The 45,721-nt window shown below is 64.5% G+C and carries 45 protein-coding genes; 26 read left to right on the forward strand and 19 right to left on the reverse strand.

The window, feature by feature from the left end; all coding sequences use genetic code 11:
* Positions 1-349 precede the first annotated feature (349 nt).
* The 11 genes from CH256_RS19365 to CH256_RS19415 all read left to right on the forward strand — a co-directional run bounded on the left by CH256_RS19365 (position 350) and on the right by CH256_RS19415 (position 9,847).
* Entirely contained in the window at positions 350-1,348 is a 999-nt protein-coding gene (locus tag CH256_RS19365; RefSeq protein ID WP_094639232.1) for a substrate-binding domain-containing protein, read from the forward strand.
* 42 nt (positions 1,349-1,390) lie between these two features.
* On the forward strand, positions 1,391-2,380 hold the full coding sequence (locus CH256_RS19370; protein WP_094670362.1) for an ABC transporter permease: 990 nt from the start codon (positions 1,391-1,393) through the stop codon (positions 2,378-2,380).
* Complete coding sequence (locus CH256_RS19375; protein WP_068055667.1) at positions 2,377-3,159, forward strand: ATP-binding cassette domain-containing protein; 783 nt, start codon at positions 2,377-2,379, stop codon at positions 3,157-3,159. Before CH256_RS19370 ends, CH256_RS19375 begins: the two co-directional genes overlap by 4 nt.
* Positions 3,140-4,072, forward strand: a complete 933-nt coding sequence (locus tag CH256_RS19380) for a PfkB family carbohydrate kinase (RefSeq protein WP_094670363.1) — start codon at positions 3,140-3,142, stop codon at positions 4,070-4,072. The genes CH256_RS19375 and CH256_RS19380 overlap by 20 nt, the downstream gene beginning before the upstream one ends.
* Entirely contained in the window at positions 4,069-4,719 is a 651-nt protein-coding gene (locus CH256_RS19385; protein ID WP_094670364.1) for a nucleoside/nucleotide kinase family protein, read from the forward strand. The genes CH256_RS19380 and CH256_RS19385 overlap by 4 nt, the downstream gene beginning before the upstream one ends.
* A gap of 54 nt (positions 4,720-4,773) precedes the next feature.
* Positions 4,774-5,763 carry a LacI family DNA-binding transcriptional regulator gene (locus CH256_RS19390; RefSeq protein WP_231893842.1) on the forward strand — a complete coding sequence of 330 codons (990 nt, stop codon included), beginning with the start codon at positions 4,774-4,776 and terminating at the stop codon, positions 5,761-5,763.
* Positions 5,764-5,795: 32 nt separating this feature from the next.
* On the forward strand, positions 5,796-6,818 hold the full coding sequence (gene fbaA / locus CH256_RS19395; protein ID WP_094670365.1) for a class II fructose-bisphosphate aldolase: 1,023 nt from the start codon (positions 5,796-5,798) through the stop codon (positions 6,816-6,818).
* A 95-nt stretch (positions 6,819-6,913) separates the two neighbouring features.
* Positions 6,914-7,321, forward strand: a complete 408-nt coding sequence (locus CH256_RS19400; RefSeq protein ID WP_094670366.1) for a YciI family protein — start codon at positions 6,914-6,916, stop codon at positions 7,319-7,321.
* Positions 7,322-7,329: 8 nt separating this feature from the next.
* Positions 7,330-8,466, forward strand: coding sequence for an RNA polymerase sigma factor (locus CH256_RS19405; RefSeq protein ID WP_094670367.1), 1,137 nt, complete (start codon positions 7,330-7,332; stop codon positions 8,464-8,466).
* Positions 8,467-8,610: 144 nt separating this feature from the next.
* A complete protein-coding gene (locus CH256_RS19410; RefSeq protein ID WP_231893843.1) occupies positions 8,611-9,573 on the forward strand; it encodes an alpha/beta hydrolase in 963 nt (320 codons plus the stop codon).
* A 58-nt stretch (positions 9,574-9,631) separates the two neighbouring features.
* A complete protein-coding gene (locus CH256_RS19415) occupies positions 9,632-9,847 on the forward strand; it encodes a DUF2945 domain-containing protein (protein WP_068055681.1) in 216 nt (71 codons plus the stop codon).
* A 56-nt stretch (positions 9,848-9,903) separates the two neighbouring features.
* On the opposite strand, the gene CH256_RS19420 is transcribed toward CH256_RS19415, so the two are convergent.
* Together CH256_RS19420 and CH256_RS19425 are read right to left on the reverse strand one after the other, a co-directional pair.
* Positions 9,904-11,910, reverse strand: a complete 2,007-nt coding sequence (locus CH256_RS19420; protein WP_094670392.1) for a hypothetical protein — start codon at positions 11,908-11,910, stop codon at positions 9,904-9,906.
* 41 nt (positions 11,911-11,951) lie between these two features.
* The gene (locus CH256_RS19425) at positions 11,952-13,193 is read right to left on the reverse strand and encodes an ATP-grasp domain-containing protein (RefSeq protein ID WP_094639239.1); all 1,242 of its coding nucleotides are present in this window, start codon (positions 13,191-13,193) and stop codon (positions 11,952-11,954) included.
* Between the two features lie 182 nt (positions 13,194-13,375).
* On the opposite strand from CH256_RS19425, the gene CH256_RS19430 reads away from it, so the two are divergent.
* The 3 genes from CH256_RS19430 to CH256_RS19440 all read left to right on the forward strand — a co-directional run bounded on the left by CH256_RS19430 (position 13,376) and on the right by CH256_RS19440 (position 15,337).
* Complete coding sequence (locus CH256_RS19430) at positions 13,376-13,717, forward strand: GNAT family N-acetyltransferase (protein ID WP_068055684.1); 342 nt, start codon at positions 13,376-13,378, stop codon at positions 13,715-13,717.
* Positions 13,718-13,797: 80 nt separating this feature from the next.
* The gene (locus CH256_RS19435; protein ID WP_094670368.1) at positions 13,798-14,733 is read left to right on the forward strand and encodes a pirin family protein; all 936 of its coding nucleotides are present in this window, start codon (positions 13,798-13,800) and stop codon (positions 14,731-14,733) included.
* 28 nt (positions 14,734-14,761) lie between these two features.
* On the forward strand, positions 14,762-15,337 hold the full coding sequence (locus CH256_RS19440; protein WP_068055691.1) for a hypothetical protein: 576 nt from the start codon (positions 14,762-14,764) through the stop codon (positions 15,335-15,337).
* Here the strand turns inward: CH256_RS19440 and CH256_RS19445 are convergent.
* Positions 15,334-16,266: a DAPG hydrolase family protein gene (locus CH256_RS19445; RefSeq protein WP_256989488.1), complete on the reverse strand. Its 933-nt coding sequence runs from the start codon at positions 16,264-16,266 to the stop codon at positions 15,334-15,336. The two genes, CH256_RS19440 and CH256_RS19445, sit on opposite strands and share 4 nt — an antisense overlap.
* Positions 16,267-16,346: 80 nt before the next feature.
* Between CH256_RS19445 and CH256_RS28370 the strand changes: the two genes are divergently transcribed.
* A complete protein-coding gene (locus CH256_RS28370; protein WP_068055695.1) occupies positions 16,347-16,961 on the forward strand; it encodes a TetR/AcrR family transcriptional regulator in 615 nt (204 codons plus the stop codon).
* A gap of 15 nt (positions 16,962-16,976) precedes the next feature.
* Here the strand turns inward: CH256_RS28370 and CH256_RS19455 are convergent, their stop codons facing one another.
* The 8 genes from CH256_RS19455 to CH256_RS19490 all read right to left on the reverse strand — a co-directional run bounded on the left by CH256_RS19455 (position 16,977) and on the right by CH256_RS19490 (position 25,181).
* Positions 16,977-17,702 carry a YoaK family protein gene (locus CH256_RS19455; protein ID WP_068055698.1) on the reverse strand — a complete coding sequence of 242 codons (726 nt, stop codon included), beginning with the start codon at positions 17,700-17,702 and terminating at the stop codon, positions 16,977-16,979.
* A 50-nt stretch (positions 17,703-17,752) separates the two neighbouring features.
* A complete protein-coding gene (locus CH256_RS19460; RefSeq protein ID WP_094670369.1) occupies positions 17,753-18,505 on the reverse strand; it encodes a TauD/TfdA dioxygenase family protein in 753 nt (250 codons plus the stop codon).
* A complete protein-coding gene (locus CH256_RS19465) occupies positions 18,502-19,524 on the reverse strand; it encodes a D-alanine--D-alanine ligase family protein (protein ID WP_094670370.1) in 1,023 nt (340 codons plus the stop codon). The genes CH256_RS19460 and CH256_RS19465 overlap by 4 nt, the downstream gene beginning before the upstream one ends.
* Positions 19,524-20,810 (reverse strand): ATP-grasp enzyme, encoded by a 1,287-nt coding sequence (locus tag CH256_RS19470; protein WP_094670371.1) that lies wholly within the window; start codon positions 20,808-20,810, stop codon positions 19,524-19,526. Before CH256_RS19470 ends, CH256_RS19465 begins: the two co-directional genes overlap by 1 nt.
* Entirely contained in the window at positions 20,807-21,607 is an 801-nt protein-coding gene (locus CH256_RS19475; RefSeq protein ID WP_094670372.1) for an O-methyltransferase, read from the reverse strand. The genes CH256_RS19470 and CH256_RS19475 overlap by 4 nt, the downstream gene beginning before the upstream one ends.
* Complete coding sequence (locus tag CH256_RS19480; protein ID WP_094639246.1) at positions 21,604-22,815, reverse strand: sedoheptulose 7-phosphate cyclase; 1,212 nt, start codon at positions 22,813-22,815, stop codon at positions 21,604-21,606. The genes CH256_RS19475 and CH256_RS19480 overlap by 4 nt, the downstream gene beginning before the upstream one ends.
* Before the next feature lie 60 nt (positions 22,816-22,875).
* Positions 22,876-23,541 (reverse strand): HAD-IA family hydrolase, encoded by a 666-nt coding sequence (locus CH256_RS19485; protein ID WP_094670373.1) that lies wholly within the window; start codon positions 23,539-23,541, stop codon positions 22,876-22,878.
* A gap of 134 nt (positions 23,542-23,675) precedes the next feature.
* Positions 23,676-25,181 (reverse strand): adenylate/guanylate cyclase domain-containing protein, encoded by a 1,506-nt coding sequence (locus CH256_RS19490; protein ID WP_094639247.1) that lies wholly within the window; start codon positions 25,179-25,181, stop codon positions 23,676-23,678.
* 153 nt (positions 25,182-25,334) lie between these two features.
* Here CH256_RS19490 and CH256_RS19495 point away from each other — a divergent pair, with 153 nt between their 5' ends.
* The 4 genes from CH256_RS19495 to CH256_RS19510 all read left to right on the forward strand — a co-directional run bounded on the left by CH256_RS19495 (position 25,335) and on the right by CH256_RS19510 (position 30,439).
* Positions 25,335-26,240: an AurF N-oxygenase family protein gene (locus CH256_RS19495; protein ID WP_082898813.1), complete on the forward strand. Its 906-nt coding sequence runs from the start codon at positions 25,335-25,337 to the stop codon at positions 26,238-26,240.
* Positions 26,241-26,278: 38 nt separating this feature from the next.
* Positions 26,279-27,775: an FAD-dependent oxidoreductase gene (locus tag CH256_RS19500; RefSeq protein ID WP_094670374.1), complete on the forward strand. Its 1,497-nt coding sequence runs from the start codon at positions 26,279-26,281 to the stop codon at positions 27,773-27,775.
* A 99-nt stretch (positions 27,776-27,874) separates the two neighbouring features.
* Positions 27,875-28,972 carry a ferredoxin reductase gene (locus CH256_RS19505; protein WP_176460324.1) on the forward strand — a complete coding sequence of 366 codons (1,098 nt, stop codon included), beginning with the start codon at positions 27,875-27,877 and terminating at the stop codon, positions 28,970-28,972.
* A gap of 24 nt (positions 28,973-28,996) precedes the next feature.
* Positions 28,997-30,439, forward strand: coding sequence for a fatty acid desaturase family protein (locus CH256_RS19510; protein WP_094670375.1), 1,443 nt, complete (start codon positions 28,997-28,999; stop codon positions 30,437-30,439).
* A 73-nt stretch (positions 30,440-30,512) separates the two neighbouring features.
* Here the strand turns inward: CH256_RS19510 and CH256_RS19515 are convergent, their stop codons facing one another.
* Positions 30,513-31,865: an MFS transporter gene (locus CH256_RS19515; RefSeq protein ID WP_094639250.1), complete on the reverse strand. Its 1,353-nt coding sequence runs from the start codon at positions 31,863-31,865 to the stop codon at positions 30,513-30,515.
* 203 nt (positions 31,866-32,068) lie between these two features.
* Between CH256_RS19515 and CH256_RS19520 the strand changes: the two genes are divergently transcribed.
* The gene (locus CH256_RS19520) at positions 32,069-32,890 is read left to right on the forward strand and encodes a class I SAM-dependent methyltransferase (protein WP_094670394.1); all 822 of its coding nucleotides are present in this window, start codon (positions 32,069-32,071) and stop codon (positions 32,888-32,890) included.
* A gap of 4 nt (positions 32,891-32,894) precedes the next feature.
* On the opposite strand, the gene CH256_RS19525 is transcribed toward CH256_RS19520, so the two are convergent.
* Together CH256_RS19525 and CH256_RS19530 are read right to left on the reverse strand one after the other, a co-directional pair.
* The gene (locus CH256_RS19525; RefSeq protein ID WP_094670376.1) at positions 32,895-33,335 is read right to left on the reverse strand and encodes an SRPBCC family protein; all 441 of its coding nucleotides are present in this window, start codon (positions 33,333-33,335) and stop codon (positions 32,895-32,897) included.
* 24 nt (positions 33,336-33,359) lie between these two features.
* Entirely contained in the window at positions 33,360-33,827 is a 468-nt protein-coding gene (locus CH256_RS19530; protein WP_094670377.1) for an SRPBCC domain-containing protein, read from the reverse strand.
* A 207-nt stretch (positions 33,828-34,034) separates the two neighbouring features.
* Here CH256_RS19530 and CH256_RS19535 point away from each other — a divergent pair, with 207 nt between their 5' ends.
* Complete coding sequence (locus CH256_RS19535) at positions 34,035-36,215, forward strand: glutamine synthetase III family protein (protein WP_094670378.1); 2,181 nt, start codon at positions 34,035-34,037, stop codon at positions 36,213-36,215.
* Positions 36,216-36,414: 199 nt separating this feature from the next.
* Positions 36,415-37,488: an alkene reductase gene (locus CH256_RS19540; RefSeq protein WP_094670379.1), complete on the forward strand. Its 1,074-nt coding sequence runs from the start codon at positions 36,415-36,417 to the stop codon at positions 37,486-37,488.
* 81 nt (positions 37,489-37,569) lie between these two features.
* Here CH256_RS19540 and CH256_RS19545 read toward each other — a convergent pair whose 3' ends face one another.
* From CH256_RS19545 to CH256_RS19555, 3 genes are read right to left on the reverse strand one after another with little or no spacing between them, the layout of a single operon-like run.
* Positions 37,570-39,075, reverse strand: a complete 1,506-nt coding sequence (locus CH256_RS19545) for a tripartite tricarboxylate transporter permease (RefSeq protein WP_068055749.1) — start codon at positions 39,073-39,075, stop codon at positions 37,570-37,572.
* Between the two features lie 16 nt (positions 39,076-39,091).
* Positions 39,092-39,628 carry a tripartite tricarboxylate transporter TctB family protein gene (locus tag CH256_RS19550; RefSeq protein ID WP_068055752.1) on the reverse strand — a complete coding sequence of 179 codons (537 nt, stop codon included), beginning with the start codon at positions 39,626-39,628 and terminating at the stop codon, positions 39,092-39,094.
* The gene (locus tag CH256_RS19555; RefSeq protein ID WP_068055755.1) at positions 39,625-40,614 is read right to left on the reverse strand and encodes a Bug family tripartite tricarboxylate transporter substrate binding protein; all 990 of its coding nucleotides are present in this window, start codon (positions 40,612-40,614) and stop codon (positions 39,625-39,627) included. The genes CH256_RS19550 and CH256_RS19555 overlap by 4 nt, the downstream gene beginning before the upstream one ends.
* A 122-nt stretch (positions 40,615-40,736) precedes the next feature.
* Here CH256_RS19555 and CH256_RS19560 point away from each other — a divergent pair, with 122 nt between their 5' ends.
* The 3 genes from CH256_RS19560 (at position 40,737) to CH256_RS19570 (ending at position 43,686) form a co-directional block, all read left to right on the forward strand.
* Positions 40,737-41,129, forward strand: coding sequence for a universal stress protein (locus CH256_RS19560; protein ID WP_231893845.1), 393 nt, complete (start codon positions 40,737-40,739; stop codon positions 41,127-41,129).
* A gap of 137 nt (positions 41,130-41,266) precedes the next feature.
* The gene (locus CH256_RS19565) at positions 41,267-42,670 is read left to right on the forward strand and encodes a hemolysin family protein (protein ID WP_094639256.1); all 1,404 of its coding nucleotides are present in this window, start codon (positions 41,267-41,269) and stop codon (positions 42,668-42,670) included.
* Positions 42,667-43,686 (forward strand): hemolysin family protein, encoded by a 1,020-nt coding sequence (locus CH256_RS19570; protein ID WP_094670380.1) that lies wholly within the window; start codon positions 42,667-42,669, stop codon positions 43,684-43,686. Before CH256_RS19565 ends, CH256_RS19570 begins: the two co-directional genes overlap by 4 nt.
* Positions 43,687-44,010: 324 nt before the next feature.
* Here CH256_RS19570 and CH256_RS19575 read toward each other — a convergent pair whose 3' ends face one another.
* Positions 44,011-44,490 (reverse strand): DUF6764 family protein, encoded by a 480-nt coding sequence (locus CH256_RS19575; protein ID WP_068055767.1) that lies wholly within the window; start codon positions 44,488-44,490, stop codon positions 44,011-44,013.
* A 208-nt stretch (positions 44,491-44,698) separates the two neighbouring features.
* Here CH256_RS19575 and CH256_RS19580 point away from each other — a divergent pair, with 208 nt between their 5' ends.
* Complete coding sequence (locus CH256_RS19580) at positions 44,699-45,049, forward strand: VOC family protein (RefSeq protein WP_094670381.1); 351 nt, start codon at positions 44,699-44,701, stop codon at positions 45,047-45,049.
* A gap of 10 nt (positions 45,050-45,059) precedes the next feature.
* Here the strand turns inward: CH256_RS19580 and CH256_RS19585 are convergent, their stop codons facing one another.
* On the reverse strand, positions 45,060-45,434 hold the full coding sequence (locus CH256_RS19585; RefSeq protein WP_094670382.1) for a winged helix-turn-helix transcriptional regulator: 375 nt from the start codon (positions 45,432-45,434) through the stop codon (positions 45,060-45,062).
* Between the last annotated feature and the right edge of the window lie 287 nt (positions 45,435-45,721).

A 45,721-nucleotide genomic window follows, 5' to 3' on the forward strand; every position in this document is an offset into this window, starting at 1 on the left:
AGCCGGAAGCAGTGACGGGGGAGGGTTCGCCGCCGGACAAGTGATGGGTGGTGGTGCGTGGCATCGGCGATCGCAAATGCGCGCGCATTCGCCAGGTGCTCACGGAATAGCCAGGTGATCGGGCACGAGTTCGCGCGCGGATGGCAAACGCGCGCGCATTTGCGGGGACAGGGGCGACGCGAACCGGGTCGACACAAACCACGTGACCCCCGTCACGAACCGTCTGCCCGGTCGGTGAAAAAGAATCCAGGTTTGTTTCGGCGAAAGCGCATGCGCAAGCGCTTGTATGCGTTCTAGGCTCCTGCAATCGAGCGACGCGACCGCGTGGCTAGGGGACAAGGGAGTCCACATGTTCAATCACCGTCGGAAGTCCGCGCTGACGATCGGCACCGCGCTCATGGCCGGTTCGCTCGTGTTCGGTCTGACCGCTTGCAGCAGTTCGGATTCGGACAGCGTCAAGGTCGGACTCATCACCAAGACGGACTCCAATCCGTACTTCGTGAAGCTGCGCGAGGCAGCGCAGGCCCAGGCGGATTCCAGCGGAGCCGAGCTGGTGGCTCTGGCCGGCGCTTTCGACGGTGACAACGAGGGACAGGTCGCGGCCATCGAGAACCTGGTCGGGCAGGGCGTGAAGGGGATTCTGATCACCCCGAACTCGTCCACCGGAGTCCTGGACGCGATCAAGAAGGCACGTGACGCCGGCGTCGTCGTCATCGCCCTCGACACCGCAACCGACCCCGAGGACGCGGTCGACGCCACGTTCGCCACCGACAACAAGGCCGCAGGCGTCAGCCAGGGCGAATGGGTCAAGGGCACGCTCGGAACCACTGCGCCCCAGGTCATCATGCTCGACGGCACCGCGGGCGGCACGGTCGACACGTTCCGTCACGACGGCTTCCTCGAGGGCATGGGCCTGACCGACAGTTCGCCGGAGATCGTCGGCCAGGAGAACACCAACGGCGATCAGACCAAGGCGCAGACCGCCATGGAGAACCTGCTGCAGCGCGCACCGGGCGTCAATGCGCTGTACACGATCAACGAGCCCGCAGCAGCGGGTGCGTACCAGGCGATTCAGTCTGCCGGCCGCGCCGATCAGATCACCATCGGCTCGATCGACGGCAGCTGCACCGGCATCGAGAACGTCAAGGCCGGCATCATCGGCGCGACGGTGTTGCAGTTCCCGGCGAAGATGGCCGAGCAGGGCGTCGACGCTGTGGTGAAGTTCGCCGAGGACGGCACCAAGCCCAGCGGCTTCAACGACACCGGCTCGCAGTTGGTCACCGATCAGCCCGTCGACGGAATCGAGTCGCAGGACACCGCGTGGGGCGAAGAGAATTGCTGGGGCTGATCGCGGATTCCCGGACCATCGCCCCAACACGAGGACTGATCCGTGAGTACTGACACCGCCGCCGAACCCAAGGCTCCGAGCCGGTTCAACGTAGGGACCATCCTGCGTGAACCGCTGCTCGGGCCGATGGCCGCACTCCTCATCGCCGTCATCGTCTTCAGCTCGATCTCTAGCTCGTTTCTCAACCCGCAGAACGTTTCTCTGATCCTGCAGCAGTCGGTGGTCGTCGGCATTCTCGCCGTCGGCCAGACGCTGATCATCCTGACCTCCGGTATCGATCTGTCGATCGGTGCGGTGGCGGTGATGGGCACCATCGTGATGGCGCAGTCGGCAGGCGCGAACGGTCCGGTGGTCGCACTGGGTTCCACGCTTGCCGTCTGCCTGGCGTTCGGTGCGATCAACGGCGGATTGGTGACGATGCTGCGACTGCCACCGTTCATCGTCACGCTCGGCACGTTCACTGCGATTCAGGCAGCCACCAGGTTGCTGGCCGGCTCCGAGACCTACCAGGTACCGAGCGGACCGCTGACGCTGCTCGGTACCTCGTTCAAGATCGGGAGTTTCTCCACGACGTACGGCGTGGTGGTGATGCTGCTGGTCTACGCCGTGATGTGGTACGCGTTGTCCCAAACATCCTGGGGCAGGCACATTTACGCGGTCGGTGGCAGCCCGCAGGCGTCGGATCGGTCGGGCATCAAATCCGGTCGCGTGCTGTTCTCGGTGTACATCGTCACGGGAGTCATCGCGGCGATCGCGGCGTGGGCAGCGCTCGGAAGAATCCCCAACGCCGACCCGAACGCCTATCAGAACGCCAACCTGGAAACGATCACCGCGGTCGTCATCGGTGGAACCAGCCTCTTCGGTGGCCGCGGCACCGTCATCGGGACTCTCATCGGAACCCTGATCGTCGGTGTGCTGCGCAACGGTCTCACCCAAGCAGGCGTCGACAGCCTGTACCAGAACGTCGCGACCGGCATTCTCGTCATCGTCGCGGTGGCCGTCGATCAATTCGCACGTAGGAGGTCACAGTGAATGCCCCCCTCGCTCTGGAAGCGCGCGGCCTGGTCAAGACCTACGGCAGTGTGACGGCCATCAACGGTGCCGATTTCGAGTTGCGGCCCGGTGAGGTGCTGGCGGTGATCGGCGACAACGGTGCCGGAAAGTCCAGTCTCATCAAAGCTTTGGCGGGCGCTGTCATTCCGGACTCGGGCGAGATCCTGATGAACGGCTCGCCAGTGTCGTTCAAGAACACGCGCGACGCACGAGCAGCGGGCATCGAGACGGTCTATCAGGACCTGGCTGTCATTCCCGCGCTCGACATCGCGTCGAACGTCTACCTGGGACGCGAGATCAAGCGTAAAGGCATCAGCGGCAGTCTGTTTCGTCGCCTCGACATGCCACGAATGCGCGAGGAATCGTCGAAGCACCTGCAGGACCTCAAGATCGGCATCAAGTCGGTCAATCAGGCGGTCGAGACGCTCTCCGGCGGTCAGCGTCAGGGCGTGGCAGTTGCCCGGGCGGCAGCGTTCGGACGCGGAGTGATCATCATGGACGAGCCGACGGCCGCACTCGGCGTGCGGGAGTCGGGCATGGTGATCGACCTGATTCGTACGATCCGCGACCGAGGCATACCGGTGGTGCTCATCAGCCACGACATGCCGCACGTGTTCGAGGTCGCCGATCGAATTCACATCCACCGCCTCGGCAAGCGTGCAGGCGTCGTGAATCCGAAGAACCGCACCATGTCCGAGGTCGTCGCGCTCATGACCGGCGCGGAGGAGCCGACCGACGATGAACGCGCAGGCCTCTGAATCGACAAGTCCGGTCGGTGTTTTCGTCGGGCTGGCGACACTCGACGTCGTCCATCGAGTGGCGGCAGCGCCGGCACCCAACCAGAAGATCACCTCGAGCGCACAGTTCGTCGCGGCGGGAGGACCTGCTGCCAACGCGGCGGTGACCTTCGCCGCGCTGGGCGGGACGGCGGTGCTCGTCACCGCGCTCGGAGACGACCCGGTGGCAGCCCTGATCAAGGCAGACCTGGCCGCATTCGGAGTGCGGGTGCTCGACGCCGCCGAGGGCTCCACCAGGGCTGTGCCAGTCTCTGCGGTGACGGTGATCGAATCGACCGGTGATCGGTCGGTCGTCTCGGCCGACGCCGTGAACTCCGACGCCTCGCCGCCGGAGGATCTCGAGGCCGTCGTGGCCGGTGCCGACGTCGTACTCGTCGACGGGCACCACCCCCTGATCGCCTGCGCCGCCGCGGAACATGCGGCGGCGCGGGTTACCACGTTGGTCGTGGACGCCGGTCGCTGGAAACCGGTGATGAGCGAGCTGATTCCGCACGCCACGGACATGGTGTGCTCGGCGGACTTTCGCGCCCCCGGCACCTCGGACACCGCTTCCGCCGCCGCGGCGCTCGTCGGATCCGGCGTGCACACCGTCGTCACGACCCACGGCGGCGATCCCGTCGAATGGTGGTCCGAGGGATCATCGGGATCGGTCGATGTGGAGCCGGTCGCAGTGGTCGATACTCTGGGTGCCGGGGATGCGTTCCACGGCGCGTATGCCTACTACTCCACGCAGCCAGGCTCCCTTTCCGAGCGCATCGACAGGTCGGCTCACGTTGCCGCATTGCGCTGCTCGGTGATCGGCCCCAGAGCGTGGTTACACGAACTATCCGCCGACACACTTCACTACCCACGGACTCGAAAGCGACAACGGTGAGCACTGATCAGGACGTACAGGAAGCCACCCTCGAACAACTCGTGGAGCTGGCGCGAAAGTCGGCTGTATCCGGTCAGCGACGCATACTCGGCCTGACCGGTGCGCCGGGTGCCGGAAAGTCCACTGTGGCTCAGCAACTCGTCGATGCGCTCGGACCGGAACTCGCGGTACTGGTTCCGATGGACGGATTCCACCTCGCCAACGAGGTGTTGATCGAGCTGGGCCGGCTCGATCGCAAGGGTGCCCACGACACGTTCGACGACGGCGGCTATGCGCGGCTGATCGCGGCGATTCACGACCAGCAGCCCGGCGACCCCACCGTGTACGCGCCGAGATTTCGGCGCGAGATCGAGGAGTCGATCGGGTCCTCGATTCCGGTCCCGTCGACTGTCCCGCTCGTCGTCACCGAGGGGAATTACCTGCTGATGGAGTCCGACGCGTGGCCTGCGGCGCGCGTAATGATCGACGAAGTCTGGTTTCTGGCCCCGCACACGACGGTTCGGCACGAGCGGCTGGTGGCCAGGCACGAGGCCTACGGAAAGTCGCACGAGGACGCGAAGTTCTGGGCACTGGGCTCGGACGAGCGCAACGCGGAACTGATCGGGTCGACCGCATGCCGCGCCGATCGAATCCTGCGGCTGACATGACAGTTCCGCCGAGCCGCGAGGCCCGACAGCGTCGGGCGTACTGACATGCCCACGATGGACGACGTTGCTCGCCTGGCCGGGGTATCGGTATCGACTGTCTCCCACGTGCTCAACGGAACCCGCAACGTCAATCCCGCTACTCGGGAGCGCGTCGATGCAGCGATCGTCGAGATCGGCTATCGGCGCAACGTCGTCGCTCGATCGCTCGCGGCGGGTCGGACGCACACCGTGGGACTGTCCATCGCCGCATTGACCAACCCGTACTTCGGCAGCCTGGTCCATGCCGTCGAGGAGCGGTTGTCCGAGGCCGGTTACGTGTTGATCCTCGGTGACTCGCACGACGAGCCTCGCTCCGAGCGCAGGGTGACGGACTCGTTGCTCGACCGTCAGGTCGACGGCATGATTCTCGCGCCCGCAGCCGGCTCGGAATTCTCCACGATTCCCGAGATCGTCCGTAGCGGAACACCTCTGGTGCTGATCGACCGGATGCTCGATGTCTCCTGTGACCAGGTGGGCCCGGAGAACGACGCGTCGGCGTACGAGCTGACGACCCACCTCCTCGACGCCGGACATCGACGCATCGCGATCGTCCGCGGCATCGAAGGAATCTCCTCCACGACAGAGCGATTCGACGGCTACTCCCGCGCACTGGCGGATCGCGGAATCGAACTCGATCCTCGACTCGTTCTCGACGGCCGATCCAGTGTGGAGGTGGCCGAGTCCCAGGTGCGTGAGTTGATGTCGGGTCCGGATCGGCCGTCTGCTCTGGTGTCGATGAACAACTCGATGACCATCGGATCGCTGAAAGCGGTTCGTGGCCTGGGCTTGTCGATCCCCGCCGACCTCGCCTTCGTGTGCTACGACGACTTCGAGTGGTCGGATCTGTTCGAGCCCAGGCTCACCGCGGCGGCTCAGGACGTGCAGACGATCGGCCGAACCGCAGCCGACCTGTTGCTGAATCGAATCGAGGGCAGCGAAGAGACACCTCGGTCCATTCGAGTGCCCACCACCTTCACCCATCGCAATTCCTGCGGCTGCACGTAGACCGCAGCCACACCCGAAAGATAGGACCCACCATGCCGATTGCCAGTCCGGAGCAGTATGCCGCCATGCTGGATCGCGCCAAGGAGGGTGGGTTCGCCTACCCGTCGATCAACGTCACCGGTTCTCAGACTCTCAACGCAGCTCTGCAGGGATTTGCCGAAGCCGAGAGTGACGGCATCATTCAGGTATCGGTCGGCACCGCGCTCTATCTGTCCGGCAACGCCGTGCAGAACCGCTTCGCCGGGTCCAAGGCGCTCGCGCAGTACGCCCACGAAGTGGCGCAGCACTATTCGATCTCGGTGGCGCTGCACACCGATCACTGCCCCGCCGAGAATCTGGACGACTGGGTCCGCCCCCTGCTGGCCGACGCGATCGAACGACGCGGCCGCGGACTACCGCCGCTGTACCAATCGCACATGTGGGACGGATCGGCCGTGCCGTTGGAGGAGAATTTGCGGATCGCGCGCGAGTTGCTCGATCTGTCGGTGGAGGCCGACACCATTCTGGAGATCGAAGTGGGAGTGATCGGCGGAGAGGAGGACGGGGTGTCACACGAGATCAACGAACAGCTGTACTCGACGGTCGACGATGCGCGCGCCACGATCGCTGCGCTCGGTGCGGGGGAGCGCGGTCGTTATATGACGGCTCTGACCTTCGGCAACGTCCACGGCGTCTACAACCCCGACTCGGTACATCTACGACCCGAGATCCTCGACGAGATCCAGTCCGTCGTCGGAGCCGAGACGGGCAAGGACAAGCCCTTCGATCTGGTGTTCCACGGCGGATCGGGTTCCAGCGCAGAGGACATCGCCTCGGCCGTGGCCAGCGGGGTGATCAAGATGAACATCGACACCGATACCCAGTACGCGTTCACCAGATCCATCGCCGGTCACATGCTGAGCAAGTACGACCAGGTTCTCAAGGTCGACGGCGAGTACGGAAACAAGAAGGCCTACGACCCCCGATCCTGGGGCAAGCCGGCCGAGACGGCGATGGCGGCTCGCGTGGTCGAGGCGACACAGATGCTGGGCTCGGCAGGGCGCACGATGCGCTGAGAATCTTTTCCGTCGAGTGTGTCGAAATCTGCGGACCGGCTCCGTCCCAGGGTCGAATGCGGCAAGAATGGCCGCATCGAACGTCAGGAGACACCATGGCCAAGTACCTCATGCTCAAGCACTACCGCGGCGCTCCGGAGCCGATCAACAGCGTCCCGATGGACCGGTGGACGCCTGCGGAGGTGCACGCGCACATCCAGTTCATGCAGGATTTCGCCGCCGAACTCGAAGCCACCGGCGAGTTCGTCGACGCCCAGGCCCTGGCTCCCGAGGGGACCTGGGTCAGCTCCGGCGGTGAGGGCAAGCCGCCGGTCACCGACGGTCCGTTCGCCGAGACCAAGGATCTCATCGCAGGCTGGATGATCATCGACGTGGAGACCTACGAGCGGGCGCTCGAACTCGCCGGGCAGTTGTCGGCCGCGCCGGGAGCAGGCGGCGAACCGATTCACGAATGGCTCGAACTGCGTCCGTTCATGGAGGCTCCCCCCACCATCGCCGACTGACGACCGCCATGGACCCCCAGGTGCTGCGGGCACTGACACCCGCGGTGATCGGCGTCCTCGTCCACCGCGGAGCCGACTTCGCGTCGGCCGAGGACGCCGCGGCGGAGGCGATGCTCGAGGCGACCTCCACGTGGGTCGCCGACGCGCCTGCCGAGCCGAAGGGTTGGCTGGTGACCGTCGCGTGGCGCAAGTTTCTCGACGCAGAACGATCCGAGAAGGCGCGACGAGCACGAGAGGATCGAGCCGCGGCACAACCGGATCCTGGCACCGTGAGCGGCGTCGACGACACGCTGCAGTTGTTCTTTCTGTGCGCGCATCCCTCGCTCGGTCCGGCGGCAGCGGTGGCACTGACGCTGCGTGCCGTCGGGGGATTGACGACGCGGCAGATCGCGCGGGCGTACCTGGTGCCGGAGAAGACCATGGCGCAACGCATCAGCCGCGCCAAACGCACGGTGCGCGATGTGCGTTTCGATGCGCCCGGTGATGTGGGGACGGTGCGGCGGGTGCTGTATCTCGTCTTCAACGAGGGGTACACCGGGGACGTCGATCTGGCGGCCGAGGCGATTCGGTTGACCCGGCAGTTGGCCGGGTTGTCCGACGACGAGGAAACGGCCGGACTGTTGGCGCTGATGCTGTTGCACCACGCCCGGCGTTCGGCCAGGACCGGGCCCGACGGTCACGTCATCGATCTCGCTGAGCAGGATCGATCTCGTTGGGACACAACGCTGATCGCGGAGGGAGTGCACATCCTGCAGGCGGCGCTCGCCCGCGATCGGTTGGGTGAGTTCCAGGCGCAGGCGGCCATCGCCGCCTTGCACGCCGACGCCCGGTGTATGGAGGAGACCGATTGGCCGCAGATCGTCGAGTGGTACGACGAGTTGCTCGCTCTCACGGACAGTTCCGTGGTCCGACTCAATCGAGCGGTGGCGATCGGGGAGGCCGACGGTCCGGCGGCGGGGCTCGAGGCGCTGGGCGAGGTCGATCCGGCCGTCCCGCGGCACACAGCGGCGGCCGCGTACTTGTGCGAGAAGGCCGGTGATCTGCAGCGTGCTGCCGAGTTGTACGCGGAGGCGGCGGATAAGGCGTCGTCGATTCCCGAGCGGCACCATCTGACGCTGCAGGCCGCGCGGATCAGAACCGGTTGAGCCCCGCAGGCGGCAAGCGAACGGACCGATCGGTTTCGTAATCCGATCGTTAGCGGTAGAAAGCGGAATCCGTGCGACCCTCGTATGGTGCTGAAGTTGCCAATGGGACACAAGAGAAAGAAACTAGCGCGATCCGCTGCGGTCGTGACGGCCGCGGCAGCGGCGTCGATGCTGATGACCGGAACACCGGCGCAGGCGTTGCCGGGGAACTCCGGATCGGCCGACGCGGCTGCGGAAGCCGTCGGCATCCATCAGGTGTCGGCAACCCGCGCGGTGCTGAACGTCTTCTCCCCGTCCATGAATCGGGTCATTTCCAACGAGGTGTTGCATTCGCCGGAAGGCGGCCCTGCGCCCACTCTCGTGCTGCTCAACGGCGCACTCGGCAACGAGGACGGAGTCGGGTGGCTCAACAACTCGGGCGTCGAGCAGTTCTTTCTCGACAAGAACGTCACGGTCGTCGCACCCATCGGCGGTCGCTTCAGTTTCTACACCGATTGGCAGACAATCGATCCCGTGCTCGGCAGCAACAAGTGGCAGACCTACCTGAGCCGCGAATTACCTGCCGCCGTCGACGCGGCCTACGGCTCGACCGGCAGACGCGGCGTGGCAGGGCTGTCGATGAGTGGTGGTCCCGCACTCGATCTCGCGATCCAGGCCCCGGATGTGTTCGACGCGGCCGCGTCGTTCAGTGGATGCCCGGCACCGTCCGACCCGCTTGCCACTGCCGGTATTTCGGCGATGATCGCCGGCGGACTCAACAACCCCTTCAACATGTGGGGGCTGCCGGGAAGTCAGGGATGGCGCGACCACGACCCGTCACTGAACGTCGAGCGGCTGCGCGGAACCGCGGTCTACGTCAGCTCCTCCCGCGGACTACCAGGGCCGGTGGATCGCATTCCCGAGGGCGCGATCCCACCGTTCGGCGGAATGGCGGTGGAGGCCATGGTCAACCACTGCACATCGATCTTCGTCGACGCCCTGCGCCGAGCCGACGTGCCGGCAACGGTGTCCATGCGCGAGGAGGGCGCGCACACCTGGCCGCTGTTCGAGGATCAGCTGCGTGAGGCCTGGTTCACCACGCTGGCACCGGCTCTGGGAACCAGCTGATTGCATCGAGACTTCGGCGGGTAAGCGGGGTTCACACCGGCGAAAGGACAACGCGAACATGTCGAAGGACGAACTGCACAAGGGTGACAAGGTCGAATGGCAGACCCACGGAAACACGACCGAGGGAACGGTGGTGGAGAAGATCACCTCCGAGACCGAAGCCGCAGGCCGCACCGTGAAGGCATCGAAAGACGAGCCGCAGTACCGGGTCGAGAGCGACAAATCCGGTAAGGACGCGGTGCACAAGCCGGAAGCGCTTGACAAGAAGGACTGACGCCACAAGATCACTTGTGCGCCCCGAGTTGTCGACTCGGGGCGCACAAGTGGATCTCAGGCCTCGGGCACCGATCGTTCTGCGCCCCAACTCCGTTCGATGTAGCCGCGGATGCGCTCGATGTCCTCGGCTGGGATTCTCTCCGGCTCGCCGTGCTCGAGGGGATCGGTGTGGAAGATGTACAGCCGTGAGGCGAACTGGTCGAACGGCAGCGAACCCTCGCCTGCGCGTTCGCCGTTGCCCGCCGTGCCCACCACGACGCCGTCGCCCCAGTCCTGACCGCTGTCGTTGTTCGGGTTGAAGAAGTACACCCGCATGGCGCCGTCGGGATCGGTGTTCACGCGCAGGATCGTGATGGCGTGCCACCCCACATACCGTGCGGCGCTGTCGGTTACGGCCACACCTGCCGGCTGCGGATGGATCAAGGGTTGGTGCCCGTTGTACTCCGGGTGGTACGCCGCGTAGAACTGCCGCAGAAAGGCGTCCAGGTCGACGAGATTGCCGGTCGCGACATCGACGTCGATGTGGAATTCGCGTGCCGACCACCACCCGTGGAACTCGGGATTGACCCAGCGGTGCGGGTCGCCGGGACGATCGGCGCAACGCCGGACCATCTCGGCATAGATGCGATCGAGGTGTGGAACCAGCAACAGCGACGCGGGATCGAGGTCCACCGGATCGGTCGTGGCGACGCCGCTGACACTCTCGGTCGACGAGATCGACTGCCCCTCGAAGTGCATGACGATCTCCTCGTCACGCGCCGCCCACACCACCATCTGCAGCAGGTAGTCGGGATCGTTGTAGGCCCACATCGACAATGCCCGCGCCGACTGACACGTCGGGTTGTCGCCCTGGCCCACGCCGAGGGGCTGCCCCAGCATCGAGAGCAAGCCCCCGAGCAAGCGTGACTCCGGCGCGGGGACCGGCCCGAACGTGGTGATCAGTCGTTCCCGCACCGCGGGAGCAAGTTTCAGCGAGATCTGCCGCCACAGGGACGGCACGATCGGCGGCTGATGCAGAATCCCGCGATCGAGAAGCAGTGCCAATCCGTAGAGGCACTGCGCGGTCTCGGGATACACCGTCTCCTCGATGAGGCGATGCACCAGTTCCGGATACCGCGTCAGGCAGGTCCGGCCGGTATCGGAAAGGCCGAGGGCCTCGGGCAGAACGTACGAGTAATGGTCGACGAGATACTGCGTCAGCGTCGCGTGATACGGGGAGACGAGCCCGGTGTCGTGCATGGCTCGCGCGAATCCGCGGGCCTCGAACTGCAACGCCTCGACGTCCATCGCCTCGAGTCGCGATCGGTACACCTCGACGCCCGGATCCTCGCGGCAGGCATCGGTTGTGCCGAACAATGCCGTGATCAACCGATCCAGACCTTGACCGGACGTGCCGAGATCGACGGTGGGATCGTCACGATAGATCGCGATGCGGGTGACCATGTCCTTGATGGTGTCCACCTGAATCGGACGCTGCCGCAGAATCCGCCAGATCTCCTCGACCAACTCGTCGAGCACACTGTCGTAGCCGATCTGCCCGGCCACGTACCCGAACAGATCACGGATCAGATGCGCGGTGCGGCCCAGGCGAACTCGCTCCGACTCGGACGGTGGTGTGAACAGGACGTCGAGATTCACCGCGAGAACCTGAGAGAGGAACCGGCGGGCATCTTCGGCGGTCACCGCAGCATGCTGGTACTCGCCCGCGACGATCGCGACCATCCGCAGTTCGCTGGTCGCCTCGAGTACGAAGGTGTCGTCGTTGCCGCTGCGCAAGCTGGGCCCTACGAACCCTGGAACGAGAATGTCCGGCTGCGCCCAGTCGGTGCCCGCGAACAGCCCCGCATTCTCGAGCACCTCGGCGCGTTCGCGAATTGCATCGCAACCGCCGGGCTGCAACAGGACTCGATGCACACCGTCCAGAACTCGTCGCACCTTGGTGTTCTTGCTGAACTCGGGTGCATCGGCCAAGGCATGCACGGCATGGTCCAGTTGCGCCAACCGTGATGCCAATGCTTTGTCCACGGTGGTGGTCGCGTTCGTCGGTGCCGGCTCGTCCATGGTCTGTGACGATGGGTTGCGGTCGTCTCCGAGTTGCTGCTTCACACGTAGAAGTCCAGTTCTTCCTGATGCTTCAACAAGTCACGCATGACGTAGGTGTCCTCACCGAAGAAGTACAGCAGGCCCCAGTGGGTGCCGAATGCCGTTCTCTTGGTGACGGTTTCCTCCACCGGTGCCGACAGATCGTTGGTCTCGTAGTAGTCGTGCCCGCTGGTCTCCTCGGGAATCTGCAGTTGGCTGACGACGCGGCGTCGCGGGTACACCCCGAAACATCCGGCGACACCGGTGGCGTCGACGACCTCCTTCGGGAAGAAGGCGTCGATCTCCTCCTCGGTGGTCTTCGGGTCGAACGCCAACGCCAGGCCCTGGTAGGCGTTGAAGCCGTAGGCCCGCTCGAGCAGCTCGAACACCTTGAAACCCGGTGGGCGGTAAGCAACTTCGCCGAAGTACATCTCGCCGTCACTGGTGACGAAGTACTCGGGATGAATGAAGCCGAACTCGATGTCGAACGTCTTGATCAACTTCTCGATCTGCACCGTGATCTGCTCGCGGTACTTCTCCAGTTCCGGTGTGGCCGGAACGAACACCGAATAGCCGAGCGTGACGTATTCGGAGATGTTGAGGAACTTGATCTTGCCGTTGTGAATCCATGCTTCGACGGCGAACTCCCAACCGTCGAGATGCGATTCCATCAGCGCCGGAAATTCCTCGTCGGGAATGGAGTCGACCTCGTCGGGGGTGCGAATGACACGGTGGCCGAGGCAGCCTGCCTTGTCGAATGCCTTGACATGGATGGGATCGTTCGGATCGCCGTCGAGCTTGAGCAAGGTCTGGTTGACTCGCTTCAGGAATCGGATGACGTCCTCGCGGTCGTGGGCCTCTTCGAAGATGCCGACGCGGATTCCACCGAGTTGGGCGCGACGCTTCATCAAGGACTTGTCGCGCAGCAGCATCGCCTGACCGAACAGTCGCGGGTTGCCCAGCAGCACCGAGTTGATGGCACCGGCCCACTCGACCGTCTCCTCGTAGAGCGGGATCGCGACGTCGACACCCTTGTCCTGCAGGGTCTCGGCAATTTCCAGTGAGCGATCGTTGAGTCGCTCGAAGTTCCACGGGAGGTACGGAATGTCGTGCTCGGTGCAGTACGCCTCGGCCCACTCGGGGGCGACGACGACGTATCGCCGATCGAACTTGTCCAGTGCTTCCACCGCGGCCAAACTCCACCCCAGCAGGGCCACGAAACCCTTGTTCGGGTCTTTCTCCAGCCTGTCTGGCTGAGCCATGAAGTTCCTTCCCCTAGATGATTCATCGGTCGAGGTCCTTCGCTCCACCGTACAGAGGCAGTATCGGTCACCGGGCACCCCTGTATGCGACTGTGGATCGGAAACGCGCCGGATCCAGGTGTTCGGTAGCGTTCACGATCGACGAGGTGCGGTGCGCGCCTTCCTGGAACGAGGAGTGCGACATGACGGTCGACAAAACGGGTGCGCAGGTCGAAATCACCCAGCAAGCAGATCGTTTCACGGTCTCGGTCGACGGCTCGCAGGTCGGGTTCACCGAGTTCGCCGACGACGAACACGGCAGACGTATCTTCTTCCACACCGAGGTCGACGCAGCCTACGGCGGACGTGGTCTGGCAACGATTCTCGTGCAGCAGGCGCTCGACGCCACCCGCAACGATGCCAAGCGGATCGTGCCGATCTGCGAGTTGGTAGCGGCCTTCGTGGGCAAGCACTCGGAATTCGACGACGTCGTGGAGCAGCCGACCGACGAGATCCGGCAATGGCTGGCCGACCGGCGGGGCTGACCGCGGGAATACCGTCGGGCGTCGTCTGGTTGAGGCGATCAGAGTAGTTGCAGAGTCAACTACATTGCCGAAAGGGACGCATGCCTGCAGTGACGGTCGACAACATCCTCGCCTTGCCCCGAATCCCCATGCCCGACGCCACCGCCGTCCCCCGCCCGGTCCGGTCCGTCACGACGGCACCGACGGGGTACGAGGGCGAGGGCTTTCCGGTCCGTCGCGCATTCGCGGGACTGGACATGGCGTCACTGGACCCGTTCATCCACATGGATCAGATGGGCGAGGTCAACTACGCGCCCGGCGAGCCGAAGGGGACGCCGTGGCATCCGCATCGCGGGTTCGAGACGGTCACCTACATGATCGACGGCATCATGGAGCACAAGGACTCTCACGGCGGCGGCGGAATCATCAGCGGTGGCGACACCCAGTGGATGACGGCGGGCGGGGGCATCCTGCACATCGAGGCTCCGCCGGAGCATCTGGTGCTCTCGGGTGGGCTGTTCCACGGTGTTCAGCTGTGGGTCAATCTGCCGCGCGAGAACAAGATGGCGCACCCGCGCTACCAGGACATCACCGGCAGCAGAGTCGCACTGGCGTCGAGTCCCGACGGTGGTGCGTTGGTCCGAGTGATTGCCGGCGAGATCGCAGGCATGCAGGGCCCGGGGTCGACGTACACTCCGATTGCGCTCTCGCACAGCACCATCGCACCGGGTGCGGCGCTGACGCTGCCGTGGAACAGGGAGTTCAACGCACTGATCTACGTTCTCGCGGGCGAGGGCACCGTGGGCGCGGAGAAGCGTCCGATCAGGATGGGGCAGACGGCGCTGTTCGGCCGCGGCGACACCATCGAGATGTCCGCGTCTACGGCGGGGGAGTCGCTGGAGGTGTTCGTTCTCGGCGGCAAGCCGATCAGGGAACCCGTCGCGATGGCAGGCCCGTTCGTCATGAACACCAAGTCCGAAGTGCTGCAGGCGTTCGAGGACTACCAGGCCGGTCGGCTCGGCGTTCCCGTCGAATGATCGTCTCGGCCGTGCAACGATCTCCTGCATGAGCGACGCCGAGCCCCGTATTCGCAGAACACGGCTGTATCGCCGTCTGGTCACCCGCGCGGACGGCCCGCTCGAGCCCGCGCGGGCGGCCAAGAGACTGTCGGCCTACGTCTACGGAAACATCCTGGTTCTGGCGGCGGTCGCAGCATCGACGCCGAGCTCGATCGAGAACGGAACTGCTGCTGTTCTGGTTCTGGCCACGGCGGTGACGACGTTTCTGGCGCATGTGTTCGCCGATTTCGTCGCCAGCAGTCAGATTCCCGAAGCGCACGGCGATGCAACCGACGAGCAACGCACGTTCGAGGCCGTCGAGGAATTCCGTGACGCCGTGCCGATCCTGAGCTCCGGCACGGTCCCTGCGGTGATGCTGGCCCTCGGCTGGTTGTCGGTGCTCCCGGGGCAGTGGTCGGAACTGCTGGCCGGCGGAGTCATCGTGATACGCATCGCGACGATTCAGATGGTCACGGAACGAATTCGCGGCAACCCGTTGACCTTCCGCGCAATTCTGGGTGGTCTGGCCACCGCTGCGGTCGCAGCACTCATCGTCTTGGCCAAGGTGTTTCTGGGGCACTAGCTCCCGAACTCGGCGTACAACTCCGGCAGGAAGCCGGCCAGGTGATTCATCTCCTGTCCGCAGTGCAACAACAGATCTCGGGCGAGATCGACCCCGAGATCGAGGTCCGTCGGATCGACCGACGCCCCGCGGCGGACGGCGCACACGGCCTGCTCGATGTCCGGTACGTGCAGCCCGCGCAGGTTCAGGAAGAAACGGCTACGCATCTCGGCACCGCCCTCGACGGGACGCACCTGGTGGGCCAGCCAGCCCAGGTCCACCGGCGCGATGGAGCTGCCCACTCGGCCGAAGACGATCGTCTGATCCGCGGGAACGTCGAAGCCGTGCGCAATCGGATCGCGAAAGGCAATGCCCAGCTGTTGCAGCTTCGGCCCGACGTACTCGTCCACGAAAGTCGTGTTGCCGACGTACTTGGCCTTGTCGGGAATATCGAGTGCCGTTCGATCCTCGGCGAAGGCTGCGTAGAGGTGGGCGTCGGGATGCCACAGCTTGTAGCGTGCGGCCTCGGTGGAATGCCAGCCGAACCACCAGTCCCACATCGCTGCCGTCACGCGCGGCATCACCGTGCGGACCGCCACGAACGTCACTCCATCGGCGCGTCGACCGTATCCGGTCTCGATCGTGGAGTAGCCGGTGGGCGCGAGATCGGTTGTGATGGAATCGAATCCAGGAATCGAATCCGGCGCGAGGGCCGGGCCCGCACAGGCGTCCGCGACGGCGGTCGGTGCGGGCGTCGTTCGCTGTGCCATGTATCGGGCGTACGGCAGATCTCGATCGGCGTCGCGGTAGCCCTGGTAGCGCTCACCGCACTCGTCCGCCGAACCGGTTGCCGGGGCCGCCACCGCCTTGGCTACCGGGCCGACGACGGCGACGGTGGCCGCAGCGGCCGCTCCGATCATGATCTGGCGTCGTGTCGGCCCCCGGGTCATGCGACCACCCCTCTCAACATTCGTTGAGGCTAGGTCGTGGAATCGATGTATGTCAACAGCCGGGCACTACACTGCGCGGTATGAGTCCGGCACACCCCAGGGACGACGAGTCGAGAGTGCGTCGGCGCGACGAGATCGCCACGGCCGCGATCGAGGTGCTCGCCACCCGAGGTCTTCGCGGCTTGACGCACCGGGCGGTGGACGCCGCAGCGGGACTGGGACCCGGGTCGGTGAACTACCACGCGCCCACCCGGAGTCGGCTGCTTCACCTGGCTCTCGGTCAGCTGTTCGTCCGCGACTTCGAGGTGGCCGGAGCGACCTTCGGCAGTCTCGTCGACGTCAAGCCGCTCACCGCCGATATCGTGGTGTCGCGCATCATCGATTTCATCGACGCCATGACGACCGGGGATGCCGTCCAACGGGTCATCGCTCGCCACATCATGCTCGGCGAGGCGCAGCACGACGACGAAATTCGCGAGTTGTTCGACAGTCAACGAGCAGCATTCGTCACCTACACCCAGTGGATCGTCGCCTCGTTGGACTCCGAGGATCCGCCGTCCGACGCCGAGACCCTCGTGGTGATGATCGAGGGGCTGGTGCAGCGGCAAGTGCTGATCGGGTCACGCCTGTCCCCGGGTTTCATCGAGCAGATGTTGCGCAAGATCGTGGTGGCCTCGCCGCTGGTCGAGAACTGACCCGGACCGGCGGCCTCACCCCAGCAGCGAACGACGCTCGGTGTGGGTGAACGTGAAGATCGTCGCGCCGAAGCTGATCAGTGCGGTCAGAAGCAGTACCTGCGGGCCGGTGATGACGACGCCGATGAAGGCTCCGATCGCGCCTCCCAAGGCGAACGATCCGAGAAGGGCTGTGTAGCAGAGCCAGTCGTAGCGCGTCCCGCCGCCGAACATGTGCCGCTCGATTCCCTGGCCGAGTTTGACCATGGTCCCGGTGACGTAGCTCAGGGGAATGTAGGTCTCTTCCTTCTTCGTGAACGCGGTGTTGAGAGCACCGAGTGCGAAGGCCACCAACAGAATCGGGTAGAAGTTCACGTTGGCCGACGACCATCCGGAGATGGCGATGTCGATCGCGCCTGCTCCGGCGAGTGCGATCGTGGTGAGCACCGTTGCTCCGTGCGGGTGATTCGACCAGTAGCGACGACGGCAGATCGACGAGATCACGACGCCTGCCAGGAAAGAGCCCATGAGCGCCAGTGCCGCGATCGGTGAGGCCCCCGGGGTGACCTCCTTGCCCTCGGGATGCCCGAAGTGTCCGACGACTGCTCGCTCGGTGTTGCCGGTCATGAAGGTCACGAAGTAGCCGGCGGAATGGAGGAAGGCAACTGCACCCACCATCCCTGCCAGTCCCGACAATATCCAGGACAGACGAGCTTCGGCACCGACGGCTGTTTCGCGGCTGATCGTCAATGGGGAAGTCATGACTCGATTGTCCGGACTACGGGCGAACCGGCAAATCTTTGAGTTGTCGGTCACATAACCGACGGCGATTCACCATTGGCAATCATTCCCCGGTGCATGACCCTGTTTCCCACGACCCCGCTGTGATCGGCTTTGTGCATCACACATCGGTTGTCCCACATGACGACGTCCTCCGGTGCCCACGCGTGTCGCAGCACATTGGTCTCGCGAGTCGAATGTTCGAACAGATATCGCACGGTCTCCTGTGCCTCCTCGGTGGACATGCCGCTGATCGCGACGCACCGTGCGGGTGCCGACAATGCCAGAGCGGTACGCCCGGTCACGGGATGCACTGCGAACAAAGGATGTTCGGCACAGGAATCGGTGTCCGACGCCACCCCGGTCACTCGGTGCGTCACCGTTCTTCCGGCGAGGTCCGCTTTGCGGTCGGCCGGCAAGGTGTCGTAGGCCGCGTACTGGTCGCTGAACAGCGTGCTGCCCCCGGACTCCGGTACCTCGACCGCACGTAGTGCGGTGTAGGCAGGCGGATTCGGTACATACGTGGTGTCCACGTGGAATGTCGATTTCGGCGGTGTGGTGCGGCCGACGTTGCTGATGACGTTCAGGTCGGGAAAGCCCGGCACTGGCGTCTCGCCCTCGGTGAACATCATCTCGCCGAACCGCCGGAGAAATGCCAGGAAGCCTGCGTCGTCCAAGGGTTGTCTGCGTAGAATCAGCACGCCGTGTTCGGCCAACAGCGTTCGCAGTTCTTCGGTCTCGGTGGAGCTCAGGTCCAGCTCGTCGATCTCGATTCCCAACGTCACGAGGACAACTCCTTCACCGACAGTTCGTCGAGCGTTCGTGCGAACAGTTCGTCGACGGCGATACCTGCCGCCGAGGCCATCACGGCGAGCACGCTCGACGGCGAGTACGAGCAGTACAGACCGGCTTCGAGGAACCACGGTTGTCCGTCGGGGTCGATCCGGAAGTCGAACAGACCGTAGTGCCGGCAGCCGAGAGATCGATAGCACGATCGTGCTGCCGCCCAGACCTTCTCGGTGATCGGATCGGAGACGTCCACCATCCAGGCCCTGGTCTGCTCCTTCGCGACCAGGTATAGATCCCCGTCCGAGGTGCGATTCAACTTGTCGGCGCTGGTACGAATCGACTCGACGGCATACTCCTCGAGTGGAAGGCAGATCAGCTCGTCGCCCCGTGCGATGATGCCGCAACGGACCTCGCGGCCGAGGGGGATGTACGACTCCACCAGTGCCGCAGACGAATACGTCAGAGCCTCGCTCACAGCGGTTGCCAACCGGTCGGATTGGCGAACCAGTGTGACGCCCATCGAATTGTCCGAGTCGACGGGCTTGACGACCACCGGCAGTTCGACGTCGATGTTGTCACCGCACCGCACCACGACACCGGTCGGGACGGCGACCCCGGCCGCCGCGACCACGGCTCGGGCGCGAGCCTTGTCGGCCGTCATCGCCATCACGTCCGGACCGTTGCCCACGTACGGCACGCCCAACAGATCGAACAGGCTGCGGTATGTCGTCATTCCGGGCAGGCAGAACATCTGTGGAACCATCACGTCGAAGTGCCACGACGAGATGACGTCCACTGCCTGCGCCAACGACATCTGGTGTGCCGACGCCACACTGGCGGCGTCGATGCCGCCGGGAAAGCTCCAGAGCCCGCCGGGGGAGACGAACGCCACCTCGAACCGATAGTCGGGATTTCCACCGAGTGCGTCGAGAAATCCGCCCGCGTACACCCGAGACAGATCGCAGTGGAACTCGTCCACCGACGATCCGACCAGTACCAGGACCGACAGGGTCATCAGTCGCCTCCGTTCTCCACGAGCTTGCCGATGTTGAAGTCGATGCGTGACCATCCGCGCCGGGCCAGCAGATTTCGCACCAGCAGGGACGGAATCTGGAGGTGGTGCACCAGCAGATAGGGGAGTGGATCCCAGCCGGTGAGGATGGCGTCCTTTCCCTCGAAGATGCTGCGCAAGCGGGCCTTTCGGTTGCCCTCGGTGAGCAGACGCCACACCTCGTGGTAGATCCAGTAGGTCGGGCGAGCCGTCGTACGCGGCACGATCACCGGATGGCCGTCGTCGAGGTACGCGGCAGCCAGGTCGGGATGGTCGTAGAACATCGTGATGGCCGAATGGGTGCGGGGGTTGCACTCGATGGCGTAGATGTGGCCGTCGGCGGCGGACTCGATGAAGTCGAACGACAGCTGGCCGGTGACGTCCAGCGAAGAGACGAACGTTTCCACCCAGCGCAGGATTTCGGGCTTGTCGACCATCTCGTAGTTGACCTGGAACGCCGATGATTCACAGCAGCCGTACACCTGCAACCGGCCGCCGCGGACGGTGCCGTGGGTGCAGTACTCCTGCCCGGCGACGAATTGCTGCAGGATCCACGGATCGTCCTCGGAGATCCCGAGACTGCGTGCGAATCGCAGGTTCTCGGCAGGCGTGTCGCGGGTCAATCGCGTCAGATCCATGCGGCCGACCGGGTTGTACGAGATGCGTTTGAGGATGTACTCACGGCCCGGTGGGAAGTCGAACTGCGCGATCTGCTCGACGTCGGTGATGCGTCGCCAATCGGGAACGCGCAAGCCGAGCGCCGCAGCGTGTTCGGAGAACCTGGACTTGTCGTCGAGCATGCGCACCGTCGCGCCGTTGCCGTGCAGGACCTCGCAGTGCGAATCGAGCAGTGCCCGTGCGTCGGCATCGTGGATGCTCGCAGCCGGACTCGCGACGGGGACGAAGACGTCGACGCCTTCGCGGAGCACCACATCCAGAAGTGCTCGGGCGTACCCGGATTCGGTCGGGTCGGGTACACAGTGAAATCGGTCGACCGCACGTGAGAACCGATGGCCGGTGAAACGGTACTTGGCCGATTCCACCAGGACGACCCGGTGCCCGGCGAGATGGAAGGACCGCGCGAGCTGCAGGGCCTTGGTCATCTTCCCGCCGCTGATCATGACCGTCTTGGGAGAGTCGGTTCGGCGCGTGGCGGGCCGGCCGCCGCGGACGGCAGCCACCCCCGCCGCCACGAGGTCGGCGGGGAGGGTGGCAGTGAGTCCGACAAGCGCTGCGACAGTGCGGATCATGTGCGCCGGATCAAGGTGACGCCGTCGCGCAACGGCACCAGCACCTGCTCCACGCGGGGGTCGTTCGCCACGTACTCGTTGAATTCTGCGACGGCCCGGCCGTTCTCGGTGGGGCGTTCGCTGTACGGCTGACCCTGCAGGAGGGTGTTGTCGACGGCGATCACGGCGTTGTCGGCCAGCAGCTCGCTACCGAGCAGGTGCTCCACGTACGCGCGGTATCCGGTCTTGTCGGCGTCGACGAAGACCAGATCGAACGTGCCCTCCAACCGGCGGAGGGTGTCCAGTGCAGGCCCCACTTCCACCGTGATGGACGAGCCCGCAGGCGAATCCGCAAAACAGGACCGCGCGAACTCGGCCACGTACGGATCCACCTCGCACGCGACCACCTCGCCGCCCGCGGGCAGAGCCTCGGCCATCGCCAGTGCCGAGTAGCCGGTGAACATACCGATCTCGAGCACCCGCTTCGCCCCGGTCATGTGCACGAGAAACGCAAGAAAGCGTCCCTCCACGTGGCCGGAGAGCATTTCCATCTCCAGGGGCCCCGAGCCGGAGACGACGTCACGTGATCTCCAGTCCTCGGTGCGGGTCCGCGATGCCAATGTCGCCAGCGCTGCGGATTGGGAGGTGGTGCAGGTGTCGAGATACGGGTCGAGTCCCGCCGCGAGATCGCGGGCTCGATGAACACGGGTGATCAGCTCGTCGGTCGCCCCGGCACCGGCGTCGAGCAGATCGGCTATCTCGCTGAGCTCGCGCGCCAGAATGGTGGTCGGGGTGACCGGTCGCGGGGTCTGGGTCACGGCGTCGGTGCAGTGAACATGTCGAGACCCTCGCCTGCGCGCGGGAAGTCGAGGCAGATCTTCTTGTGCAGAGTCAGCACATCGGCCAACTCGGCTGCGTCGAGATCGTTGAGGAAGCGGCACGTGCCGATCGGGTCCGGCACCGCTGCGCGCAGTATGCCGTCGCGAGTCTTGAGGATCGATGCCGTTGCCTCCGAGAGCAACTCGGGTGTCAGGTACGGGCTGTCCAATGCCAGCCCGATGCTGGACATGACACCGAGCACTCGATCGCGATCGGCAGTGGACAGGTGACCACGCTGTTCGGCGACGGTCGTCGACAGCGCCATGTCGATGTTGATCGCGTGGCCGTGGAAGAACGGGGCAGGCGGAGTCAGCTCGAGCGTCGGGCTCCAGGTGTGGCCGAAGGCGATGACGCGATCGAGATCGATCTCGTGCAGATTCGGTGCCTCGAGTTCGAGCATCGTCGCGATCGCCGAGTAGGTCAGTCGGTCTGCAACCGAACGCAATTCCGCCGTTCCGTCGAGATGACCGAATCGGGTTCGGAGCAGTTCCGGACCGTACTGTTCGAGCATCTCGAAGATCTCCAGATTGCCGACGACGGAGATCTTGATCAGCTCGGCCATGCCGTTGCGCACCTGATCCTCGGGCAACGTGCCGAGGAACGAGAAGTCCAGCAGCACCTTCTGCGACGCGTGATACGCACCGAGGCGGTTCTTGTGCTTTCCGTAGTTGACGGCCACCTTGATGGACACGCTCGCGTCGATCAGGCCGATCAGTGTGGTGGGAATGCGAATGTACGGGGTGTTCCGTCGGTAGCTGGCGCACGCGAAACCCGCTACGTCCGTGGTCAATCCGCCGCCTACCACCAGCACCGGCTCGGTGCGGACCAGACCGAACGCATCGAACTCGCCCACGATGCGCTCGAACGTCTCCAGCGACTTCGCGGTCTCGGCGATGTGCACCGGAACCACCGTCAGGGCGATGTCGTAGTGATCGAAGTACGCGCTGATCCGGTCGCCGTAGATCTCGTGCACCGATTCGTCGACGACCATCAGCGCGCGACCGTACGGCCGGTAACTATCGGCCAATTCGGTGTTCTCGATTGCGAACACACCGTCGACGTAGATCAGGTCGTACTCGATGCGTTCGTAGCCTTCGACGCGAAACGACCTGTCCCCGGCAACGACCTGGGCCTGAAGATTGCTCACTGGTTACTCCTGGAGGATTGGATGAAGGGTCTGACTGAACGCTCGCTGCGCAGGCTTCGCTCAGGCGGAGATCAGAGCGCGGACACTCTCGGGATCGAGTGCATCGACGGTGTCGGTGGCCGAGCCGAACTCGGTGCCTGCAGTGTTCTCGTTGGGGAATGCGACGCAGGTGATGCCCGCGGCAACCGCCGCCTGGACACCGCCGGCATTGTCCTCGATGGCGACGCTGTCCGATGCGTTCTCGCCCAACGACTTCAATGCGAATTCGTACGACGCGGGGTCGGGCTTGCCGGCATCGACCGAGGACGCGTCGACGATGACGTCGAACGAGTCGGCTGTCAGCTCGGGGCTCAGGGCCGCCAACAATGCGTCGATGTTCTCTCGCGACGTCGTGGTCACGAAGCCCACCTTCATGCCGTTCGCCTTGGCCGAGTCGATCGTGTCGGCCACACCCGGTCGTGTCTTCACGTCGGATTCGCCGATCAGACGCTGGAAGATCTCGGACTTCGTCGCGTGCACGGCAGCGGCGTCCACCTCGGTATCCGTGTCGGACGCGTATTCGCTGATTCGGTCGGCACCACCGTTGGATCCGAGCATGGCCCGGTAATCCTCGCGAGACCAGTTCCAGTTCAGATCGTGTGCTGCGAACGCCTCGTTGAACGAGCGACGTTGCAGTTCGGACGTGTCGACGAGAGTGCTGATCGAGCCGAACAGAATTGCGGACATGGATGCCTTTCGGAGCGAGAGACGTTGTACTGGTCAATGTCTCGCGCATGCGCGATGGGTGAGTTGGTTCGGGGGGTATGCCCCATCGGCACCGAACGGGAAACCTTCGAATTTTTCGGCAGAACGGTCGGACGTCAGCGGTGCCGGACGGGCGCGGCCAGAGTCGTCGGTGTCGACCGGCCGCGCAGGGTGACCGCCTCGCCCGTCGTCCACTGCGCGCGTTCGTCGACGGAGGCGTGATCGAGCACGATCGACGACGTGAGCACGTCGGTGTTCGGGTCGTCCTTCGCGAGATCGGTGAGCCGAGCCGCCTGATTGACGGTGTCGCCGATGACGGTGTACTCGAATCGGGATTCGGCTCCGATGTTTCCGGCGATGACCGGGCCGTACGTGACGCCGATGCCGATCTCGAAGCCGCCGTCGGAGGCGAGGGCGACGGCCAGGGTGCGTGCGGTGCGCAGTGCCGCCGTCGCGGGATCTGGGTGGTCGACCGGAGCGCCGAAGATCAGCAGTGCGGCATCACCCTCGAACTTGTTGACGAAGCCGCCGTGTCGTTCGCCGTGCTCGACCACCACTGCGAAGAAGCGGTTGAGCAGATCGACCACCGCTTCCGCGGATTCTCGCTCGGCCATCGCCGTCGAACCGACGAGGTCGATGAACAGCACGGCGACCGTTCGGTTCTCGCCGCCCAGACGAGGCGCGCTTGCCAGCGCGCGCTGCGCCACGTCGTGGCCCACGTGGCGGCCGAAGAGCGACCGCAGTCGTTCGCGCTCGTCGAGACCGACGACCATCTTGTTGAACCCGTTCTGCAACCGGCCGATCTCGGAGGCGTCGTAGACGTCGACGCGGGTGTCGGTCGCTCCGGCTTCGACGCGTTGCATGGCCGTGCTGACCTGCTGCAGCGGATCCGATACGGACCGTCCGACCAGGAACATGCCGCCGAATCCGACGACCAGGGCGATCGCGGACAGCGACACCATCGCGGGGGACAGGTCGACGTCGGGTGGGATGACGGTGTCGATCAGTCTACCGAGTCCGATGAGGCCGAGCCCCAGGATGGGAATGGCCGTGCTCAGGACCCAGATGAGAACGACGCGCAGCTTCACGCCGAGTGCGGCGGAATCGGTGACCGCACTGACTTCCATCACCGCTGCGGTGATCGGCCGAAGCGTTCTCTCGGCAACCAGATAGCCCAGCGAGCAGGTCGCCAGGCCGCCGAAGCTGACGGCAATCGCGACGATGATCGACAGCGCCGCGCCTGCCGACGCATTGACCCCGACGAACACCGCGACGCCGAGTGCCCACAGCAGCACGTGGACGCCGAGCTGACGAAGGGGCAGCCGCACGATGGCGATCGCGGTGGCGTCCGAGGGCGTGCCGCCGGTGTGCAGCCACAGCACGAGGGGCTTCGCAACGCGGAGGCCGAGCGCGATCCCGATGGCGATCGCGACCGGTAGATACACGAAGAAGGCGACGTAATTTCGGTCCGACAGGATCTCCTCCGAGCCGACCGGCAACGGCAGGATGAAGCGGGCCAACACGAAGACGATGACTGCTCCGATGGCGTTGGCCGAGACCATGCCCGCCGCGTAGAGGCGCATCGGGGTGCGGGTGAGGGCGGACCGTAGAGCTGCGATCACCGATGAATCTCCGTTCTCTGTTCGCTCGAACTGTAGGGGTCCGGAAAAAGATTCGACGAGATTTCTTCTCGAGTGACTACCTGTGTCCCCGAGTACCTGGTAATCTCCGTAACAGTTACATACAGCGTTTCGACGATGGAAGGAACCACGGCGATGACCAGCACACTCTCCAGGAACGACGTTCTCGAGCCCGAGGATGTCTCCGCTCGTTTGCTCGATTCCGCCGCCCAGCTGTCGTACGACCCCTCCGAGGAGGTCGACTGGGAAGCCGATCTCGATCCCTCCCTCTACGGACTCAACCCGGAGTGGAGCACCCTCTACGGCACGAAGCTGTGGGACGAGATGAGCGAAGAGCAGCGCATCACGCTCACCCGCCACGAGGTCTGCTCGATCATGAGCACCGGCATCTGGTTCGAGATGATCCTGCAGCAGATGGTCCTGCGCGATCAGTACTGCAAGGACTCGTCGAACTCGGACTTCCAGTTCGCTCTCACCGAGATCGCCGACGAGTGCCGTCACTCGATCATGTTCGCCCGCGCCTGCCAGAAGATGGGCATCAAGGCCTACCTGCCGCGTCGATCGAGCATCGAACTCGGCCGTGGCTTCAAGGCTCTCGCGTCCGCCGAGGTCGCCTACGGTGGCATCCTCGTCGCCGAAGAGGTACTCGACGTCATGCAGCGCGACTGGATGCGCGGCGAGAACGTGCTGCCACTCGTGCGCACCACCAGCAAGATCCACGTCGTGGAAGAGTCGCGGCACATGACCTTCGCGCGCGCACAGATGCGTGAAGACATCGCAGGTAAGAGCCCGGCTCGCCGCAAGGCCAGCGCGCTCGTCGTCGCGATCGCCGCCCGCCTGATCGTGTCCAACATGGTCAACAAGGAGGTCTACGCAGCAGCTGGCCTCGACGTCGACCGCGCGGTGAAGGAAGCGAAGAACAACGCCCATCACCACACGATGATGCGCACCTCGAGCGAGCACCTGATGGCATTTCTTCTCGATTGCGGTTTGATCACCAAGCCGGCCGAGATGATCTACCGTCGTTTGCACATGCTCTGACCACTCTTTTCGAGGCCGTGAAGGACATCAGATAAACCATGCCGTTCGCGATCACGCAGAACTGTTGCAACGACGCATCCTGCCTGTCGGTGTGCCCGGTCAACTGCATTCATCCGACGCCCGACGAGCCGGATTTCGGTAAGACCGAGCTGCTCTACATCGATCCGCGCTCGTGCATCGACTGCGGTGCCTGCGCGGACGCGTGCCCGGTGGACGCGATCACGCGCGTCTCGCGTCTGACACCGGACCAGCAGATCTACGCCGACATCAACGCCGACTACTACAAGGACAAGCCCGCCGTGGCGGAGTGGGGCGCGCCTCGATTCCCGGTGGCGACGGTCAACGAACTGCCGCCGATCGACATCGCCATCGTCGGGACCGGACCGGCAGCCTGCTACACCGCCCAGGCGCTGTTGCGCGTGCCCGGCACCAACGTCACCTTCTACGACCGGCTGCCCACCGCGGGCGGTCTCGCCCGCTACGGCGTCGCTCCCGATCACCTCGGTACCCGACGCATCAGTGAGCACTTCCGTGGGATCTTCGTCCATCCACGGGTGACGATGAAGCTCGGTGTCGAGGTCGGCAAGGATGTCGACCACGTCGAACTGGCTCGGAAGTTCGACTCGGTGGTCTATGCCGTCGGTGCCGACAAGGACCGAGCCCTCGAGATTCCCGGTATCGACTTCGACGGATCGGTCAGCGCACGCACCCTGGTCGGCTGGTACACCGGCCACCCCGACGTTGCTGCCGACGCGATCGATCTCACCGGCGTCGATCGCGTCACCATCATCGGAAACGGCAACGTCGCACTCGACGCTGCTCGTATCCTCACGGCCGATCCGGACCGGCTCGACGGAACCGAGATCGCTCCTCATGCTCTGGCCGAGCTGCGTCGCCATCGCGTCCGCGAGGTCGTCGTCCTCGCCCGTCGTGGTCCTGAATTCGCGGCGTTCACCCGGTCCGAATGCAAGGCGCTCGTCGATCGCGCCGGCGTCGACGTCGTCGTGGCAGGACCGGACGGAATCGTCGACGCCATCGATCGCCTGCCGTTGTCCGCTCCTGCGTCGGCTCTGGCTGGGGCGACGCAAGTCGAACTGGGCTCGCAGGCACACGCCCGCCGCATCGTCTTCGCGTTCGGCCGAGCTCCGGCTGCTCTCCACGGCAGCGACTCGGTGCAGTCCATCGAAGTCGGCGTCGGTGAGCACGCCGTCGAGCTGCCGACCGAGTTGGTTCTGCTCGCGATCGGCTATCGCGGAACCCCGTCACCGGGAATCCCGTTCGACGACATCAGCGGCACCATCCGTAATGTCGGCGGTCGCATCACCGCTGCCGACGGCACTCCGGTTCCGGGGTGCTACGTCGTCGGGTGGGCCAAGCGAGGTGCCACGGGTGGCATCGGCGACAACAAGATCGATGCGGAGGAAACGGCCGAGGCGTTGCTGGCCGATGTGCCCACGCGTGGGCTTGCCCGTCCGGTCGGTTGGTACGGAAAAGTGAGTGCCGCCCTGGGCGACCGCGTTTCCAGAGCGCGCTGACCGGTCGGAACAGCCCGGTTCTGTTCACCTTGTGTAGCAGTCTCATTCGAGTCTGAGCGATTCGGATGTGTAGCACGGCGCACAGGGTTACCGTTGAGTATGGCTGAACGGGGGGCCAAGCCCCAGGTTTCTTTTGTAAGACGGACGATGCTGCGCGCAGTCCGATCGTTGTTCAATCCGCTCCGGCCCGACGACTACCTGTCGATGATCAATCCGCTGTGGACCACCCGCGAGCTTCGGGGGAAGGTCGAGCGGGTGACACCGGAGGGATCGGAGGCCGTCTCGGTGTACATCCGGCCGGGTTTCGAGTGGCAGGGCCACACACCCGGGCAGTACGTCCGACTCGGAGTACTGATCGACGGTCGGTACCACTGGCGGGCGTATTCGCTCACCTCCGATCCGGACCCGGTGGACGGATTGGTCAGCGTCAGTCCCAAGCTGGTGCCGTCGGGGACGGTCTCGCCGTACTTGGTGGGAACCATCAGGACCGGCGACATCGTCCGGCTCAGTGAGGTCGAGGGCGAGTTCACTCTGCCGAATCCGATTCCGGACAAGATGGTGTTCATCAGTGCAGGCAGTGGCATCACGCCGATCATCAGCATGTTGCGCGCCCTCGATCACCACGATCAGGTACGCGACGTCGTGGTGGTGCATTCGGTGCACAATCGCGACCAGTTGATGTTCGCCGATACCCTCGACGAACTCGAAGCCAAGCACGACGGGCTGACGGTGAAGCTGCGGATCACCAGCGACGAGGGTCGGATGAAGGCGTCCGAATTGGACGAGCTGGTCCCGGATTGGCGTGAGCGCGAAGCATTCTGCTCCGGTCCGGGTGAACATCTGGACGATCTGCGCTCGTACTGGAAAGACCAGGGTGACTACGACCGGTTCCATCACGAGAGTTTTCAGCCGGTCATCGGTGGTGGCGACGATGTAGGCGAGGGCGGCACCGTCAAGTTTCTCAACAGCAAGAAGGACGTCGAATGCGACGGCGGCACAACGATTCTCGCCGCCGGTGAGGAAGCCGGCCTGGATTTGACGTACGGCTGCCGGATCGGCATCTGCCACACCTGCGTAGGTACCCTGAAGAAGGGGCGTTTACGTGATCTACGTAACGGGGATATCTCCGAACCTACGGGGCAAGCGGTTCGGATCTGTGTCAACACTGCTGAGGGCGACATCGAAATCGAACTCTGATCTTCAAATCGAACAGGGGAATGAATGTCTATCGACGAAACCACCAGGCGTGTCACGGGCTCCGACGAGCCGGTGAACCCGCTGGCGCATCTGAGTGACGACACGATCGCCGAACTCGCCAAGGAGTTCGACGCCATCCACGACGAGGTGTACGCCAGCCTCGGTGACAAGGACCGGAAGTACATCACCTCGGTGATCGCAGCCCAGCGACAGCTGCTGGTCGCGGGTCGAGTGTTGCTGCTCGGATCGACCAGCAAGCCGGCATGGCTGGCAGGTACAGCGTGCCTCGGAATCGCAAAGATTCTCGAGAACATGGAGATCGGCCACAACGTCATGCACGGCCAGTGGGACTGGATGAACGACCCGGAAATCCATTCCTCCGTGTGGGATTGGGACACCGCGTCGACCGCGAGCTCGTGGAAGCACTCGCACAACTACGTGCACCACACGTACACCAACATCCGCGGCAAGGACAAGGATCTCGGCTACGAGATCATGCGTATCGACCCGCGGCAGAAGTGGCACCCGGCCTACCTGGCGCAGCCGTTCTACAACGTGCTGCTGATGGCGTTCTTCGAGTGGGGTGTCGCGCTGCACGATCTCGACATCGAGGCCATTCGTCGCGGTGAGAAGCCGGTCAAGGATCTCGTCGAGGATCTCAAGGGCATCGGCGTCAAGGCACGCAAGCAGTTCGTCAAGGACTACGTGGGTTGGCCGCTGATCTCCGCCGGTGCGTTCGCGCTGGCGCAGGTCGTATCGGGTGGACGTCTGCCCGAGAGCAAGCGCTCCAGGCTCGCGTCCAAGCTGCGTGGGTCTGCCCGATTCGGTAAGAACCGTCGGACCGCGGCTCTGCTGGACAGCCGGTTCAGTGGCATCGAGAGCACGTTCCTGTCGACGGTGGCCGCGAACTTCACCGCGAACATCATTCGAAACGTCTGGTCGAACGCGATCATCTTCTGCGGACACTTCCCGGACCAGGCCTACACCTTCAGCCAGGAAGAGGTGGAGAACGAGACCCGCGGTGGGTGGTACGTCCGTCAGCTCGTCGGAGCCGCCAACATCGACGGTGGCCCGTTGTTCCACTTGATGAGCGGCAACCTGAGCTACCAGGTGGAGCACCACCTGTACCCGGACATGCCCAGCACCCGGTACGCGGACGTTGCGCCGAAGATCAAGGACATCTGCGAGCGCTACGAACTGCCCTACAACACCGGACCGTTCTTTCAGCAGTGGGGCATGGTCCAGCGCACCATCGCACGGCTGGCGTTCCCGGGCGGCAAGACTCGGCCGAAGCCGGGCCCCTACCGTCCCGAGGAGAGCTGGCGTCGTAAGTTCGCCGAAGGTGCCACCAAGGACAGCGAGGCCGCGAAGACGCGCGGCCGCGTGCCGGCAGGGCATCCGGCGGCCGGACCGGAGCACAACTCCGGCGGCGTCGATGTTCAGCCGCCGCCCCGTGGCGACGACTGAGTTCGTCCCGTGAAGAGCTGACGAAACCGCGGCCACCCGATTGCCGGGTGGCCGCGGTTCTGCGTTGCGGGTGTCAGGTCATGTCGACATCCTTGGTCTCGATCAACCGCTTGGTGCAGACCAGACTGAGTACCGACAGCAGGGCCAGCATGACTCCGATCGAGATGCTGCCGAACGCGGCGGTGAGCGGTGCGGCCAGCATCGGCGGAATCGCGCCACCGAGAACTCCGGCGAGGTTGTAGCCCAAACCTGCTCCGGTGTAACGGAAACGGGTCTGGAACAGCTCGGGGAGCAGGGCTCCGGTCGGTCCGTAGGCAACTCCGAAGATGGCGAGCGTGACGCACATGCCGATCACGAATGCAGCGGGTGACCCGGTGTCGAGAACGGGGAACAGTGCGATCGACCAGGGAATCGCAATGATGCACGCTCCCATGATCACTCGCCGTCGGCCGACGCGATCGGAGTAGGTCGCCGAGACCGCGATGGCAACTCCGAAGATCACCGCGGCACCGATTCCGGTGATCAACACGAACGGCCGGTCGAACCCGAGTGTCTTGGTGCCGTAGCTGGTCAGGTACGCGGTACCCATGTAGAAGAAGGCGAACAGAGATGCCAATGCGCCTGCAGCAGTGATGATCTCGCGCTTCTGGATGCGCCAGGCGTCGAAGATCGGCAGTTTCGTCGGTGCTGCGTTCGCCGGTGCCTGCTCCTCGGCGAGCTTGTTGGCGCGAAAGACGGGGGTCTCCTCGATGGCGAGGCGCATGTACAGGCCGATGAGTACCAGAACGGCGCTGAGCAGGAACGGGATTCGCCAACCGTAGTTGAGGAACGTCTCGTTGGTGTCGCCGAGCAGCAGTCCGGTCGCGAGGAATGTCGCGCTGGAGAAGATGAACGCGGCGGACGGTCCCAGCTGAGGGAACATCGCGTAGAAGCCGCGTTTGCCAGGAGGCGCGTACTCGGCCGTCAGCAGTGTCGCGCCTGCCCATTCACCACCCACTGCGAACCCCTGGCCGAACCTGAGCAGCACCAGGATGATCGGAGCAGCCACGCCGATCGTCTCCGCGCCGGGGAGCAGGCCGATGGCGAACGTGGACACCCCCATCAGCAACAGCGTCGAGATCAGGGTTTTCTTGCGGCCGATGCGGTCACCGAAGTGCCCGAACAGCACTGCGCCGACGGGCCTGGCGATGAACGCGACCGCGAACGTCGCGAACGAGGCCACGGTGCCTGCGGTGGAGCCGAGGGCCGGGAAGAAGATCGTCGGGAAGACCAGGGCGGCCGCGGTGCCGTAGATGAAGAAGTCGTAGAACTCGATCGTCGTGCCGATGCCACTGGCGACAGCGACCCGGCGGACACTGGTCTTGGTCTGCACCGTAGGTGGCGTCGATGCGGACACACCCGGGTCGTCGGGTGAGACAGTGGTCATGGTTCCTCCGTTTTGTCGGGTATCGGGTGAATGCGCGATACCGAGTGCGACGAACGGTAGTGATCCGAGTCACTCGATGAATACCCCCGGATGGGGGTGTGGTGGACGCACGAGACCTCAGGCGCACCTCAGGGTTCGCCGGTACCGTCTGACCGCAGGGGAGCGACGCTTGTGTCCGCAGGGTGGGAAGCGAAGGTGATCTGGTGTCCACAGACCACAATCGAGACGTGTTCGACAGTGAGCGGGTGGCTGCGGCGTACGTGGAGCACGCGGGACCCACCGACGGCTTTCTCGACCGCGGGGAGGCGGCGGCGCTGGTGGCTGCGGCCTCGGTTGCGCGCGGAACGCCGATACTGGACGTGGGAGTCGGCAGCGGCCGAACCACGGCGCTGCTTCGGCTGATCAGCGACCGCTACGTTGCGATCGACTACGCACCCACCATGGTCGACGCCTTTCGGCGAAACTTTCCCGACCTGCAGGTGCACGTGGCCGACGCGCGCAACCTGGTGGACTTCTCGGACGGCCAATTCGGCCTGATCGTGTTCAGCAACAACGGAATCGACACCGTGAACCACGACGAACGAGTCCGGGTACTCGCAGAATTTCACCGAGTTCTCGGCGAGTCCGGAATTCTGGTGTTCTCCACTCTCAACCGCAACGGACCGTCGTTCGGGGAGAAGCCGTTTCAGTTGAGCAGACCGACCCAGCGGTTCACGTTCTCACTCGAGCGTGGCGTGACGGCCGTCGGTAGGCGACTGCTCGATCCCGCCGGAGTCGTTCGTAGCGTTGCCAATTGGTGGTCTGCGCGCTCTCGAGTCGTCGATCGCGGAACGTGGGCCGTAGCGCCGCTCGCTGCGCACGATTTCGCTCCGTTCATGCACTTCACCACCGTGGCAGACGTGCGCCGACTGGTGACCGATGCCGGGTTCACCATCTCCGAGATCTTCGCCGACGACGGTTCGATCGTGGCACCCGACGTTCTGACGAGCTCAGCGGACAACTTCACCGTTTTCGCACGCAAGTAGGGCGTCAGCCCAGTCGCTCGAGCGCCTCGGTCATCTTCTCCACGGTGTCCGGCGCGACTTTCGCCTCGAATCCCGCCTTCAGGAACGGGCCGGCTACCTTGGCTGCACCGTTGAATTCGACCTTCGCGTGGTAGTCGATTCGGGTGGAGTGCGATCCTTCGGCAGTCAACGTGATGTCGTCGACGCTGGTGGCCGTCTTGTTCTCGCCCTCGAGCACGATGTGATCAGGCTCGTCGGTGACCAAGGTGTAGGTCAACTCCGTGGTGATACCGAACAGCTTGGACACGTTGTGCCACTGCGTTCCGACGGCGACCGGACCGTCGGAAATCTGTGTGCAACTCTGGGTTCCAGGATCCCACGACGGCGCATGGGAGAAGTCGCGTAGAAAGGCGGCCGCCTTCTCGATCGGAACAGCGGCGGTGAAGGTGCGGGTGACGTCGACCATGAGAGTTCTTCCTGTCGTCGGGGATCAGTCTTCGAGCGGGACGCCGAGGTGCTCGGCGAGCCGGCGCATGGTGCCCACGATCTGTTCCTCGGTCACCCGTGGGAAGCCGGCCATCTTCCGGAATTCCGGGTCGGTGACTCGAGACCAGTCGTACACCTGTGTCAGGGCTGTCCGGTCGTCGGCGACCTCCTCGAGTTCCCAGGACCACCGCGTGCCACGAGGTTCCATGCCCTGGCGATTGGGAATCCAACCGATACGTCGGTCCTGCTCGAACACGAACACGGTGTTCTCCATGACGTACTCGCCGATTTCCGGCTGGTACATGTCCATCGCGAAGGTGTCGCCCACGGTGCCGAGCGGCGTGGGGTCGATCGCACCACGCAACATCTCCGAGCCGTCGACCGCGGCCTGAACCTCGGGGTTGGCCAGTGCGGTGAACACCGACGCCGAGGGAGCGTCGATCACTCTGCGGACGGTCAGCTGGTCGCTCATGGGGCTCGCTTTCGGTTGTTTACGCTGGCTACGGAGTTACCCCCGCCTGCGTGGAAGGAAACTCCGGTCGCCGTTTTTGCCTCCCGGTTTGTTTTGCATCGCAGTGGACACAGCGACGAAACACGACCGCCACGTCGCATTCGTACAGTCGCCGGGTCGGACTCCACAAAATCCAGCTGTGGAGCAGCACCTTGTCAAGGGGTAGCCATGAGTGGAAATACCGTACGCCTGCAGGCGATCAAAGACGTCGAGGCGTATGTGCCGCCTGCGGTCAGCTTCGTCGGAGACGAGAAGCCGGGCGAGATCTTCGGAGAGAACGTCTTCAGCAAGGTCGTCATGCAGAAGCGACTGCCCAAATCCGTGTTCAAGTCGGTGATGGCGACCATCGACAAAGGCAAGAAGCTCGACCCCCTGGTCGCCGACGCGGTGGCGTCGGCGATGAAGGACTGGGCACTGGAGAAGGGCGCGACGCATTATGCGCACGTCTTCTATCCCCTCACCGGCTTGACGGCCGAGAAGCACGACAGCTTCTTCGACCCGGTCGGTGACGGCAGCGCGCTCGCGGAATTCGCGGGCAAGACGCTGATCCAGGGCGAGCCCGACGCGTCGAGCTTCCCCAACGGCGGCCTGCGCAACACGTTCGAGGCTCGTGGGTACACCGGTTGGGACGTCACCAGCCCGGCGTACGTACTGGAGAATCCGAACGGCAACACCCTGTGCATCCCGACGGTGTTCGTCTCGATGACCGGTGAGGCCCTCGACCACAAGACCCCGTTGCTGCGTTCGCAGCAGGCCATGGGTGGGCATGCCGAGCGGATCCTGAAGCTGTTCGGGCACGAGAACATCGAGAACATCGTCTCGTTCTGTGGTCCGGAGCAGGAGTACTTCCTGGTCGACCGACACTTCTTCCTGGCCCGGCCCGACCTGCTCAATGCCGGCCGCACCCTGTTCGGCTCGAAGCCGCCCAAGGGCCAGGAGTTCGACGATCACTACTTCGGGGCCATTCCCGAGCGTGTGCTCGGCTTCATGATGGACACCGAGCGCGAGCTGTTCAAGCTCGGCATTCCGGCCAAGACCCGGCACAACGAGGTCGCACCCGGGCAGTTCGAGATCGCGCCCATGTTCGAGCGCGGCAACATCGCAGCCGATCACCAGCAACTGTTGATGACCACGTTCAAGACCATCGCCAAGAAGCACGGCATGGAATGCCTGTTCCACGAGAAGCCCTTCGAAGGCGTCAACGGCTCCGGCAAGCACGTCAACTTCTCGCTCGGTAACTCCGATCTGGGATCGCTGCTGGTTCCCGGCGACAATCCCCACGACAACGCACAGTTCCTCGTCTTCTGTGCTGCCGTCATCCGTGCGGTGCACAAGTACGGCGGTCTGCTGCGCGCCTCGGTGGCGTCGGCGACCAACGATCATCGCCTCGGCGCGAACGAGGCTCCGCCCGCGATCATCTCGATCTTCCTCGGCGATCAGCTCGCCGACGTGTTCGACCAGATCGCCAAGGGCGCGGCCACGTCGTCGAAGGGCAAGGGCACCATGATGATCGGTGCCGACACTCTGCCCGTGCTGCCGACCGATCCCGGCGACCGCAACCGAACCAGTCCGTTCGCGTTCACCGGCAACAGGTTCGAGTTCCGCGCACCCGGTTCGATGCAGACCGTCAACGGTCCGATGGTCACGATCAACACGATCATGGCCGAGGCTCTCGACTACATGGCGACCAACCTCGAAGCGGCCGTCGCCGAGGGAACCGATTTCGACACCGCCGTGCAGAACCTGTTGACCGAGATCATCACCGAGCACGGCGCGGTGGTGTTCAACGGCGACGGCTACTCCGACAACTGGCAGATCGAGGCCGAGGCCCGCGGCCTGCCGAACCTGCGTACGACGCTCGACGCGTTGCCCGAACTCATCTCGGACTCGGCGATGGAACTGTTCGAGAAGTACAAGGTGTTCAACCACCGAGAGATGCACTCGCGCTACGAGATCGGGCTCGAACAGTACGCATTGACGGTGTTCGTCGAGGCGCGTCTGACACTGGAGATGGGCCAGACGTCCATTCTCCCCGCAGCCGTGCGCTATCAGACCGAGCTGGCGCAGAACGTCAGTGCACTCAAGGGTGCGGGCGTCGACGACGTCGACATGACTGCGCTGCAGGCGGTCTCGGCACCGCTCGCTGAGCTGCGGGCAGCGTTGGCGACGTTGAAGGCCGCGCTCGAAGCCGACCCCGGCGGCGAGGCCCTCGCCGAGGCGACGCACGCCAAGGACGAACTGCTGCCCGCGATGGCCGCCGTTCGATCTGCGGCGGACACTCTGGAAGCCATGGTGGCCGACGATCTGTGGCCGCTGCCGACGTATCAGGAGATGCTCTACATCCTGTAGTGCGCTGCGCGCAGGAGTGGAGCCTGTCGGAACGACCAGATAGAACAGTGGTGTGGATAAGTGCCTCGGAGGGCACTTGTCCGCACCACTGCTGCGTTCGGCGTGAGCAATGTCTCGAGACGGAATAGCTCGGTGGATCTTTCGAGTTCGGAGTGAGCAGTGGCAAGTACTGTGCACGCACTCGTGAGGAGAGAGATCCATGAAGTTGTTTACCCCGTTGGCGCTCGGTGACCTGAAGCTCGACAACCGGCTGGTGATGGCCCCGCTCACGCGGACGCGCTCCGGCCAGGACGGTGTACCGGGCCCGCTGGTGGTCGAGCACTACAAGCAGCGCGCATCCCTGGGTCTGATCGTCAGTGAAGGTACGTACCCCAGCCATGCAGGCCAGGGCTTCCCCGGTCAGCCCGGTCTGGTGACCGACGAGCAGATCGAGGGCTGGCGCAACGTCGCCGATGCAGTGCACGCCGACGGCGGACGGATCTTCGCGCAGGTGATGCACGCCGGTCGCGTGACCCACGAGGCGACGACGGGTGGCCGCGAGGTCGTCGGGCCCAGTGCCATTGCCATCGAGGGCGAAACCCACACCTACGAGGGCAAGAAGGCGTACCCCACCCCGCGTGCGCTGCGTGAGGACGAGCTGCCCTCGGTGATCGCCGACTTCGTGCAGGCGTCGAAGAACGCGATCGCCGCCGGAATGGACGGCGTCGAGATCCACGGTGCCAACGGATATCTGTTGCACGAATTCCTTTCGCCCGCCTCGAACCAGCGCGACGACTCGTACGGCGGCTCGCCGGAGAATCGGGCCCGATTCGTGGCCGAGGTCGTCGAGGCAGTGGTCGCCGCTCTCGGAGCGGGCAAGGTCGGAATTCGCATTTCACCCGAGCACAACATCCAGGACGCGCTCGAGACGGACGCCGACGACGTGCGCACCACCTACCGCGCATTGGTCGATCGAATCGCCCCCCTGGGACTGGCGTACCTCAGTGTGCTGCACAAGGACCCGTCGGGTGAGCTCGTCCAGGATCTGCGACAGGCCTTCGGCGGCCCGGTGCTCGTCAACAGTGGCTTCGGTGAGATCACCACCCGCGACGAGGCGCTCTCACTTCTCGACAACGGCATCGGCGACGCAGTTGTCGTCGGCCGTCCGGCAATCGCCAACCCCGACCTCGCCTACCGCTGGCGCGAGGATCTGCCGTTGAACGAGCCCGACCCGAGCACCTTCTACACCGATGGTGCCGAGGGCTACACGGATTACCCGGCCTTGCAGCACTAGCAGTGCCCGGCGTTTGCCGACCAGATTCAGATGCCCACCGTCACAGGTGGGCATCTGAACAATCTGTGGGCACACAGAGCTCTAGAAGTCCGCGGTCTTACGGGCGCGGATCTTGCTGACGATCGAGAACACCACGGCGATGACCATCAGTGCGTAGAGCACGATGGTGATGCCGCTGCTGATCAGAATCGACGGATCTCCTTCGCTGACGGCCAGTGCGCGTCGCAGTGATTCCTCGGCGAGCGGGCCGAGGATCACCGCGATGAGCACCGGTGCGAGCGGAATTTCGTAGCGCCGCATCATGAATCCGACGATGCCGAGCCCGAGCATGAAGATCAGGTCCACGATCGACGCACTCGACGCGTAGACGCCGAGAGCTGCGAACACCGAAATACCGGCGTAGAGGTAGTTCTTCGGGATCTTCAGCAGCTGCGCCCACAGCGGTGCGAACGGCAGGTTGAGGATCAACAGCACGATCATGGCCACGAACAGGCTGGCCAGCAGGGCCCAGACGATGTCGCCGCTGCGCTCGAAGAGCAGGGGCCCGGGTTGCATGCCGTACTGCTGGAAGGCCGCCAACATGATTGCGGCCGTCGCCGACGTGGGCAGACCCAGAGCCAACAGCGCGCCCATTGCCGTTCCGGCCGTGGAGTTTCCGGCCGCCTCGGGACCCGCGACGCCGCGAATGGCCCCCTTGCCGAACATCGGCTTCTCGCGCTTGCGATCGAGCCTGCGCTCGGTGCCGTAGGCCAGGAAGCTCGGCACTTCGGCACCACCTGCGGGGATCACACCGAACGGTACGCCGAATGCCGTACCGCGCATCCATGCCGGCAACGCATCGCGGAACTCTGCCTTGCTCAGCCACGGTCGTCCCTGCGACTTGATCAGCGAACGGTCCTCGGGTCGACCGATCTTCGACGCGATGTGGATGACCTCACCGAGGGCGAGCATCGCGACGGTGATGACGACGATGTGGATGCCGTCGAACAGGGCAGGAACCTCGAACGTGAATCGTGAAGCGCCCGAGGGGCCGTCGATACCGATGACGGCGAGTGTGAGGCCGATCAGCAGTGCGGTCAGGCCCTTGAGTGCGGAGTCCGAGACCACCGCCGAGGTGGCGATGAACGCGAACACCGCGAGGGCGAGATATTCGGCGGGACCGAAGTTGGTCGCCAAGGCGGCGAGCGTCGGGGCGAAGAACACCACCAGGGTCGTCGCGACGATACCGCCGATGAACGCGCCGATCGCCGAGGTGGCCAAAGCCTGTGGGGCGCGGCCGTTCTTGGCCATTCGATGGCCCTCGAACGTGCCTGCGATCGCAGTGCTGTTGCCGGGGGTGTTCATCAGAATGCCCGAGATGGAATCGCCGAACAGGCCGCCGAAATACACTCCGGCGAACATGATCAGCGCGGCGGTCGGGTCGAGGGTGAAGGTGACGGGCAGCAGCAGGGCCACGGCCATGGCGGAGCCGAGACCGGGCAGGACGCCCACGGCGGTTCCGAGCAGCGCGCCGACGAACACCCAGACGAGGTTCATCGGAGTCAGCGCGGTGCCGAATCCGTCGATGAGATTGCTCAATGAATCCATCAGAAGTTCAGCTCCGTCAGAAGATGTGGGCGAGGACGCCGCCGGGCAGGGTCAGCCCGAGGCCAGCGGAGAATGCGATCTGAATCGTGCTCGAGACCAGCAGTGCTACTGCCGCGTCGAACACGTAACGGCGACCGCCCAATCCGACCGACACGCCCCAGAACAGCAGCGCGCCGGCCAGGACCCAGCCGAGCGGGTCGAGCAGGGCGATGAACAATGCCACCGATCCGACGGTGATCGACAGGGTTCGCCAGTTGCTGACGGTGCCGGTGTGCGGCTTTCCGTCGGCGTCGACCCCGCGGTCGATCACGTCGGGCTTGACCATCAACTGAATGGTGACCAACAGGGCGACGACGAAGCAGCCGCCGGCGACGATGGCCGGAAAGACCTGTGGGCCAGGCGAGGTGGCGGTGGACGGAACATCCATCGTGACGGTTCCGTAGACCAGGAACACTCCCAGTGCAACGAGAAGTGCCGGGACGATCAGGCCGCTGCGGCCGGTCCAGAACGACCGGGACGTACCCGTGTCGGTGTCTGTGGTCGTCGTTGTCATACCAGCCCCAATTCCTCGAGAATTCCGGTGATCCGTGTCTGCTCGACCTCGAGGAATTCGCCGAATTCGTCTCCGGTCAGGACGGATTCCTTCCAGCGGTTGCGTTCGACGGCCGTGGCCCACTGCTCGGTTTCGACCATCTCGGTGACGATGTCGACGAGAGTTTGCCGGTCCTCGTCCGAGATCCCCGGGGGCGCAACGATTCCACGCCAGTTCACGAGGTCGACGTTGTAGCCCTGTTCGATGAACGTGTCCACGTCGAATCCCTCGAGCGGCTCGGGCGAGGCGACGGCGAGTGCGCGTACGTTGCCTGCCTCGATCTGGTCGCGGAAGTCGTTGAAGCCACTGACCGCGACGCCGACGGTGTTCGACAGCAGCGACGTCAGGACCTCGCCACCTCCGGAGTAGGCGATGTAATTGATTGCGGCCGGGTCGATGTCGGCTTCCTGCGCCAACTGACCCGCGACGATGTGGTCGATTCCGCCGAGGGAGCCGCCGCCGATCGGTAGTCCACCGGGATTGGCCCGCCATGCCTCGATCATGTCCTCGAGATTCTGGATGGGTGAATCCTTGGGCACCACGAAGACCTCGAAGTCCTCGGCGAGCTTGGCGATCGGGACGGTGTCGGCCAGGGTGGTCTCGGAGTTGTTGATCGCGATGCCGCCGAGCATGACGGTTCCGGTGATCATGACGGTGGTGGGCTGACCGCTGAGGTTGTCGAGTTGGCTCAGGCCGATTGTGCCGCCGGCACCGGGGACATTGACGACCTGAGCGTTGTTGACGATGCCGTCGCTACGTAGCGCCTGTTGCGATTCGCGGGCGACCAGATCCCAGCCTCCGCCCGCGGCGGCCGGTGCGATCAGTGTCAATTTGGCTCGGGCGTCGGAGCCGCTGGCACTGCGAGCGGCGTCGATTCCGGCAACGGTGACTGCTCCCACCACCACCAAGGCTCCGGCCGTTCGTAGCAGTGTGGGCGATATCGCCATCAGAGACCTTTCGTGTGGGGTGTCACAGCGTCAGGTTAGATACAGTTTGTCTGATTAGTCCAGTTCACAAATCCCCGAGGGTGATCCTCGGTGAAGACGAGCAACGAGCAACGGGAGAGAACGTGTCGGTAGCGAGCGCAGTGGCAGTAGCGATGAGCAACACACCGGAGGGGCAGGAAGCGTTGCGCCGCGGTGCCGCCGAGGCCGAGCTGCGTCAGGCCGAGCTGATCGTGTTGTCCGTGGTGGACCGCGATTCCGTATCGGCAGAGGACCGCGCGGCAGCGCAGGCCGAGGTGGAGAAAACCCTTCCCGGAACTGCCACCACTGTGCGCGTCGAGCCCGACGGGGGCGACCCGGCCGGCGCGCTGGTCGATCTCGTCGCAGACGTCGGTGCGGGCATGGTCGTCATCGGCTCCAAGCGTCGCTCCGCGGTGGGCAAGTTCCTGATGGGCAGCACCGTGCAGCGAGTGCTGCTGGACTGCCCGGTTCCCGTCCTGGTCGTGAAGGCGCCGTGACCCGACACCGACTTCGACCCGGTAGTATCGGACAAACTTCACCCATTACGACCCTGAGGAATCATGGACAGCGATAAACCCGGGCCGGACACGGCCCCCCGCACCACAGCTACTACGTGCGAGGCGGTGTCCGGCGAATGAGCGTTCTGCTCACTCTTCTGCTCGGCCTGCTCGTCGTTTTCCTCATCACCGTCGCGACCGGCTACTTCGTAGCTCAGGAATTCGCGTACATGACCGTCGACCGGTCCCGGCTCAAGGCGCGTGCCGAGGCCGGTGACGCCGTCGCCGCTCGTACCCTGACCGTCACCAAGCGCACGTCGTTCATGCTGTCCGGTGCGCAGCTGGGCATCACGGTCACCGGCCTGCTGGTCGGCTACGTCGCCGAACCGCTGATCGGTCAGTCCTTCGGCGCGATACTGGGCGGCGTCGGAGTTCCGACGGCCGTCGGTGTCGGCCTCGGTGCCGTTCTGGCCATCACGTTCGCGACGTTCGTGCAGATGCTCTTCGGTGAACTGTTCCCGAAGAACTTCGCCATCGCCCGCCCCGAGCCGGTGGCTCGATGGCTCTCGCTGTCGACGACCATCTACCTCAAGCTCTTCGGGTGGTTGATCACCATCTTCGACCAGTCGTCGAACCTGTTGCTCAAGGCTCTCAAGATCGAGCCGGTCCACGACGTGGAGCACTCGGCGAGCCTGCGCGACCTCGAGCACATCGTCTCGGATTCCCGCGAGACCGGCGATCTGCCCGACGAGTTGTCGACGCTGCTCGATCGAATCCTCGATTTCCCCACTCGCACAGTCGAACACGCGATGATCCCGCGTTCGCGATCGGCGACGGTCCGAGACACCGACACTCTCAGCGAGGTCGCTGCCCTGATGGGGCAGGAGCACTCGAGGTATCCGGTGCTCGACGAGGACGACGGTATCGTCGGCGTCGTCCATCTCGCGGACGTCCTGTCCGCGACGGTGCCGGGTTCCACGCCGATCTCCGAGCTCACGCGTGACGCGCTGATCCTCCCGGAGATCCAGACCCTGCCCGACGCGATGCGCGAGTTGCGCTCGACCAAGAACCAATTGGCTTGTGTGATCGACGAATACGGCGGTCTGACCGGCGTCATCACGATCGAGGACCTGGCCGAGGAGCTGGTCGGCGAGATCACCGACGAGCACGACGACGACCTGTCCGATCCGAGCCCGGTCAGTGCCGACGACGGCAGCTGGACCATGGCCGGCGAGGTGCACGTCGACGAGGTCGAACGTGCCATCGGCATCGATCTGCCCGAGGGTGACTACGAGACCATTGCCGGTTTCGCCATCGCGCACAACGGATCTCTCCCCGATGTCGGGGAACGGATCGAAGTGGACCTACCACCGGACAACGCCGATCTGGCGAACGACGAGGAGAGTCCCGTTCGTTTCGTCATCCTCGAGATCGAGGAGATCGACAGCCACGTCCCGTCCCTGCTGACTCTGACGCTCGGCGAGCGTGACCCCGAACACGACGACGAGTCGGCCGAGTCGAAGGAAAGTGTGCACCGATGAGCAACATCTGGATTTTCCTGGCCGTCACGATCGGCCTCATCGCTGCCAGTGCCTTCTTCGTGGCCGTCGAGTTCGCGCTGTTGGCCGCCAAGCGGCATCGGCTCGAAGACGCGGCACCCAATTCACGCTCCGCTCGTGCGGCGCTGCGCAGCTCGTCCGAGCTGACGGTTCTGCTCGCCGGCTCCCAGCTCGGCATCACCGTCTGCACCCTCGGTCTCGGTGCGACGACGAAGCCGGCCGTGCACTACTGGCTCACACCTCTGTTCGAGAGCGGTGGCCTGCCGTACTGGTTCGCCGACGTCCTCGGTTTCGTGCTCGCGCTGATCGTCGTCACCTTCCTGCACCTGGTGGTCGGTGAGATGGCTCCGAAGTCCTGGGCCATCGCCCATCCGGAGAAGTCCGCGACGATGCTCGCAATCCCTATGCGCGGGTTCATGTTTGTCACCCGTCCGGTTCTGACGGCACTGAACAACATGGCGAACTGGTGCCTGCGGCGGGTCGGCGTCGAGCCGGCCGACACCGTGGGTACGGGTCAGAACGCGGACGACCTTCGGCAGCTGGTGGAGCATTCGGTGAACGTCGGTGCCCTCGATGCCAGCTATCAGGCGCAGATCTCGAGTGCGCTGGAACTGCAGGAATTGACCGTCGGTGACCTGGTGCGTCAGTTCGGCAAGCCCACGTCGGTACCGTCCACAGCGACGATCGACGACGTGCGCGAGGCCTCACGTCGCTCGGGACATCTGCGGATCCTGGTCAGCGACGCGGACGTGGTCAAGGGCGTGGTGCACGTGCGCGACACGTTGACCGCTCCGCAGACCCTCGCCGAGATCACGCGTCCGGCATACACGCTGGAGGCGACGACGCCGGTGTACGTTGCCCTGCAGTCGATGCGCGAGACCCGGCATCACCTGGCACTGGTGGTCGACGGTTCGGCGGCGGCGGACGATCCGGCTCGCAGCGTCGGCGTCGTGACCCTGTCGGATGTGTTGACCCGACTGTTGCCCCAGCCGGTCTGATTCGATTCCGGTTTCGAACGAGACATCCCCGCCCGGCCGAGACGGCCGAGCGGGGATGTCTTCGTCGTGGCAGGTCGAAAGAACTCAGATCGGGGCGACAACCAGCAGGTGTGCCCAGTACGACGCGACGTCGTGGCCGAGTTGGGGGAGCAGAACGTCGTAGAGCAGGTAGGACATCATTGCCGTCGAACTCCTTGTTCAGCGTGCCGTTTCCGACTCGCGTTCCGAGATTGTGGGTGACCGAGACTGCCGGTCACTGAGACTGTAGATCACACAGCCTTCGGTGACATCCATATCGCCCACTCACACCCCCCGTGGCGCACGTCAGCCGATGCAGCCCTGCAGGGTGGTGAAGCTGCCCGCGATTCCGGCACCGTTGCACACCGCGCCGTTCGGGGTGAGGGTGATGGTGGAGCCCGGTGCTGCCACCGCGATGGAGAGCCCGAGACCGGCTGCCGTGTTCTGTGCGACAGCACCGGGGCCGAAGGCGATCGCTGCAGGCGCGCCACCGAAACTGCCGTTGCTCACTGCAGTTCCACCGTTCAGTCCGAGTGCAAGGGCGGCTGCGTTGTTCATCGCCTCGGCCGAACCCCAGCCTTCGAGGCCGAGACCGGCCGCCGCACTCGCGACGTCTGCGGAGCTGTCGCACTGCGATCCTCCGACGAGCGCAGCGACATCGGCCCCTCCGGGTGCGGTGGTGCAGGCGACCGGTGCTGCGGATGCAGTCCCGGGTACCAGTGCCGCGAATGCACACGCGAATCCGAATGCTGCCGCCCCGCCGACAATCCTCTTGGTGTGGAACATGGTGAATGCCTCCCCAGATCAGTGCGTCGGCACCGGTGTGCCGAGCGTGTCGGTCGTCGGGCCGATGGTGCGCAGGGCCCGCACGCCCTGGAGTCGAGTATCGACGGGTCCGAACGCGGCACGGGTTCGGCATCATCACGGAAACGTCTCGGTAGTATCACGCTGAAATAACGCGCTGGTGGGTGTGCGTGGCCTCTAGGATCGGACCGTGATCGGACGCATCGACGAGGTCGTTTTCGACTGCACGGACCCGGCATCGCTGGCGCAATTCTGGGCCGCGGTACTCGGCGGAGAGCCGATGGTGCGTGACGCCGCATGGCACTTCGTCGATGTCCCCGGGTTCACTCGGTTGGCGTTTCAGCGAGTCCCGGAGGGCAAAGCGGGTAAGAACCGGCTACACCTCGACGTCGCCGTACCGGATATCGACCGTGCCGTCGGGCCGGCCGTCGCCCTGGGTGCGAGGGTGCTCGGCGACCGACACTCCGACGCGGCGGGAACCTTCCAGGTGCTGCTCGATCCCGAGGGCAACGAGTGGTGTCTGGTGACGCCGCCCGCCTGAACTCGGCCGATCAGCGGGCGTCGTGTTCGGCGCGTGACTCGAGGACGGCAGGCATTTTGCCTTCGATCAGTTCGATGAGATCGCTCAGTCGCGTACCGACGTCGCGTCCCAGCGGGGTGAGGCTGTACTCCACCTTCGGTGGAATGGTCTCGAGGACGGTGCGAACCACGAGGCCGTCCCGCTCGAGGGTCTGGAGGGTCTGCGAGAGCATGCGTTCGCTGACGCCGTCGACGCGTCGGCGCAACGCGTTGAATCGATAGTCGCCCTCGGTGAGGGCGGCGAGGGCGAGCACGCCCCACCTGCTGGTGGCGTTCTGCAATGTCTGCCTCGACGCACAGTCACGCGCGAAGACGGACGCTTCGAGAGATTCTGCGGGCTCGGACATATCGCCATGCTAGCGCATATCAAAGAGTCAGTAATGACTGGAAAGCTTGCACTGCACGAAAAGTAAGTGCATAGTGAGGGTGTACTCGACACCTCGACTTCAGGAGTTCGATCATGACCACAGCGGTAACAGGAGCAACGGGCAATCTCGGCGGACTCGTCGTCGACGCACTCATCGAGCGTGGTGTCGCACCCGCCGACATCGTGGCGGAATCGGAGTAATTGGCGACCCGAACCACGACGCCGCGTTCGGCCAGCGGAGAGGCCTTGTCCGCGTTTCGGACGACC

The organism is Rhodococcus sp. 05-2254-6 (genome assembly GCF_002258565.1).
Lineage (GTDB): Bacteria > Actinomycetota > Actinomycetes > Mycobacteriales > Mycobacteriaceae > Rhodococcoides.

What these genes read in the sequence shown, in the direction of transcription:
- CH256_RS19435 (WP_094670368.1), top strand. Translation starts at nt 13,798, where the DNA reads ATGCCTGCAGTGACGGTCGACAACATCCTCGCCTTGCCCCGAATCCCC.
- CH256_RS19550 (WP_068055752.1), bottom strand. Translation starts at nt 39,628, where the DNA reads ATGACAACGACGACCACAGACACCGACACGGGTACGTCCCGGTCGTTC.
- CH256_RS19485 (WP_094670373.1), bottom strand. Translation starts at nt 23,541, where the DNA reads ATGTCCGCAATTCTGTTCGGCTCGATCAGCACTCTCGTCGACACGTCC.
- CH256_RS19535 (WP_094670378.1), top strand. Translation starts at nt 34,035, where the DNA reads ATGAGTGGAAATACCGTACGCCTGCAGGCGATCAAAGACGTCGAGGCG.
- fbaA (WP_094670365.1), top strand. Translation starts at nt 5,796, where the DNA reads ATGCCGATTGCCAGTCCGGAGCAGTATGCCGCCATGCTGGATCGCGCC.
- CH256_RS19440 (WP_068055691.1), top strand. Translation starts at nt 14,762, where the DNA reads ATGAGCGACGCCGAGCCCCGTATTCGCAGAACACGGCTGTATCGCCGT.
- CH256_RS19510 (WP_094670375.1), top strand. Translation starts at nt 28,997, where the DNA reads ATGTCTATCGACGAAACCACCAGGCGTGTCACGGGCTCCGACGAGCCG.
- CH256_RS19425 (WP_094639239.1), bottom strand. Translation starts at nt 13,193, where the DNA reads ATGGCTCAGCCAGACAGGCTGGAGAAAGACCCGAACAAGGGTTTCGTG.
- CH256_RS19545 (WP_068055749.1), bottom strand. Translation starts at nt 39,075, where the DNA reads ATGGATTCATTGAGCAATCTCATCGACGGATTCGGCACCGCGCTGACT.
- CH256_RS19405 (WP_094670367.1), top strand. Translation starts at nt 7,330, where the DNA reads ATGGACCCCCAGGTGCTGCGGGCACTGACACCCGCGGTGATCGGCGTC.
- CH256_RS19500 (WP_094670374.1), top strand. Translation starts at nt 26,279, where the DNA reads ATGCCGTTCGCGATCACGCAGAACTGTTGCAACGACGCATCCTGCCTG.
- CH256_RS19400 (WP_094670366.1), top strand. Translation starts at nt 6,914, where the DNA reads ATGGCCAAGTACCTCATGCTCAAGCACTACCGCGGCGCTCCGGAGCCG.
- CH256_RS19390 (WP_231893842.1), top strand. Translation starts at nt 4,774, where the DNA reads ATGGACGACGTTGCTCGCCTGGCCGGGGTATCGGTATCGACTGTCTCC.
- CH256_RS19365 (WP_094639232.1), top strand. Translation starts at nt 350, where the DNA reads ATGTTCAATCACCGTCGGAAGTCCGCGCTGACGATCGGCACCGCGCTC.
- CH256_RS19495 (WP_082898813.1), top strand. Translation starts at nt 25,335, where the DNA reads ATGACCAGCACACTCTCCAGGAACGACGTTCTCGAGCCCGAGGATGTC.
- CH256_RS19530 (WP_094670377.1), bottom strand. Translation starts at nt 33,827, where the DNA reads ATGAGCGACCAGCTGACCGTCCGCAGAGTGATCGACGCTCCCTCGGCG.
- CH256_RS19470 (WP_094670371.1), bottom strand. Translation starts at nt 20,810, where the DNA reads ATGATCCGCACTGTCGCAGCGCTTGTCGGACTCACTGCCACCCTCCCC.
- CH256_RS19465 (WP_094670370.1), bottom strand. Translation starts at nt 19,524, where the DNA reads ATGACCCTGTCGGTCCTGGTACTGGTCGGATCGTCGGTGGACGAGTTC.
- CH256_RS19570 (WP_094670380.1), top strand. Translation starts at nt 42,667, where the DNA reads ATGAGCAACATCTGGATTTTCCTGGCCGTCACGATCGGCCTCATCGCT.
- CH256_RS19445 (WP_256989488.1), bottom strand. Translation starts at nt 16,266, where the DNA reads ATGACCCGGGGGCCGACACGACGCCAGATCATGATCGGAGCGGCCGCT.
- CH256_RS19565 (WP_094639256.1), top strand. Translation starts at nt 41,267, where the DNA reads ATGAGCGTTCTGCTCACTCTTCTGCTCGGCCTGCTCGTCGTTTTCCTC.
- CH256_RS19505 (WP_176460324.1), top strand. Translation starts at nt 27,875, where the DNA reads ATGGCTGAACGGGGGGCCAAGCCCCAGGTTTCTTTTGTAAGACGGACG.
- CH256_RS19515 (WP_094639250.1), bottom strand. Translation starts at nt 31,865, where the DNA reads ATGACCACTGTCTCACCCGACGACCCGGGTGTGTCCGCATCGACGCCA.
- CH256_RS19380 (WP_094670363.1), top strand. Translation starts at nt 3,140, where the DNA reads ATGAACGCGCAGGCCTCTGAATCGACAAGTCCGGTCGGTGTTTTCGTC.
- CH256_RS19525 (WP_094670376.1), bottom strand. Translation starts at nt 33,335, where the DNA reads ATGGTCGACGTCACCCGCACCTTCACCGCCGCTGTTCCGATCGAGAAG.
- CH256_RS19455 (WP_068055698.1), bottom strand. Translation starts at nt 17,702, where the DNA reads ATGACTTCCCCATTGACGATCAGCCGCGAAACAGCCGTCGGTGCCGAA.
- CH256_RS19555 (WP_068055755.1), bottom strand. Translation starts at nt 40,614, where the DNA reads ATGGCGATATCGCCCACACTGCTACGAACGGCCGGAGCCTTGGTGGTG.
- CH256_RS28370 (WP_068055695.1), top strand. Translation starts at nt 16,347, where the DNA reads ATGAGTCCGGCACACCCCAGGGACGACGAGTCGAGAGTGCGTCGGCGC.
- CH256_RS19585 (WP_094670382.1), bottom strand. Translation starts at nt 45,434, where the DNA reads ATGTCCGAGCCCGCAGAATCTCTCGAAGCGTCCGTCTTCGCGCGTGAC.
- CH256_RS19540 (WP_094670379.1), top strand. Translation starts at nt 36,415, where the DNA reads ATGAAGTTGTTTACCCCGTTGGCGCTCGGTGACCTGAAGCTCGACAAC.
- CH256_RS19420 (WP_094670392.1), bottom strand. Translation starts at nt 11,910, where the DNA reads ATGGACGAGCCGGCACCGACGAACGCGACCACCACCGTGGACAAAGCA.
- CH256_RS19430 (WP_068055684.1), top strand. Translation starts at nt 13,376, where the DNA reads ATGACGGTCGACAAAACGGGTGCGCAGGTCGAAATCACCCAGCAAGCA.
- CH256_RS19415 (WP_068055681.1), top strand. Translation starts at nt 9,632, where the DNA reads ATGTCGAAGGACGAACTGCACAAGGGTGACAAGGTCGAATGGCAGACC.
- CH256_RS19575 (WP_068055767.1), bottom strand. Translation starts at nt 44,490, where the DNA reads ATGTTCCACACCAAGAGGATTGTCGGCGGGGCGGCAGCATTCGGATTC.